Consider the following 56,682-nt stretch of genomic DNA (forward strand, 5'->3'; position numbering starts at 1 on the left):
CGACGGGTGAATCGCGCAGCCCCCGGGGAATTTCCCGGGCGCTGTCGGTTTTTTTTACACAGGCTTTGCTTTTTTTAGCAAAGTTGTTGAATTGATTGAAAAGTTTTTCTGGCATCAGAATTGCATATGTGTCGGAAAATCTCATCGGAGTCAGTCATGTCTTCAAAGCTCGTTTCTTCCATCGCCCTGGCGGCGTGCCTGCTGGCCAGCGGCGGTGCCTTTGCCGAAGTGCTCTACCAGCAGGCGCCCACTGCAGATGCGACCGGCGAAAGCGCCAACAATCCCGTCGTCACCGGCGAGCCGCTGCTGTTCCAGAGCATTCCGTCGCTGGGCAACGTCACCCTTGAGAAGATCGTCTGGTGGGGCTACCGTAACCCGGCCTATGACCCCAACCCCTACCCGGGCACTGTAGAGAGCTTCGAGGTTTACCTCGACGGCTCCGTGGTGGCCGGCAATCTGACCCTCGACTTCGGCAGCAATCTTCCCAACACCAGCCGGCCGCTCGTCAGATACACCCTTGACGTTGCCGACGCCCCTCTGACCGCCACCGAGATCGCGCTTGCCAACATGAATGATGATGTCAGCTGGTTCTGGCAGGGGGCGGGCCTTGATGCGGCCGGCGCGCCGCTGCTGGCCTTCAGCCTCGAAGGCACCCGCAACGGCGGCGTGGTGCCCGAGCCCGGCACGCTGGCCCTGCTTGGCCTCGCAGGCCTGGCCGCGCGAGCCGCCTCGCGCAAACGCGGCTGAGCCTCAGACAGCCCACCAAAAGAGCCGGCCGCGTCCGGCTCTTGTTTTTTTGATCGAGGAATCATCGTGTCATTTCTCGGACTCGAACGGCCCCGCATCGACACGCCGATGGGGCAGGCGCTCGAATGTGCCCTGGGGCTCTTGAAGCGGGTCGGCTTTTTCAGCCTGTTCATCAACCTGCTGACGCTGACGTCGTCCATCTACATGATGCAGGTGTACGACCGGGTGCTGGCCTCGCGCAGCGGGCCGACGCTGCTCTACCTCACGCTCTTTGCCGCGGCCTGTCTGGCCACGCTGGCGGCCCTCGAGGTTGTGCGCTCGCGGCTGCTGGTGCGCCTCGGGGCGCGCTTCGACGCGCAGCTCTCGGGCCTCGTGTTCATCCGCACCCTCAGCGGCGGGCGCAGTGCCCAGGCCCTGCGCGACCTCGACCAGCTGCGCGGCTTTCTCACCGGCGCGCAGATCCTCAGCCTGCTCGACGCGCCGTGGATGCCGATCTACATCGGCCTCGTCTATCTGCTCCACCCGTGGCTCGGCCACGTGGCGCTGGTGGGTGGCGTGCTGCTCTTCCTGCTGGCGCTGTGGAACGAGCGCTCGACCCGCGAACCCCTGGGAGAGGCGGGCAAGCAGATGGCCGCCGGCACCCAGTTTGCCGAGGTGTCGGCGCGCAACGCCGAGGCGATCCGCGCGATGGGCATGCTGCCCGGCCTCACCGCCCTGTGGCGCAAGCGGCACGACCTGGGTATCGGCCTGCAGGGTGTGGCCAGCGACCGGGCGGCCAACGTGGCGGCGGTGGCCAAGGCGCTGCGCTTCTTCCTGCAGATCGCGATCCTCGGCGTCGGCGCCTGGCTGGTGATCCTGCAGGAGTGCACCGGCGGCGTGATGATCGCCTCGTCCATCATCATGGGCCGCGGGCTGGCGCCGGTCGAGGCGGCGATCGGCGGCTGGCGGGCGTTCTTGATGGCCCGCGAATCCTACGGGCGGCTGCTCAAGGGCTTCGGCAACGACGCAGCCGACGCGCCGACGATGGCGCTGCCCAAGCCCGAGGGCAAGCTGGTGTTCGACGGCGTTTCCGGCGGGCCGCCCGATCTGCGCAAGTTTACGGTGAGCAACCTCAGCTTCACGCTGGAGGCGGGGCAGGTGCTCGGCATCACCGGGCCCAGCGCGGCCGGCAAGTCCACGCTGGCGCGGCTTGCGGTGGGGGTGTGGAGGCCGGGCAGCGGGGTGGTGCGCCTCGACGGCGCCAGCATCTCCGACTGGAGCCGCGAGGACGTCGGCCCCCACATCGGCTATCTGCCCCAGGACATCGAGCTGTTCCCCGGCACGGTGGCCGAGAACATCGCCCGCTTCGGCGAGGTGGACGCCGAAAAGGTAGTCGACGCGGCCCGGCTGGCCGGCGCCCATCAGGTGATCCTCGAGCTGCCCCAGGGCTACGACACGCCGATCGGGCCGGCGGGGGTCAATCTGTCGGGCGGCCAGCGCCAGCGCATCGGCCTGGCGCGGGCCTTCTACGGCCGGCCGCCGCTGATCGTGCTTGACGAGCCCACCTCCAACCTCGACGCCGAGGGCGAGGCGGCGGTGCGCCAGGCCATGGAGGCCCTGCGCGGCCAGGCCACGGTGATCGTGATCGCCCACCGCCCGGCGGTGCTCGGCGGCACCGATCAGCTGATGGTGGTGCTGAAGGGGCAGATCGTCAATTTCGGGCCGACCTCCGAGGTGATGCCGCAGATCACGCGCCGCGTGGTGGCGCGGCCGGAGGGGCTGCCCCAGGAAGCCGGAGGTGCTGCCCATGTCTGAACTTGCCCGTGAATTCGAGGCCGCCCTGGTGGTGGGCGAAGAGAAGGCCGTCGCCGAGGCGAAGCGCTGGAACCGCATCGGCTACGCAGTGCTGGCCGGCACCTTCGGGGTGGCGCTGCTGTGGTCGTCGCTGGCGCCGCTGTCGTCGGCGGTGGTGGCCCAGGGGGCGGTCAAGGTGGACAGCAGCCGTAAAAAAATCCAGCACCCCGAGGGCGGGGTGGTGAAGGAGATCCTGGTCAGGGACGGCAGCCTGGTCAAGGCCGGCGACGTGCTGGTGCGGCTCGATGAGACCAAGGCCGGCGCCGCCTACGGCGTGGTGCGCGGCGGCCGCGAGGTGGCCCTGGCGACCCAGGCGCGGCTGGAGGCCGAGCGCGACGAGAAGCCCGGCATCGTGTTCCCCAAGGCGCTCGCGGCGCGGGCCGGTGAGCCGCAGATCGCCGAGATCCTGCGCTCCCAGGAGTCGCTCTTCAACGCCCGGCGCTCGTCGCGGGTGGGCGAGGTGGGCATTCTCGAGCGGCAGATCGGCGCGCTGCGCAGCGAGATCTCGGGCCTGTTGTCGCAGCAGCGCTCGAAGGAAGAGCAGGCCGCCAGCATCAAGAGCGAACTCGACGGGCTGCAGGCGCTGGCCAGTCAGGGCATGGTCGAGAAAACCAAGCTCCGCGCCACCGAGCGCGACCTGACCCGCCTGAAGGGCGAGCGCGATGAGCTGGCGTCCAAGGTGGCCTCGGCCAACACGGCGATCAGCGAGAAGGAACTCAAGAAGTTCCAGGTGAAAAAAGCCTTCCACGAGGAAGTTGTGGCCGAGCTCAAGAAGGTGCAGGCCGAGAACCTCGAGCTGATCGAGAAGGAGAGCGCGACCCGCTACACCCTCGAGCAGACCGAGCTGCGGGCGCCCGTCGATGGCACGGTGACCGACCTCAAGGTGCATACCGCCGGCGGCGTGATCGGGCCGGGCGAGGTGGTGATGGAGGTGGTGCCGAGCTCCGACCGGCTGATCGTCGAGGGCAAGGTGCTGCCGCCGGACATCGACCGGGTGGCGCTGGGGCAGGAGGTGGGCATCAAGCTGCACGCCTTCAATTCGCGCACGACGCCCGAGCTGAAGGGCGCGTTGCAGTACGTGTCGGCCGACGCGGTGGTCGACCCGCGCACCGAGATGAGCTACTTCATCGTCAAGGCCTCGGTGCCGCCGGACGAGCTGAAGCGCCTCGGTGAGCAGAAGGTGCAGCCGGGCATGCAGACCGACATGTTCATCATCACCGGCGAGCGGACCTTCCTCGGCTACCTGTTCCAGCCGCTGGCCGACAGTTTCAACCGCGCCTGGCGGGAGCGCTGAGCCGCGGCCGGCAGGTCAGCGCTGCGGCTGGGCGAGCACTTCCTCGCACACCCGCAGCCAGGCTCGGGCGGCGTGGGACATGTAGTGGCCGGGCTTCCAGATCAGGGCCACGTGCCAGTCCAGGGCCGGCTCGGCGAGCGGGCGCACCGCCAGTTCCGGCCCGATGTTGAGCCGCGTCAGCAGCGGCGCCGGCATCAGCGTGCTGCCCAGGCCGGCGGCGGCCATCGCCACCAGAAAATCCCACTGCCCGCTGCGGGCGGCGACGCGCGGCTCGAAGTGGGCGTCGCCGAAGGCCTCGCGGATCCGCCGGGTCAGCGAGAAGTCATCCTCCAGCAGGATCAGCGCCTCGTCGCGCAGCGCGGCCAGGCTCACCGGGCCGCTTGCCCGCGCCCAGGCGGCGTGGCGCGGGCCGACGACCTGCAGCGGGTAGCGGCCGAAGCTGCGCGTGGCGAGCCCGAGCGCCGGGGCCACCGGGAGCAGGGTGGCGCCCACCTCCAGCTCGCCGGCCGCCACCCGCTGTTCGATGCGCTGCCCGCCGGCCTCCTCGAGGGTCAGGCGGATCGCCGGGTGGCGCTCGCAGAAGCGCTTCACCACCGGCGGAAAGAGCAGGTTGACCATCGGCGGCATGCCCACCGTGAGCTCGCCGCGGCTGAGCTCGGTGAGATCGGCCACCTCCCGCGTCAGCCGGCGCATGCCCTCGACGGCGTCCTGGCCGCGCGCGAACACCACCTTGCCCACGTCGGTGAGGCGCAGCTGGCGCCCGTCGCGGATCAGTAGCGGCTGGCCGATTTCGTCCTCGAGCTGGCGGACCATCTTGCTGACCGTCGACTGGGTGACGTGGAGCGCCTCGGCAGCCAGCGTGAAGCTGTTGTGGCGGACGGTCTCGATGAAATAGCGGAGGGCGCGCAGGTCCATTCCGGGCTCCGTAATCCATGAAAAAAACGACTGAATGGCAGGATTTTAAGTCATAAAGTGCATTGCCTGCCGCGCGTATAGTCGCGCCGATGCGCCCGCCGAAGCGCGCGACACAACATACAGGAACGGAGAAAAAGCCATGCCCATCGATCGAATTCGCCTGCCCCGCCTGCGGGACCGCATCATGTCGCCGGAGGCCGCCGCCGCGCTGTTCGCCGACGGCATGACCGTCGGGATGAGCGGCTTCACGCGGGCCGGCGACTGCAAGGCGGTGCCCTTCGCGCTGGCCGAGCGAGCGGCCCGGGAGCCGCTGTCGATCACCCTGATGACCGGCGCGTCGCTGGGCAACGACATCGACAAGGTGCTGACCGACGCCAACGTGATCAGCCGCCGCATCCCGTTCCAGTCCGACCCGACCCTGCGCCGCAAGATCAACGCCGGCGAGGTGATGTTCATCGATCAGCATTTGTCCGAGACCGTCGAGCAGTTGCGCGCCGGCCAGATCGCGCCGGTGGACATCGCGGTGGTCGAGGCTACCGCGATCACCGAGAACGGCGGCATCGTGCCGACCACCTCGGTGGGCAACTCGGCGAGCTTCGCGGTGCTGGCCAAGAAGATCATCGTCGAGATCAACCTCACCATGCCGCTGGGCCTCGAAGGGCTCCACGACATCTACATCCCCACCTACCGCCCGCACCGCCTGCCGATCCCGCTGATCTCGCCGGCGCAGCGCATCGGCCTGCCTTACATTCCGGTGGACCCGGAAAAGATCGTCGCCATCGTCGTCACCCAGAAGGCCGACAGCCCGTCCAACGTGCTGCCGCCCGACGCCGAGACGCGGGCCATCGCCGGCCACCTGAACGACTTCCTGGCCCACGAGGTCAAGGCCGGCCGCCTGTCGCCGGCGCTGCAGCCGCTGCAGGCCGGCATCGGCACCATCGCCAACGCGGTGCTCCACGGCATGCTCGACTCGCCCTTCCGCGACCTCAAGATGTACTCGGAGGTGCTGCAGGACAGCACCATCGAGCTCCTCGACGCCGGCCGCCTGAGCTTCGCCTCGGCCTCGTCGATCACCCTCTCGAAGGACACCTACGAGCGCGTGCTGGGCGACATCGAGCGCTACAAGAGCCGTCTGGTGCTGCGCCCGCAGGAGATCAGCAACCACCCGGAGGTGATCCGCCGCCTCGGCCTGATCACCATCAACACCGCGCTGGAGTGCGACATCTACGGCAACGTGAACTCCACCCACGTGGGCGGCACGCACATGATGAACGGCATCGGCGGCTCGGGCGACTTCGCCCGCAACGCGCACCTGTCGGTGTTCGTCACCAAGGCCGTGGCCAAGCACGGGGCGATCTCGAGCATCGTGCCGATGGTCTCGCATGTGGACCACACCGAGCACGACACCGACATCATCGTCACCGAGCACGGCCTCGCCGAGCTGCGCGGCCTGGCCCCGCGGGAGCGGGCGCGGCAGATCATCTACAACTGCGCCGACCCGCTCTACCGCGACCTGCTGTGGGATTACTTTGCCCGCGCCAGCCGCCGCGGCGGCCACACGCCGCACCTGCTGCAGGAGGCCTTTGCCTGGCACCTGCGCTTCGAGGGCACGGGCTCGATGCTTGAGCAGCAGCGCCAGCCCGAGGCCGTGCCGGCCTGATCCTGCCGTTCTGATTTACCTCTAACCGGAGCGCGCGCAGGCCGCGCTCCCGGCCGCTCCGGCCTTGAAAGTGCCCTTCGAGCCGGAGCCCGCTTCAATGCCTGCACCTTGCCGGCCAAGCCGCCGCGTTCCGTGCTTCTCCCCCGCGGAACGCGGCGCCGGGCCCACGCTCAGGCGCTCACATGCACCTTCGGCAGGCCGGCTTCCATGCGGCCGATCACCGTGGCGTCCGTGAAGCCGCCCTGGCGGAACACTTCCAGCACCTCGTCCGCCGAGGCCGGGTCGCAGGCCACCATCAGGCCGCCGCTGGTCTGGGCGTCGGCCATCACGCTGCGCTGCCACTCCTCGACACCTTCTTCGAAGTTCACCGACAGCCCGTAGCTGGCCAGGTTGCGCCCGATGGCGCCGGGGCCTATGCCCTGTTTCGCAAAGCCCACCGCCGCCGGCATCACCGGCAGCCGCGCGGCCGACACCTTGGCCGCCAGCCCGGCGCCGCGGCAGATCTCGAGCAGATGGCCGAGCAGGCCGAAGCCGGTGACGTCGGTGAGGGCATGCACGCCCGGCAGCACCGCCAGCGCCGGCCCGACCTTGTTGAGGCGGGTCGTGGCGGCGAGCATCTGGGCGTAGCCGTCGGCATCCAGCACGCCCTTCTTCATCGCCGAGCCGAGGATGCCGACGCCGAGCGGCTTGCCGAGGATCAGCACGTCGCCATCCTTGGCGTCGCGGTTGCGCTTGATCACGTCGGGGTGGGCGAGGCCCAGCGCCACCAGGCCGTAGATCGGCTCGGGCGAGTCGATGCTGTGGCCGCCGGCCACCGGAATGCCGGCCTCGGCGCACACGCTGGCGCCGCCCTCGAGGATGCGCCCGATGGCCGACAGCGGCAGCTTGCCCACCGGCATCCCGACGATGGCCAGCGCCATGATCGGCGTGCCGCCCATCGCGTAGACGTCGGAGAGGGCGTTGGTGGCGGCGATGCGCCCGAAGTCGAAGGGGTCGTCGACGATGGGCATGAAGAAGTCGGTGGTGGCGATCAGGGCCTGCTGGTCGTTGAGCTTCCAGACGGCGGCGTCGTCGGCGGTTTCGGTGCCCACCAGCAGGTTGGCGAAGGGCTGGGCCGCGGGCATGTGGGCGAGCATCTCGGCCAGCGCGGCGGGGGCGATTTTGCAGCCGCATCCGCCGCCGTGAGACAATTCGGTGAGTCGCAGAGGTGCTTCGGTCATCTCAAGTTTTCCAGTTCAATCAATCGGTTCAAACGTGTCCGCCCATCCCGCTCCCTTTTCCGTCGGCTTCGACCGGCTCGACGAGTTCGATACCATCATCGACGTCCGCTCGCCGGCAGAGTTTGCCGAAGACCATATCCCCGGGGCGATCAACTGCCCGGTGCTCGACGACGAGGAGCGCATCCGGGTGGGCACCCTCTACAAGCAGGTGTCGCCCTTCGAGGCAAAGAAGGTGGGGGCGGCGCTGGTGTCGCGCAACATCGCGCGGCACATCGAGACGCATTTTCTCAGTAAGCCGAGGGGCTGGAAACCACTGATTTACTGCTGGCGCGGCGGCCAGCGCAGCGGCGCGATGACCGTGGTGCTGGGCCAGATCGGCTGGCCGGCGCGGCGCCTCGACGGGGGCTACAAGGCTTTCCGCCAGCGGGTGCTCGAAGAGCTCGACACGCTGCCGCCGGCCCTGCGTTTCAACATCCTGTGCGGGCCCACCGGCAGCGCCAAGACGGCGCTGCTCGACGCGCTGGCGGCCGCGGGCGCCCAGGTGCTCGACCTCGAGGGGCTGGCCTGCCATCGGGGCTCGGTGCTGGGGGGCGCGCCCAATACCAGCCAGCCCGGCCAGAAGGCCTTCGAGACGCAGCTGTGGTCGGCCCTGCGCGGCTTCGACCCGGCCCGCCCGGTGTGGGCCGAGTCCGAGAGCCGGCGCGTCGGGCGCCTGCATGTGCCCGGCGTGCTCTTCGAGTGCCTGCGGGACGGCGAGTGCACCCTGGTGCAGGCGCCGCTGGAGGCGCGGGTGGATCACCTGCTGGAGCGCTACGCCGACCTCATCGCCGATCCGGCCGCCTTTAACGAAAAACTGGCGCGGCTGGTGCCCCAGCACGGCCACGAGCGGGTCGGCGGCTGGCAGGCGCTGGTCGAGGCCGGCACCTGGCGCCAGCTGGCGGAAGAGCTGGTGAGCATGCACTACGACCCGGCCTACAAGCGCGGCGGCGAGGGGCTTTACCGCCGGCTGGAGGCGGCGCACCTGCTGCCGCTGGCGTCCCTCGACGCGCCGGCCCTGGCTGCCGCGGCGCAGGGGCTCGCGGCGGCGGGCTGACGGTTCGGGTTTCGCTCAGCTTCCAATCTCGCCCAGGCAGCGGCGCAGCAGCTCGGCGAGGTGGGTGGCGTGGTGGCCGGTGTCGGCCGCGCCATCGCGCGCGGCGGCTTCGGTGACGGCGGCCTGCTGCCTGAGCTCAGGCGCCGAGATGTTGCCCGCCGAGCCTTTGAGGGCGTGGGCCAGTTCGGCGAGGCTTGCCCAGTCAGCGGCGGCAGCGGCCTCGTCGATGCGCCGGGCGGTGTCGGCGTTGCTGGCGGCGAACACGCCGAGCAGGCGCGCGACGAAGTCGGGCCGGCCGGGGTAATGGGCGGCCAGGCTGCTGCGATCGATCAGCGGCGTTTCGGTGGGCACGGCGGCGGCCGGCCGGACGTGCTCGAGGATGGTGCCGACGAGGATGTCGAGGTCGATGGGCTTGGCCACGTGGGCGTTCATGCCGGCCTCCAGGCAGCGGGCCTTCTCTTCGGCCATCGCGTGGGCGGTCTGGCCGATGATGGGCAGGCCCGGGGCGATCGCGCGGATGCGCCGGGCGGCCTCGTAGCCGTCCATCTGCGGCATCTGGATATCCATCAGCACCACGTCGAAGGCGGCCGGGCCGGCGGCTTTTATGCGCTCGACGGCGCTTTCGCCGTTGTCGACCATCTCGAGCCGGGCGCCTTCGCCCTCCAGGATTTCCTGGAGCACCAGCTGGTTCACCTCGTTGTCCTCGGCGGCCAGGATGTGCAGCCCCTCGAGGCGCGCGCCCGGTTCGGCGCTGGCGTGCCCGGCGCAGGGTTGAGGCGCGGGGGTGGTTTCGGGGTGGTAGGGGATCCGGACTTCGAAGCGGCTGCCCTGGCCGGGCGTGCTCTCGGCAACGATGCTGCCGCCGAAGAGCCCCACCAGACTGCGGGTGATCGCGAGCCCCAGCCCGGTGCCGCCGAAGCGGCGGGTGGTGGAGCTGTCGGCCTGCTCGAAGGCCTGGAAGATCTGGCCGAGCTGGGCCTCGCTCATCCCGATGCCGGTGTCCGCGACGGCCAGCAGCAGCTCGGCGCCATCACGCCGGGCGCTGAGGGTTACCCGGCCGTGTTCGGTGAACTTGATCGCGTTGGAGAGCAGGTTGCCGAGGATCTGGCCGAGGCGTAGCGGGTCGCTGCGGCATACGGCGGGCAGCTCGGGGGCGATGTCGACGGTGATCTGGAGCTGCCTGGCCTCGGCCCGCTCGCGCTGGGCCTCGACGGCGTTGCGCAGGAGGAGGTGGAGGTCGACCGGGACTTCTTCGAGCTGCATCTTACCGGCCTCTATTTTGGAGTAGTCGAGGATGTCGTTCACCACGCCCAGCAGCAGCTTGCCAGATTCGAGGATGTTGGCGAACACCCGGCCAGCCGGATCATGTGGGTGGTCGCGCAGGCCGATGCGGGCGAAGCCGAGCACGCCGTTGAGCGGGGTGCGGATCTCGTGGCTCATGTTGGCCAGGAACTCGCTCTTCACGCGGGCCAGCCGCTCGGCGGCCTGGCGGGCTTCCTCGCGGGCTTCTTCGAGGGCGCGGCGCTCGGTGACGTCCATGAAGCTGACCACCGCGCCGACGATGGCCCCGTCGCGGATCATCGGGTGGGTGGAGTAGATCACCGGGATCGGGCGGCCGTCGGCGTGCCAATACACTTCATCGGTGATGGTGACGACGTTGCCGTGGCGCAGGGTCTGGTTGGTGGGGCAGTCGTGGGAGGAGTAGGGCTGGCCGTCGGCGTGGTGGTGGTGGACCAGCTTGTGGATGGACTGGCCGATCACCTGCTCCGGGCTGAGGCCGAGCATGCGGCAGGCGGCCGGGTTGATGAAGGTGGTGCGCCCCTGGGTGTCGACGCCATACAGGCCGTCGGCGGTGGATTCGAGGATCAGGCGGATGTGGGCTTCCGAGCTCGACAGCTGGGCGGTGCGCTCGGCCACCAGGTGTTCGAGGTGGTGCTGGTGCTGCAGCAGCTGGTCTTCGAGGGCCTTGAGGGCGCTCACGTCGCGGCATACGCCGAAGATGCGGTCGAGCTGGCCGCTGGCGTCGAAGCTGGCGCGGCCCCATTCGGCGAGCCAGATGAAGCGGCCGGTGGCGTTGCACAGGCGGTACTGGGCGGTGTAGTCCGGCGCCTCGGCGCGCAGGCGGGCGCGGGCGTCGAGCAGGGCGGGGCGGTCGTCGGGGTGGATGTGGGCGATGTAGGCGGCGCCGGTGCACTCGCCTGGCAGCTTCCAGGGCCGGGTGATGTCGCCGTCGTGCTGCAGGTGGTCGGTGGCGGGCTGGTATTCAAAGGCGTCCATGCCGGCGGCGGCGAGGGCCAGGCGCAGGCGCTCCTCGCCGGCCTGGCGCGCGGCGGTGCTGCGGGCGCTGCCGATGCCGATGGCGGCGCTGCGGCTGGCCATGTCGAGCAGGCCCCGGAGCACCGCCGGCGGCAGCCGCGATGGGGCGCCGAGCAGCAGGAAGACGCCCAGCAGGGCGCCGCCGGCGTCGACGACGGGGGCCGACCAGATGCGCTTGATCCGGGCTCCCCGGCTCGCCGCCTGCAACGGGGCCCAGTGGGGCGTGGCCTGGATGTCCTCGTCGAAGAGGGCGCCGTGAAGGAAGGCGCCCGGCGCCGCAGAGCCGGCGTCGCTGCCGATCGCGAGGCCGTCGAGGGCCTGGATCATGGGCGCGGGCAGGGTGCCGGCGGCGTGGCGCAGCGTGTTCGTCTTGGGGTCGAGAAGCAGGATGGCGCAGTGCAGGCCGGCGGCCTGGGAGGCGATGCCGAGGGTGAGGTGGTCGAGGATCTGCGGCAGCGGCGCGTCGGTGGCGATCATCTCGAGGATGCCGTTCTGGGTGGCCTGGAGGCTCTCGGCGCGTTTCTGCTCGTCGATGTCCTGGGCGACGCACAGGTAGCCGGCCCGTCGGGTGCTGCCGATCGGGGTGACGATCTGCGAGACCTGCACGCAGCGGCCGTCGGCACGGCGGTAGGTGCAGTGGCGCCGCTCGGCACCCTGGCGGTCGGCGATGGCGGTGAGGGCCTCGAAGCCCGTCAGTGGCCGCCCCAGCTGGCGGGTGAGCTCCAGGCTGCGCAGGCGCAGTTGCTCCGGGAGGTGGAGGTCTGCCAGGCCCATGCGCCCGACTGCGTCGGCGGCCGGATGGCCGAGCAGGTTTTCGGCGCCGCGGTTGAACAGGGTTACACGGCCATTGCGGTCGGTGGCGATGATGGCCACCTCGGAGGCGGCCTCGAGCACGCTCTCGAGCAGGCGCTTGCTGCGCGCCATGTGCCGGTAGAACAGCACCACCGACAGCAGCGCCGCGGCGACGAGGGCCGCCGAGGCCAGCGAGCGGCGCCACCAGTCGCCGAGGGCGGTGTCCCGGGCGATGCCGACGACGGTGTAGAGCGGAAAGTGCTCGAGCCGCTGGAAGCTGATGATGCGCTCGATGCCGTCGAGCTCGCTGAGGTGGCGGCTGCTGCCGGTGGCCTGGCCGGCGAGGATCAGCCGGTGGGCGGGGTGGTCGGTGGATGCGCGGTCGGCGTCGGCGGGCACGGCGGGCTGGCGGACGATCAGGGTGCCGGTGTCGACGCGTCGGATGGCGGCGGCGCTGCCTGGGCCGAGCCGGGCGTCGGTCAGCAGGGGCTCGAAGTAGCTGAGGTCGAGGGGGGCGCTGAGGGCGCCCAGAAAGCGCCCGTCGGCGGCACGGACGGCGCGCAGCAGCACCACGGCGTCGCGGTCGGTGCTGCGCGAGCGGACCACCTCGGAAATGACGAGTTCGTCCCGCACGGTGTCGTGGGCCCGCTGGAAGTGGGCGCGGTCGGCCACGTTGATCTGGCGTGGCGTCTCTTCGGTGGAGAACAGCAACTCGCCCCGGGCATCGAAGAGACGCACGCTGTTCATCTGCGGGATGTAGCGGATGTGGCCGTGCAGCCGGCGGGCTTCCTGGCGCCAGGCCTGCTGCAGGGCCACGGGGTCGTCGCTGTGGTGGGCCAGCATCTCGGCGGCCTGGGTGAGCAGCATGTCGGCTGTCTTGAGGGCGGTGTCGAGCGCCAGGGCATTGACCCGGGCGAGGCCGACCGAGCTGAGCTCGGCGCGGCGGATGGCGTCGTGGTAGCTGGTCCAGCTGAGGTGCGCGAGCACCAGCGCGGTGATCAGCAGGGCGAGGAGGTAGCCCCCGTAGGCCCGCGTGAAGGGGCGCTGGTCGATGTGGGTTGCTGCTGCCACCGGCGTGGTCTCCTGCAGCCGGTCTTGCCCGGCCCGTGTGTCTTGGGTGTTGTGGTGATCGCCTCGGAAGCAATGCTGGCTGGCGCTACCGAGGATTGACGGCAGTGGGGCGGGAATCTTGACCCGGAGGGCCTGCCCTTGCCGATCCGGTGGCGGGCTACCGGAGGCAAGGGCATTGATGGGTGACGCTCAAAGCACCTCGGCGGCGTGGTCGGCGAGGCGCGAACGCTCGCCCCGCTGGAGCGTGATGTGGCCCGAGTGCGGCCAGCCCTTGAAGCGGTCCACCACGTAGGTGAGGCCCGACGAGCCCTCGGTGAGGTAGGGCGTGTCGATCTGCGCGATGTTGCCCAGGCACACCACCTTGGTGCCGGGGCCGGCACGGGTGATGAGGGTCTTCATCTGCTTGGGGGTGAGGTTCTGGGCCTCGTCGATGATGAGGAACTTGTTGATGAAGGTGCGCCCGCGCATGAAGTTGAGCGACTTCACCTTGATGCGGCTCCGGATCAGGTCGCGGGTGGCGGCGCGGCCCCACTCGCCGCCCTCGCCGGTGGTGCCGTTGAGCACGTCGAGGTTGTCCTCGAGGGCGCCCATCCAGGGGGCCATCTTTTCTTCTTCGGTGCCGGGCAGAAAGCCGATGTCCTCGCCCACCGGCACGGTGACGCGGGTCATGATGATCTCGGAGTAGCGCTTGGTCTCGAGCACCTGGGTGAGGCTGGAAGCCAGCGTGAGCAGGGTCTTGCCGGTGCCGGCCTGGCCGAGAAGGGTGACGAAGTCGATCTCCGGGTTCATCAGCAGGTTGAGGGCGAAGTTCTGCTCCCGGTTACGGGCGGTGATGCCCCACACGTTGTTCTTCTGGTGGGAGTAGTCGGTGAGGGTCTCGAGGGTGACGCTGCGGCCGGCCTTCTCCTTCACCCAGGCCTGCAGGGGCGGTTCGCTATCCTGGTAAACGAACTCGTTGATCAGCATGTCGGCCGTTGCGGGGCCCTTCAGCTTGTAGTAGGTGCGGCTCTCCTGCTTCCAGGATTCCATATCCTTGCCGTTGGCTTCCCAGAAGGCGCTGTCGATCTCCTGGGTGCCGGTGTACAGCAGGTCGGTGTCCTCGAGCACCTTGTCGTTGAAGTAGTCCTGCGCGGCGAGGCCCAGCGCGCGGGCCTTGATGCGCATGTTGATGTCCTTCGAGACGAGGATCACCTGGCGCTTGCGCTCGAACTTTTCAAACAGGTACATCACCACCGCGAGGATCTGGTTGTCGCCCTTGACGGTGGGAAGCGCGGCGGGGAGCTTGATGTCGATCAGCTCGGTCTGCAAAAACAAGCGTCCGCTGGCCAGCTCGGACGAGGGGCCGGCGAGGTTGATGCCGGCGTCGATGTCTTCCGGGCAGGTGTTGACGATCTCGTCGAGCGTGCGGCTGGCCTGGCGGGCGTTGCGGGCGACTTCCGACATGCCCTTTTTGTTCGAGTCGAGCTCTTCGAGGGTCATCATCGGCACGTAGATGTCGTGCTCCTCGAAGCGGAACAGGCTGGTGGGGTCGTGCATCAGCACGTTGGTGTCGAGGACGAACAGCTTGGTGGCGGGGGTCTTGGACTTCGCGGTGCGTCGGGTGGCCATGGTGGTCTCGCGGCTGTCGTGGGGGAGGCGTGCGGGGCGGGTCAGAGGGCTTTCACGTAGTCGAGCACTTCCTGGGCGTGGCCGGGCACCTTAACGCCACGCCATTCGCGGCGCAGCACGCCGGCGGCGTCGATGACGAAGGTGCTGCGCTCGATGCCCCGCACCTGCTTGCCGTACATGTTTTTGAGCTTCATGACGCCGTAAAGGTTGCAGGCGGTCTCGTCGGGGTCGGACACCAGGCTGAAGGGCAGGGCCTGCTTGGCACAGAAGTTTTCGTGGGACTTGATGCTGTCGCGGGAGATGCCCAGCACCACCGCGCCGGCGGCCACGAAGGCGTCGTGGAGGTCGCGGAAGTTCTGGCTCTCGGTGGTGCAGCCGGGCGTGCTGTCCTTGGGGTAGAAGTACAGCACGACCTTCTGGCCCTGCAGGGAGGAGAGGGTGAAGCTGGGGTTGCCGGTGGCGGGCAGGGTGAAGTCGGGCGCGGCCTTGTCGAGCATGATGTCTCCGTGGGGTTGGGAAGCTGCCCTCGGAGCCTAACCTCACGCTGCCCGACTGGCAATCGGGTGCGCGCCCGACACGGCGCCGAAAGCCCGCGCTCAGGCCGGGTCGAAGACGAGGGCGGCGGCTACGTTGCGGTGCTCGGCGACCAGGATGTTATAGGTGCGGCAGGCGGAGCCGAGGTCCATCACCTCGAGGCCGATGCGGGCCTCGATCAGGGCCCGCATGAGCTTGGGCTGGGGGAAGCGCTGGCGCATCCCGGTGCCGAGGATCAGGATCTCGCAGCCCAGGCCTGCCAGGTGGGTGAAGGCGGCCTCGTCCAGGGTGTCGAAGCCGCCCGTGTGCCAGCCGGTGTCGATGCGCTCGGGCATCACGATCAGCGGGTGCTCGTGGCGGGTGTTGCCGACCTGCACGTGGTGGGCGTCGTAGCGGGTGATGGTGTTGTACTGCTCGCTCTTGTCGAGGTGGAGTTTCATCGTGACGACTCTCTGAGGCTGGCGGGGGCGGGGGCCCGGCCCGGCTGATTTGCCGGGCTCGGGTGGCTTCGGTACCATTATAGCTTTGCGTCGTCGTGGGTTCGCTCCGGGCCCGCCCCGCGCGCGCCCAAAGCCATGAGCCGCCACGCCAGACCGCGTGCCCCTTCGAAGCCCGTGCCGCCAACGCCGGCGCCCACCAGCCAGGAAACGGAAAGTACCGTGGAACCAATCCGCAAGTCCGACAAACTCGCCAACGTCTGTTACGACATCCGCGGCCCCGTGCTGCAGAAGGCGAAGCAGATGGAGGACGAGGGTCACAAGATCATCAAGCTGAACATCGGCAACCTTGCCCCGTTCGGCTTCGACGCGCCGGAAGAAATCCAGCTCGACATGATCCGCAACCTGCCCAACGCCGCCGGCTATTCGGATTCCAAGGGTATCTTCTCTGCCCGCAAGGCCATCATGCATTACACCCAGCAGAAGCACATCAAGGGTGTGACGCTGGAAGACATCTACGTGGGCAACGGCGTCTCCGAGCTCATCGTGATGGCCATGAACGCGCTGCTCAACACCGGCGACGAGGTGCTGGTGCCGGCGCCCGACTACCCGCTGTGGACGGCCGCGGTGAGCCTCTCGGGCGGCACCCCGCGCCACTACATCTGCGACGAAGCCAACGACTGGCAGCCCGATCTCGACGACATCCGCGCCAAGATCACCCCGCGCACCCGGGCCATCGTCATCATCAACCCGAACAACCCCACCGGCGCGGTGTACCCCGACGAGACCCTGAAGGCCATCGTCGCCATCGCCCGCGAGCACGGCCTCATCATCTACGCCGACGAGGTCTACGACAAGGTGCTCTACGACGGCGTCAAGCACACCTCCATCGCCTCGCTGTCCGAGGACGTGCTCACGCTCACCTTCAACGGCCTCTCCAAAAATTACCGCTCCTGCGGCTACCGGGCCGGCTGGGTGGTGGTGTCGGGTGACAAGCGGCCGGCGGCCGACTACATCGAAGGCCTCAACATGCTGGCCTCGATGCGTCTGTGCGCCAACGTGCCCGGCCAGTTCGCCATCCAGACGGCGCTGGGCGGCTACCAGAGCATCGACGATCTCGTCGCCCCCGGCGGCCGCATGCGCCGCCAGCGCGACCTGGCCCACGAGTTGATCACCGCGATCCCCGGCGTCACCTGCGTGAAGCCCAAGGCCACGCTCTACATGTTCCCGCGGCTCGACCCGCAGATGTACCCCATCGAGGACGACCAGCAGTTCATCGCCGAGCTCCTCGAGGCCGAGCGCGTGCTGCTGGTGCAGGGCACCGGCTTCAACTGGCCCCACCCCGACCACTTCCGGCTGGTCTTCCTGCCCCACGAGGACGACCTGCGTGATGCCATCGCCCGCATCGCCCGCTTCCTGGCCGGCTACCGCAAGCGTCATGGGCAGTGAGGCGGCAGGAGTGAGGTGTGAGGAGTACGCTCCCGCCCGCTCCGCCCCCTTGCGCTTACTCCTAACCCCTAACTCCTTACTCCTGACCGCACAATGAAACCCATCAATGTTGGCCTCCTGGGCATCGGTACCGTCGGCGGTGGCACCTTTACCGTCCTCAAGCGCAACGAAGAAGAGATCACCCGCCGCGCAGGCCGGCCGATCCGCATCACCACGGTGGCCGACAAGAACCTCGAGCTCGCCAGGAGCGTGGCCGGTGAAGGCGTCAAGCTCACCGACGACGCCTTCTCGGTGGTCACCGACCCCGAGATCGACATCGTTGTCGAGCTGATCGGTGGCTACGGCGTGGCCCGAGAGCTGGTGATGAAGGCCATCGAGAACGGCAAGCACGTGGTCACCGCCAACAAGGCGCTGCTCGCCGTGCATGGCAACGAGATCTTCGCCGCCGCCCAGAAGAAGGGCGTGATGGTGGCCTTCGAGGCCGCCGTCGCCGGTGGCATCCCCATCATCAAGGCGCTGCGCGAAGGCCTGTCGGCCAACCGCATCCAGTGGCTGGCCGGCATCATCAACGGCACCACCAACTTCATCCTGTCCGAGATGCGCGACAAGGGCCTGCCCTTTGCCGAGGTGCTGAAAGAGGCCCAGGCCCTCGGCTACGCCGAAGCCGACCCGACCTTCGACATCGAAGGCGTCGATGCCGCCCACAAGGCCACCCTGATGGCCTCGATCGCCTTCGGCGTGCCGGTGCAGTTCGACAAGACCTACGTCGAAGGCATCACCAAGCTCGAAGCCGCCGACATCAAGTATGCCGAGCAGCTGGGCTACCGTATCAAGCTGCTGGGCATCGCCCGCCGCCGCGAGCAGGGCATCGAGCTGCGTGTGCACCCCACCCTGATCCCGGCCAAGCGCCTGATCGCCAACGTCGAAGGCGCAATGAACGCCGTGCTGGTGCAGGGCGACGCCGTCGGCGCCACCCTTTACTACGGCAAGGGCGCCGGCGCCGAGCCGACCGCCAGCGCGGTGATCGCCGACCTGGTCGACGTCACCCGCCTGCACACCGCCGACCCCGAGCACCGCGTGCCCCACCTGGCCTTCCAGCCCGACCAGATCTCCGAGCTGCCGGTGCTGCCCATCGACGAAGTCGAGACCAGCTACTACCTGCGTCTGCACGTGGAAGACAAGCCCGGCGTGCTCGCCGACGTCACCCGCATCCTGGCCGACCAGTCGATCTCCATCGACGCCATGCTGCAGCGCGAGCCGGAAGAGGGCGAGGCCCAGACCGACATCATCATCCTCACCCACCTCACCATCGAGAAGAACATGAACGCGGCCATCGCCAAGATCGAGAGCCTCGACGCGGTGACCGGCAAGGTGGTGCGCCTGCGCCTCGAGAACCTGTAAGGTTCAGCTCCTGCCCCAGAAAAAAAGCCGCGCGTGTCGCGGCTTTTTTCATTGATGGGGCTGGTGGACGGGCGTTCGTGGGTTTGTGTCAGCGCGACATTCACGGGGCGGAGATCGGCTGGTGTGTGCAATAATCAAATAAAAAAGGCAGTCCACCAAAACAAACGCACGACATACCGTGACTCAACAACGCTTCTGCCGTGGCTGCTTCAAGCTGCAAATATTCTCGGCCGTGGCCTTGCTGATCGTCATCTACGAAGGGCTGGTCGAGCGGGTGCTCGACGAACTGCCCGCCCACTGGGCCTTTCACACGATCGCGATCACCCTGAGCGCAGCTGCTGCGGCCTTTGCGGCCCAGCACCTCCGCGACGGGGCCATGCGGCGTGCGCGACGCGCGGCCGAGGCCGTGGAGATGCGCGCTTCCTCTTTCCAGAAGACGCTCCTCGACGCGATGCCGGTGGCCGTGTTCTACAAGGACAGGGAGGGCCGCTATCTGGGCTGCAACGAGCTGTTCGCCGAGGTCATGGGTGTCAGCAGTGAACAGATCAAGGGCCGGACGGTGGCGGAGCTGTGGCCCAGCGAACACGCCGACATCTACCACCAGAAAGACCTGGCCTTGATGGCCAATCCGGTTACCCAGCAGTACGAGTTCCAGATCAAGGACAAGCACGGCCAGATCCGCGATGTGATCTACGGCAAGGGCGCCTTCTTCGACGAACACGGCCAGGTGGCGGGGATCATCGGCGCGTTCTTCGACATCACCGACAAGAAACGCCTGGAGCAGGAACTGCTGTGCCACCGCACCCAGCTCGAGGCAATGGTCGAGCAGAAGACCGCCGAGCTGCGACAGCGCAACCTCGAGCTTGGCAACGCGCGGGATGCGGCCGACGCCGCCACGCGGGCCAAGGACGCTTTCCTGCAGACCATGAGCCATGAGCTGCGCACGCCGCTGAACGGCGTCCTGGGCGCGGCCCACATACTCAGGCTGCGTCTGGACGACCCGGGGCAGCTCCGCTTTGTGGACATGGTCATCGCCAGCGGCCGCAGTCTGTTGCAGGTCATCGAGCGCATCCTCGTGTTCTCGAAACTGAGCGCCGAGACCGGGGGCGGGCTGGCGGCGATCGAGCTCGCCACCTTCCTGCCGGGGCTGATCGAGCCGCTGTGCCCGGTGGCCGAGGCTCGAGGGGGCGCGCTGGCGGTCTCGGTCGACGAGGCGCTGCCGGCTTGCATCTACGAAGATCACGCCCGACTGGGGGTGATCCTTCGGCATTTCCTCGATAACGGCCTCAAGTTTTCCGGGCGCGGTACCGTCCGCCTGTCTGCCCGCCCGGACACGCTCCCGGGGGGTGAAGCCGTGATCCGCTTCGAGGTGGCGGATCAGGGGATCGGAATCGAGGCCGACAAGCTGGGCATGATCTTCGAAGCCTTCAGCCAGGCCGACGGCTCACTCACGCGGCAGCATGGTGGCATCGGTCTGGGGCTCGCCGAGTGCCGGCAGCTCGCCAGGTTGATGGGGGGGGAGGTGGGTGTGAGCAGCACGCCGGGCGAGGGCAGCGCGTTTTTCCTGACCCTGCCCCTGCGCGGCGTGCCTGCCTGAGCGCCGGAGGGCTCGGCCCGAACCCGATCCAGATCAAGGAAAGCGGCCCCCGCAGGCGGCACACTGACGATACCCGACCAATTCAGTCGGCTTTACCGATCCTCAGGAGCCCCTCAGCATGCAAACCATCCACGTCTGCAACCACACCACGCCCGAAGCCATCTACCCCTTCGACGCCCGCGGCATCGCCAAGCGTTTTCGCCACGCGGCGATCTTCGGCGCGCTGGATGCGCTGATGCCCGGCGAGACGATGCGTTTCTGCAACGACCACGATCCGCTGCCGCTCCTCGGCCAGCTCCAGCAGCGCTACGGCGAGAAGGTGACGATCACCTATCAGCAGCGCGAGCCGGGCGCCATCGTCATCGACTTCGCCCGGGTGGGTTGAGCGCAGACGCGCGGGGGAGGGCGCCAGGCCCTTCCCCTCACGCCGTTACATCGCCTCGTATGTGCCCCAGGGCTTCGTGGTGGAACAGCACCGCATTGAGCCCCGCCGCGCCAAGCATGCCCACCAGGCGCCCGCTCTCATCCACCACCGGCAGCGCGGCCTGGCCGCCCTGGCCCAGCACCTCGGCGGCGACGGCGATGCTGTCGTCGCTGCGGGCAAGCTGCAGCCCGTGCTGCGGCGTCAGCATGATCTGGCCGACCACCTCCGGCTTGTCCGCATGGCTGCCCGGCGTCGGGCGCAGCAGATGGCGGACCCGCTCGCCGACCCGCGAGCCCTTGTCTGCCTCCACATGACGCAGAAAATCCTCCAGCCCCAGCAGCCCGATTACCCGCCCGCCGCGGTCCACCACCGGCAGCGCCTGGCGGGCGTGGCGGCGCATCAGATCCCAGGCTTCGTTGAGGCTGGTGGCGAACTCCAGGCTCGGCAGCGCCGGCTCCATCACCTCGCCGCAGGTCAGCAGCACGTGGCGCCGGAAGGCGTGGTGGGCGGCCCGCCGGAAGAGGTGCGACAGGTCGTCGGCGCTGATGTCGAGGTATGCGTCTATCTCGGCGAGGGCGGCGGCCAGGTCGGGCTCCTGCACGCCCACCGGGCTTTGCCGCGCCCGTTGCGGCGTGGCGGGCGAGGGCGGCGAACACAGCGGGTAGCGCCGCCCGGGGATGAGGTTATTCACCGCCATCGCGGCGACCAGGATCGCGACGGTGTTCCAGCCCACCGCCGCCAGGCTGATGCCCGGCGCGACGCCCTGGCCGGCGGCGACGGCCATCACCAGCGCCATCGCTCCGCCGGGCGGGTGGATGCAGCGCAGCCAGCCCATGACCCAGATCGACACCGCCACCGCGACAGCCGGCGCGAGCCAGCCCGCAGGCAGCCAGCTGCCGCAAGCAAGGCCCACCAGCGCCGGCAGCAGCAGCCCGCCGATTACCGACCAAGGCTGGGCGAGGGGGCTGTGGGGCAGCGTGAACACGATCACCGAGGTGGCACCCAGCGGGGCCAGCAGGCGGTGGGCTTCCGGCGACACCGGCACGACAAAGAGCACGCCCTCGAAGATCAGCAACCCCAGCAGCGCGGCGGCCGCGCTGCGCCAGCGCTCGGCGGAGGAGAGGGGGGCTGCGTCGGCAAGAAGGTAGCGCCGCGCAAAACGGGTCAAAATAGTCATCATGCGAGCTTAACGAGGCAGCAGCCCCCAGCTCCTTGACCCGGGCAAAGCCCACCCCAAAATCCCACTCCCCACTCCCCACTCCCCACTCCCCACCCGATGATTCTGATCTACCTGGGTTGTACCGCAATCGCCGCCTTCGCCCTGGCTCTCGTGCTGGGCCTGACCGGCGCCGCGCCGGCGGCCGTCGCCCATGCGGCTTTTGCCATCGGCGCGCTGCCCCTGATCTTTGCGGCGATGAGCCACTTCGTGCCGGTGCTCACCCGCAGCGGCGGGGCCGAGCCGGGCGTCCATCGGCTGCCCCTCGTGCTGCAGGCGGCGGGGGTGGTGGCGGTGGCGGTGTTAGCCGGGTGGGGGCCGGGGTGGCTGCTGCACGGGGCCTTGGTGGCCGGGCTGGGGGCGACCGGGGCCTTTCTGGCCTGGGCGATCCGGCGCGGGCGGGCCAGTCTCGGCAAACCCCACCCGGGCCTCGCCTGGTATCTGGCCGCGCTGGGCTGCCTGGGCCTGGCGCTGGTGGCGATCTTTGCCGGCCTGCTGTGGCCGGCCGGCTATGGGGCGTTGCGTCTCGTCCATCTGCACCTCAATACCCTGGGCTTCATCGGCCTCACCGCCATCGGCACCCTGCATGTGCTGATGCCCACCGTGCTCGGCAAGCCCGACCCCCAGGCGGCGCCACGCCTGCGCCGCCAGCTGCCCTGGGCGCTGGGCGGGGTGGCCAGCGCCGCGCTGGCGGGCGTGCTGCCGTGGCTGAGCGTGCCGGCGGTGCTCATCATCGGCGGGGTGCTCGTCCATACGCTGTGGTGCTGGTGGCGCAGCTGGGGGGCGGCGACGCTCTTCGGCGACGGGGCCTCGGCATCCCTGTTCGGCGCGGGGCTGGGCCTGCTGGCGGTGGTGCTGGCGGGCGGCGCCCATGGACTGGGCTGGCTGCCGGGGCGGCCGGCGGTGGGCGGCTTCTTCATGCTCTTCCTGCTGCCGCTGGTCAGCGGGGCGCTGGCGCAGCTGCTGCCGGTGTGGCGTTTCCCGGGGCCGATGAGCCCGGCGCGGGCGGCGATGCGGGCGCGGCTGGTGCGTTTCGGGGCGCTGCGGGCGGTGCTGTTCCTCGCCGGGGGCGGGCTGACGATGGCGGGCTTCGAGGCCGCACTGGCGCTGCCGGCGGCGGGGGTGCTGATGTTCGGCGTGGCGCTGGTGGTGGCCCTCGCCGGCGGGGGTGCCGGGCGGGCCTGAAGGGCGCCGGGCTGTGCTATCTTCCAGGGTTTTCGTTTTCAACTCGGCGAGAACCATGCGCTACATCTCCACCCGCGGCCAGTCTGCCCCCCAATCCTTCTGTGACATCCTGCTCGGTGGCCTGGCGCCCGATGGCGGCCTTTACCTGCCGGAGAGCTATCCGCAGGTCAGCCGCGCCGACCTCGATGCCTGGCGCAAGCTCTCGTATGCCGAGCTGGCCTTCGCGATTTTGTCGCGCTTCATCGACGACATCCCCGCCGCCGACCTCAAGGCGATCTGCGACAAGACCTACACCGCCGACGTTTACGGCTACGTGCGCGACGGCGCCAAGGCTTCCGACATCACCCCGGTGCATTGGCTGGAGCCGGGCAAGCTCGGCCTGCTGGAGCTGTCCAACGGCCCGACCCTGGCCTTCAAGGACATGGCGATGCAGCTGCTGGGCAACCTGTTCGAGTACGTGCTCGACAAGCGCGGCGAAGAGATCAACATTCTCGGCGCCACCTCGGGCGACACCGGCTCGGCGGCCGAATACGCGATGCGCGGCAAGCACGGCGTGCGCGTCTTCATGCTGTCGCCCCACGGTCGCATGAGCGCCTTCCAGCGCGCCCAGATGTATTCGCTGCAGGACGCCAACATCTACAACATCGCCGTGCGCGGCATGTTCGACGACGCCCAGGACGTGGTGAAGGCGGTCTCCAACGACCACGCCTACAAGGCCAAGTACAAGATCGGCGCGGTCAACTCGATCAACTGGGGCCGCGTGGCTGCCCAGGTCGTGTATTACTTCAAGGGCTATTTTGCCGCCACCGAGAGCAACGACCAGCAGGTTTCCTTCGTGGTGCCGTCGGGCAACTTCGGCAACATCTGCGCTGGCCACATCGCGCGCATGATGGGGCTGCCGGTGGCCAAGCTCATCCTCGCCACCAACGAGAACGACGTGCTCGACGAGTTCTTCCGCAGCGGCGTCTATCGCCCGCGTAACACCGCCGAGACCCACGCCACCTCCAGCCCGTCGATGGACATCTCGAAGGCCTCCAACTTCGAGCGCTTCGTGTTCGACCTGGTCGGCCGCAATGGCAACGCCGTGCGCGAACTGTGGAGCAAGGTGGATGCCGGCGGCGCCTTCGATCTGTCGGCCACGCCGGAATTCGCCGCCATCGGCCAGTACGGCTTTGCCTCCGGCAGCAGCAACCACGCCGCCCGCCTGGCAACCATCCGCCTGGCCGACGAAAAATACGCCACCGTGATCGACACCCACACCGCCGACGGCCTCAAGGTGGCCCTCGAGCTGCGCGACCCGGCGGTGCCGACCCTGGTGCTCGAAACCGCCCAGCCGGCAAAGTTCGAGGAGACCATCGTCGAAGCCCTCGGCCGCAAGCCCACCCGCCCGGCCGGCCTCGACAACATCGAGGCGCTGCCCCAGCGCGTCGAGGTGATGGACGTGGACGCCGAAGCCATCAAGGCCCTCATCGCCCGCACGGTTGAGGCCGGCTGAGCGCCCATCCCGGTCGCTGCGCCAAAGCAAAAGCCCCGCGATCGCGGGGCTTTTGTCGTTTCAGCGGGCTGCTTTTCAGCGGAAACCGGCGCGGTCGAAGATCTTCTGCGCCTCGACCACCGTGTCGGCGAGCTTGCCCACCGGCAGCTTGTCGGCCTTGAAGTTGCCCAGGGTGTCGAGGCCGCGGTTGGAGATCTTCACCCCGGCCACCACCGGCCACTCGTTGTTGCCGTTGGCGAAGTAGTTCTGCGCCTCGGGCGAGGCAAGGTATTCGAGGAACTTCACCGCGGCTTCCTTGTGGGGTGCGTATCTCAGCATGCCGCCGCCCGACACGTTGATGTGGGCGCCGTAGCTCGCCTGGTTGGGCCACACCACGCCGATGCGCTCGACGGCCTTGCGGTCGTCGGGCTTGTCGGACTTGAACATGCGCGCCAGGTAATAGGTGTTCACCAGCGCCACGCCGCACTCGCCGGCGCCGACGGCCTTGATCTGGTCGGTGTCGCCGCCCTTGGGCGCGCGGGCGAAGTTGGCCACCAGGCCGCGGGCCCATTCCTCGGTCTTGGCGGCGCCGATGTGCTGGATCAGCGCGGCGCCCAGGGACAGGTTGTAGGGGTGGCTGCCGGAGCGGGTGCACACCTTGCCCTTCAGCGCCGGGTTGGCCAGGTCTTCGTAGTTGCGCACCTGGTCGGGCGTTACGCTGAGCTTGTTGTAAACGATGACCCGGGCGCGGGTCGAGAACGAGAACCAGCGTTCGGTGTGCAGATGGTCGGGGATCGCTGCCTTGAGGGTTTCGGACTTCACCGGCGCGAACACGCCGGCGGCGTCGGCCACTGCCAGGCGGGCCGCGTCGACGGTGATGAACACGTCGGCGGGGCTGTTGGCGCCCTCGTTGCGGATGCGCTCGAGGAGCTCGTCTTCCTTGCCCTCGATGCGGTTGATCTTGATGCCCGTTTTGGCGGTGAAATTGCTGTAGAGGGCCTCGTCGGTCTGGTAGTGGCGGGCCGAGTACAGGTTGAGTTCGGTGTCGGCCGCGCCGGCGTGGAAGGCGGCGGCGCCGAGGAGCAGGGCGGCGAGGGGTTTTAGCAGGGTCATCGTCGGAGTCCGGAAAACGGAAGGCGATGTAATGCTAACGATAGTGATTCGTAAATGCAAATAGTTTGCATTTGAGTTGTGGCCCGGGTGCCTCCGCAACCGCGCAGCGCAGCGGGCCGGCGACGCCGCCAGATAAGCAATCCACTTTTTGTTAGTTCGTTTTTGCGGTGCTGTTTGCAAGACTCGCACGCTCCTCGAGTCCCATGAAAAAGCCGCCGATGAACGCCGAAACCGACCGCATCGCCCACTGGTTCGTCAGCGGGCTCGAGCTGGACGCCACCGTTTTCCATGTCGGGCAATACTGCGGCCCCTGGCGCGCCTCGACCGCCGGGCGGGAGCGGGCCAGCTTCCACCACGTGCTACGCGGCCATTGGTGGCTGCACCTCGATGGCCAGGCGCCGATCCGCCTCGGCGAGCGCGAGGGCGTCTTCCTGCTGCGCGACATTCCGCACCGGCTCAGCCCCGAGGCCGACGACACCGATTGCCGCCCCTGTTCCAGTTTGTGCGGATGATCTCGCGCTGTCGTGGATGCCGATCGCGGTGATGGTGCTGGGGGACGCGCCGGCGTACTTCCTGCTCGCGTTTGCGGCGGTGTGGCCGATCCTGCTCAACACCGCGGCCGGGGTGTCCCAGCTCGACGCCAACTGGCTGCTGCTCGCCCGCAGCCGCTCCGCCACCTGCATCCAGACGCTGCTGCGGGTGCTGCTGCCGGGCATCTGGCGTACATCCTCACCGGCGTTCGGCTCGCCATCGGGATCATCTGGATCGTGCGGGTGCCCGCCGAGATGCTCGGGGTTTCGGAGGGGCTGGGCTATTTCAGCCTCGATGCCCGCGACCGGCTGGCTGACTCCGACCTGATGGCGGCGATCCTGGTGATCGGCTTCCTCGGCTACCTGCTCGACCACGCCGCCCGCAGCCTGCACCGGCGCTGGCTACATACCTGACGGGCGTGGCCAGCGGGCGAGCGAGCCACTGCGATGTGCATGGCCTCAGCCCGGTGGTGCGGCACGGGGCTGCGATGTCGCCCGACCTTGGGCGGCATCGCTGCTTATCTGTGAAGTAGATAATTGTTAGAGAAATTATTTAATTTTTAGAAGAGCAGGGGATGTTTAACATCACCGTTTTTCAACGTATCAGGCACTCATCATGGCCGCCTTCAACAAAGAAACCGTGCTCTCCGTCCATCACTGGAACGACAGCTTGTTCACCTTCCGCACGACCCGCGATGCGGGCTTGCGCTTCATCAATGGCCAGTTCGTGATGATCGGGCTGGAGGTCAACGGCCGCCCCCTGATGCGTGCCTACAGCATCGCCAGCGCCAACTACGAGGAGCACCTGGAGTTCTTCAGCATCAAGGTCCAGGACGGCCCGCTGACATCGCGCCTGCAACACCTCAAGCCCGGCGACGAGCTGCTGGTCAGCAGGAAGCCCACCGGCACCCTCGTGCTGCGGGATCTGAAGCCCGGCAAGCGCCTGTTCATGTTTGCCACCGGCACCGGCCTCGCGCCCTTCATGAGCCTGATCCACGATCCGGAAACCTACGAGCGCTTCGACAAGATCATCCTTATCCACGGCGTGCGCTGGACCAATGAGCTCGCCTACCACGACTACATCGAGGAAGACCTGAAGGAGCACGAATACCTGGGCGAGATGATCCGCGAGAAGCTCGTCTATTACCCCACCGTCACCCGCGAGCCCTTCCGCAACGAGGGCCGGCAGACCGATCTGATCCTGTCCGGGAAGCTCTTCGCCGACCTGGGCGAGCCGCCCCTCGACCCGGCCACCGACCGCGGCATGATCTGCGGCAGCCCGGCGATGCTCAAGGAAATCTCCGCCATGCTCGACGACTTCGGCTTCAAGATTTCGCCCCACATCGGCGAGGCGGGCGACTACGTGATCGAGCGGGCCTTCGTCGAACAGTAGACGCTGGCGCAGGAGGGCGTCGCCGGGCCCTCGCGCCTGCGCGCCATCCCCAGGCTCCGCCTGGGGGGATGGCGGTGTCCTCAGAGCCCTTGGGCGAGGGGCGCCCGGGCAGGAAACCCGCAAGTGGTTTCAGGAAGCGGTTCGCTCTACGCGCCCGGCGAGAAGCCGGCGCGGATTCTTGCGGTGGCTCGAACGCCCACCCCGGGGCGGGCTCAGGAAATGGCGCTCAGCGGCGGCAGGCCGTGGTGGGCGCGGGCCTTCAGGCACTGGCTGTCGCCGGCCTGCACTTCCCGGCAGGGCTCGGGCCGTTGCAGGTAAACCCGGCAGCCGACGTCGATGCCCAGCGTGCCGTCCAGCGCCACGCAGCGGGGGGCGCGGCGGTTGGTGCCGGCCATGCAGCTGAACCACGGGTTGAGCTGTTCGGTCAGTTCGGCCGGGAGCCCGCGGGCCTCCCCGTCGGCCCAGTAGAAGGACACGCGAAAGCTCGCGCAGCAGGCTCCACAGGCCTGGCAGGGGTTGGTGGCGGGGGCGCTGCTGGGCATCCGGGTGACAAGACCTTGTTCGGCGGGGCGCCGATTTTGGCACGGGTCTGCCCGTTTGCGGCAGGGGGTGGGCCTATTACGCTGGCTGGCGGTTCTGCGCCGGCGGAGGCGCTGTACGCACCCCTCGACGCGTGTCCGGGGGGCGGCCTCGGGCGGGCTTTCTCAGGGGTGGTCGTGGTCGCCGTCGGCGCCGTCGTCCATGTCGAGCGGCCACAGTTGGTGGGCGTCGAGCAGCAGACGGTAGCGCGATTCGCTGGCGTCGAGCCGGGCCAGGCGGGCCGCCAGGCGAGCCTCGTGGGCCAGGCGGCGGGCGTTGAGGGTTTCGGCGAGGCTGCCTTCGCCCAGCTGCCAGGCGCGCTCGCTGAGTTCGGCGCTGCGGGTGAGGGCGTCGGCGGCGCTCTGCTGGCTTTGCCAGCCGGCGTGGGCGGCGCGGGCGCGGCGGTGCAGGGCGGCGGCTTCGGCCTCGACCCGGCGCTGCACGCCGGCCTCCCGGTGGGCGCTCACCTGCACCGCGGCGAGGGCGGCGTCGGCGTCGGCGCGGCGGCCGGCACCGGGGAGCGGGATGCTCAGGCTCACGCCGAGGACGCGCTCCTCGCCGTCTCGCTCGCGCATCATGTTCACGCCAAGGCTGGGGTCGGGCCGGCGCTCGGCGTCGGCGCGGCTGGCACCAACGCGGGCGCGGGCGCTTTCGGCGCGGGCGACGCCGAGTTCGTGGTTGTGTTCGAGGATCGCCTGGATCCAGCGGGCGGCGTCGGCATCGACAAGGTCGGGGGCGGTCTCGGGCACGCCGGACGGCAGGGCGAGGGCCGGGTAGAGGCGGCGCAGGCTCTCGGCGGCCACCTGGCTGCGGCCGAGGGCCTGGGCCAGCTGGGCTTCGGCCTGGGCGAGGGCGGCGTCGGCCTGCAGGGCTTCGAGGCGGGGCGCGTCACCCAGCTCGACCCGGCGTTTCACGACGCTGGCCTGGCGGGCGAGGATGTCGCGCTGACGGCGCCACTGGTCGGCGGCGGCCTCCTCGCGCAGCCAGTCGAACCAGCCGGCCAGCAGGCCGCGGCTGGCCTCGTGGAGGGCGTCGCCGCGGCTGATTTTTGCGCTGGCGATGCCGGCCGCGCCGAGCTGGCGGTCGAGCTCGGCCTTACCGGGCAGGCGCAGGGCGCGTTCAAGGCCCATGCCCCACTCGTTGTAGCGCTCGCCGGGGGCCGGGCGCACGCGGCGCTGCTGGTCCGAGAGGCGCACCGTCCATTCGTGGGGGCCGGCCTCGAGGCGCCGGCTGCGGGCTTCTTCGACCTCGATCTGGGCACCGGCGGCGCGCACCATCGGGCTGCTCGACAGGGCTTCGATCACCTGGGCCTGGGGCGGCAGATCCGGCGCGTCGGCCGGGCCGGCGGAGTGGCCGGACAGGGGCAGGGTGGCGAGCAGGAGGGCGGCCAGCACAGTGGCCGGGCGGGGGCAGTTCTTCAGGCGTGGGGTGGTCATGCGAGCCTCCCGCTGGCGATGGCCGGCACCATCCAGAAGAACATCCGGCTGGTGGCGAAGCGCTCGCGCAGGAGGGCGAGCAGGGTGTCGGCATCGGCGCGGGGGACCACCAGCTGCACCCGACAGTAGGCCGCGCGCCCGCGCACGTGCTCGGCTGTGCCGATGAAGCTGACCCGCTGGCCGTGGCCTTCGACCGGCTGGGAGGTGAAGCCGGGGGCGAGGTCGGGGTGCTCGAGCAGGGTTTCGACGAGGGCGTCTTCCACGTCCACGGGCATTACCAGGGTCAGGACGACGGATGCGGATTCGAGACTCATCGGGGTGTTTCCGGGTTGGCGACGGTGGCCGGGGTGAGGCCGAAGCGCCGGTAAAGAAGGGGCAGCAGGAGCAGCGTGAGGGCGGTGGCGCTGACCAGCCCGCCGATCACCACGATGGCCAGCGGGCGCTGGACCTCCGAGCCCGGGCCGCTGGCGAACAGCAGCGGCACGAGGCCCAGGGCGGCGATGCTGGCGGTCATCATCACCGGGCGCAGACGGCGCCGGGCGCCTTCCACCACCACCTCGCCGATGGGCATGCCGCGGGCCTGGAGCTGGTTGAAGTAGCTCACCATCACGACCCCGTTGAGCACCGCGATGCCCAGCAGCGCGATGAAGCCCACCGAGGCCGGCACCGACAGATATTCGCCCGACGCGGCCAGCGCGAACACGCCGCCGACCATCGCGAAGGGCACCATCGCCAGCACCAGCAGGGCCTGGCGCACCGAGCCGAAGGTGGAGAACAGCAGCACGAAGATCAGCCCCAGGGCGATCGGCACCACCACGCCGAGGCGCGCAGCGGCGCGCTGCTGGTTCTCGAACTGGCCGCCCCAGGCGATGCGGTAGCCGGCTGGCAGCGGCACCTTGGCAGCGACCGCGGCGCGGGCTTCCTCGACGAAGCCGACGAGGTCGCGGTCGCGCACGTTGGACTGGATCACCGAATAGCGCTGGGCGTTCTCGCGGTCGACCTTGACCGGGCCGTCCACCCGCTCGATCTTGGCGACGCTGGAGAGCGGCAGGCTGCTGCCGTCCGGCGTGGTGATGCGCAGCGCGGCGAAGGCGGCCGGGTCGCGCTGGAGGTCGGCCGGGCCGCGGATGAGCAGCGGCACGCGGCGGGTCGATTCGATCACGGTGCCCGCCACCTGGCCTTCGAGCAGGCTCTTGAGGGCGTGCTGCACGTCCTCCACGTTGAGCCCGAAGCGCCCGGCGGCCAGGCGGTCCACCTGGATGCGCAGGTATTGCACGCCCTCGTTACGGATTGTGATGGTGTCCTCGGCGCCGGGCACGGCCTTCACCACCGCCTCGATCTCGCCGGCCAGCCGGTTGAGGGTGGGCAGGTCGGGGCCGTAGAGCTTGATCGCCAGGTCGCCGCGCACGCCGGTGAGCATCTCGGAGACGCGCATGTCGATGGGCTGGGTGAAGGTGAGCGCGACGCCGGGGAAGTTGTCCATCACGGCGCGCAGCTGGTCGGCGAGCCAGTCTTTATTGGGCTGGCGCCACTCGTCGCGGGGCTTGAGGACGAGGAAGGTGTCGGTCTGGTTGAGGCCCATCGGGTCGAGGCCGAGCTCGTCGGAGCCGGAGCGGGCGACGATGGTCTTCACCTCGGGCACGGCCCTCAACACCGCCTGTTGCACGGCGAGGTCGGTGGCGATGGTCTGGGCGAGGCTGATCGAGGGCAGCTTCTCGAGCTGCATGATGATGTCGCCTTCGTCCATCGTCGGCATGAAGGCCTTGCCCAGCATCAGGTAGGCGCCGGCGGCGGCCACCAGCGAGGCGCCGGCGATGGCCACCATCAGCCGCCCGCGGGCGAGGGCGAAGGTGAGCAGCGGCATGTAGCCGGCCTGCAGCTTGCGCACCAGCCAGGGCTCGTGGGCGCGGCCGCGCTTCAGCAGGAACGAGGCCAGCACCGGCACCACGGTGAGCGACAGCAGCAGCGAGGCCGACAGGGCGAACACGATGGTCAGCGCCACCGGGCCGAACATCTTGCCCTCCAGGCCTTCGAGGGTCAGCAGCGGCAGGAACACGATGACGATGATCAGGATGCCCGAGGCCACCGGCGCGGCCACCTCGCGGGTGGCGCGGAACACCAGGTGCAGCAGCGGCTGGCGGGCCGCGGCGCCGCCTTCGGCGAGCTGGGTCTCGACGTTCTCGACCACCACCACCGCGGCATCCACCAGCATGCCGATGGCGATGGCGAGGCCGCCCAGGCTCATCAGGTTGGCCGACAGGCCCACCGCGCCCATCGCGATGAAGGTGGCCAGCGCCGCCAGCGGCAGCATCAGCGCCACCACCAGCGCTGCGCGCAGGTTGCCCAGGAAGGCCAGCAGCAGCACCAGCACCAGCACGATGGCCTCGAGGAGAGCCTTGGAGACGGTATGCACGGCCCGCCCGACCAGCTCGCTGCGGTCGTAGAAGGGCTCCACCGACACGCCCGGCGGGAGCATCGGCGCCAGCTCGGCGAGGCGCTCTTTGACGCCCTCGACCACCTTGCCGGCATTGGCGCCGCGCAGGCCCAGCACCAGGCCCTCGACGGCCTCGGCCTCGCCGTTGCGGGTGACCGCGCCGTAGCGGGTGAGGGCGCCGATGCGCACCTCGGCTACGTCGCCGACCCGCACGATGCTGCCGGGGCTGGCCTTGAGCACGATGGCGCGCACGTCGTCGAGGGTCTGGATGGCGCCCTCGGCGCGCACCAGCAGGGTCTCCTCGCCTTCGCTCAGGCGGCCGGCGCCGTCGTTGCGGTTGTTGGCCTCGAGGGCGGCCTGCAGGGTGGTGAGGGTGAGGCCGCGGGCCGCCAGGGCGGCCGGGTCGGGGCTGATCTCGAAGCTGCGTACCTCGCCGCCCAGGCTGTTCACGTCGGCCACGCCGGGCACGGTGCGCAGCTGGGGGCGGATCGTCCAGTCGAGCAGGGTGCGCTTCTCCTGCAGCGAAACCGGCCCTTCGATGGTGAACATGAACATCTCGCCCAGCGGCGTGGTGATCGGGGCGAGGCCGCCGGTGGCGCCGGTGGGCAGGTTGCCCATCACGCCGGCGAGGCGCTCGCCGACCTGCTGGCGGGCCCAGTAGATGTCGGTGCCGTCCTCGAAGTCGAGCGTGACGTCGGCCAGCGCGTATTTTGAGGTGGAGCGCAGGATGCGCTGGTGCGGGATGCCCAGCATCTCCTGCTCGATGGGCACCGTGATGCGCGACTCGACCTCTTCCGGGGTCATGCCGGGAGCCTTGATGATCAGCTTGACCTGGGTGGTCGACACATCGGGGAAGGCGTCGATGGGCAGGTTGTTCCAGGCCCGCAGCCCGGCGCCCACCAGCAGCAGGGTGACCACCAGCACCAGCAGGCGCTGGGTGAGGGAGAACTCGACGAGGCGCGACAGCATGTCAGCGCCCCATGCCGAGCAGATTGGCCTTGAGCGCGGCGATGCCGGCGGTGGCGATGGTGGCCTCGGCCGGGAGCCCGCTCACCAGAATGTTGTCACCGACGCGACCGGCAGGCTGGACCGGCGTTGCGCGATAGCCGCTGGCCTTGCCCTCGGTGGCGGCCACGAAGACCCACTGCTTGCCCTCGTGGTGGAGCACCGCGCCTGCCGGCACCTGCACCGCCGCGTCGCCGGCCGCCTTACCGACGTCGAGGTCGACGGTGGTGGCCTGGCCCGGGCGCAGGCTGTCGGCTCCGCGGGTGACGAGGCCGCGCACCAGCACGCTCTGGCTGGCCGGGTCGACGGCGCGGCCGACGGCGATCACCTCGCCGCTGGCGCCGGTGGCGGGGATGCGCAGCCCGGCGCCCACCCGCAGCTGGCTTGCCACCGCCAGCGGGGCCTGGATGTCCACCGACAGCGGGTCGAGGCGGGCGATGCGGTAGAGCGGCGCGGATTGCTCGACCCGCTGCCCCACGCTGACCTGTTGTTCGAGCACGCTGCCGGCGATCGGCGCGACGAGGGACAAGGTCTGCCCGCGGCTGTGCTGGGCGAGGCGGAGCTCCTGGGCCCGCTCGGCGGCCTGGGCGGCGCTCTGGGCGGCGTTGGCGCGGCTGGCCTGCAGGCGCGATTCGGCGATCAGGCCTTCGCGGAAGAGCTGCTCGTCCCGCTTGAGGCTCTGCCGCGCGAGGCCGGCCTGGGCGTCGGCCTGGATGCGGTCGCGCTGCAGTTCGAGGGCCTGCGGGCTGGACAGGCGCACCAGCACCTGGCCCTTGGTGACGCTGAGGCCGGGCGCGGTCTCGAGGCTTTCGACGACGCCCGCCAGCGGCGCGGCGATCACCCGCACCTGGCTGTTGGGGATGCTGACGGTGGCGGGCAGGCCGGCGGCCGCTGCCTTGCTGCCGGCACCGACGCGCTGGGTCTGGATGCCGAGGGCTTGCGCCTGGGCCGCCGTCACCGGCACAAAGCGTGCATCAGCGGCCTGCACGGAGCCGGCAACGAGCAGCGCGCCGAGCAGAACAGGCGTGAGGAAACGGAGGGGAGCTTGCGGCGACATGGCGGCTCGAACAAAAGGCGAAGCGACCATTATGAGGTATTGAGTATTAAAGAAAGCTTAAGCTGCCGCCGCGCGCCGAGGCGTGCGCCTGTGGGCCGGACCCCGCGGGCTCGACCCATTATGGGGATATCGAGGCGTGCGGCCTGAGCTCCTTGACTATCATCACTTACCTGGTCGAAACCCAGTTTGACAGTGAATTTGCGTGGCGCGGGTGGGTTTTGAAGCGCGTTCAGGCAAGCTGCACGGGGCTTTGATCCGGTTTTCACGCTTGCCGCCCTGGGCTCTGCAGAGGGTGGCAGCATTGTCGCCCGCGCAACATCCTTCCCTGGAGATCTTCCGTCATGAATTTTCGCGTTGCCACCCAAGTTGCCATCCCCCTCTGCCTGGCCCTGGTTTCCGGTGTCGCCGGTGCCGCGTGCACGCCGGTCGCCGGTACCGTCAGGCTGGCGCCCGACGCGCTCTGCAAGGTCGCGGGCGAGAGCCCGGTGAAGGTCGGTTTCACCGGTCAGTGCTATAGCGTGCAGCTGCGGCTGGCGGGCTTTCCGGCGGCGACGGGGCATGCCGGCCTCACCAGCGAGCCGGTCGTCAGCATGATCCCGGACGGGGGCGCCGCCGCGACGCCGGCCTTCGTGCCCCAGGCCGGTACCCAGGCCGTACCGCGCCAGGTGATCCAGACCGCGCGCACGGTGGTGACCCTCGGCCAGCGCGGGCGCGCCACGACGCTGTACACCGACGACGTGATCGTGATGCAGATGGTGCCGACCGCCGCCGGCCTGGTGCCGGGCGCCGTGACCGAGCAGATCGTGATCCGCGACACCGACAAGAAGGGCGCCTACGCCAACGTCACCGGCCACCTGACGGTGCTGGGCAACAGCATCGACCAGAACGCCCCGGTCGTGGGCCAGATCTGCAGCCGCTGAGCGGCCTGGCGGGCAGCTGCTGCCCGCGCGTCCGTTGTGGTGCCACCAACGCCCTGCAAGGGGCGTTTTGCTTTGTCGCCCTGCCGGGGTCCGTAAGGTGCGGCGCCTTTGCGGGCGGGTCGCGGAGCCAGGTCGTCGCAGACAATGCCTGGCGGCGAGGCTCAGTCCGGCGCCTCGGGCAGCTTGCTGCACTGTTTGATGTAAGGGATGTCCGGCGAGACCCATCGGCGCCACTGGCTGGTGCTCATGTTGCGGGTGAGCTTGGCGCACAGCATGTCGGGCCAGCGGGGTGGGGCGGCCCACAGGTGTAGCGCGCCGTTGCGGTCCACCGACTGGAGGTGCTGGCCGCCCGGGCGGAAGTTGAGTTTCTGGATCTGGCTGGCGTGGCCCTCCAGGGCCGGGCCGATCGGGACGCCGCTGTCGGCCTGCCACAAGCGCAGCTTGTGGTCCCAGCTGCCGGAGGCGATGTGGCGGCCGTCCGCGCTGAAGGCCACGGAGCTCACCCACAGGCGGTGGCCGTACATGGCCTCGCCGATCGGGTTGCCGCTGGCCGGGTCCCAGCGGCGCAGGTTGCCGTCGGCGCTGCCCGACACGATCTGCCGGCCGTCGGGGCTCCAGGCGGCGGCGAGCACCCAGTTGCGATGGCCGGCGAGGGCCGGGCCAGCCGGCTGGCCGGTGGCGACGATCCACTGGCGCAGGTCGCGGTCGGCGCTGGCCGACACGATGCGGCGGCCGTCGGGGCTCCAGGCCAGCGCTGCGATCCAGGCGCTGTGGCCTTCGAGGGGCGGGCCGAGGGGGGCGCCGGTGGCGGCGTCCCAGAGGCGCACGGTGCTGTCCCAGCCGCCGGTGGCGAGGCGGCCGCCGTCGGGGCTCCAGGCGAGGGCCGAGACGGGGCCGGGATGGGCGGCGATGGCCTCGCCGATCGGCGTGCCGCTGCGCCCGTCCCAGCGCCGCAGGCTGCCGTCCATGCTGCCGGCGGCGAGACGGCCGCCGTCGGGGCTGAATTCGAGAGCGAGGACGGGCTGGGGCGCGGTGGGCAGCGGAGTTTCGTCGGGGCCGTCGGCGTCGCGGCCGGAGGCGACCCGCCACAGGCGCAGCTGCAGGGTTTCGTCGGCGGCGGCGAGGCGTTTGCCGTCGGGGCTCACCGCGAGGCTGACGAAGCGGCGGGCCTTGCCCGTGCCGAGCGCTTCGCCGACGGGCGAGGTGCTGCGTGGGTTCCACAGGCGCAGGCTGCCGTCGAAGCCGGCCGAGACGATGCGCGAGCCGTCGGTCTGGGTGAAGGCGGCCGCAGCGACCGAGTCGCCATGGCCGAGCAGCGCGTCGCCGACGGCAGCGCCGCTGGCCGCGTCCCAAAGCCGCACGCTGCCGTCGTCGCCTGCCGAGACGATGTGCCGGCCATCGCTGCTGAAGGCCACGCTGCGCACCAGCCCGTCGTGGCCGAGGAGGGGCTGGCCAATGCGCCGGCCGCGGGCCACGTCCCACTGGATCAGGTGCCCGTCCCAGGCGCCGGAGACGAGGCGCGTGCCGTCGGGGCTGAAGGCGACGCTGCGCACGGAGTCTTCGTGGCCCAGCAGCGGCGCGCCGAGGGGTTTGCCGTCGCGCACCCGCCACAGGCGCAGGCTGCTGTCGTTGCTGGCGGTGGCGAGCAGGCGCCCGTCGGGGCTGAAGGCGAGGCCGGTGACCGCTTCCGCGTGGCCGACCAGGGCCTGGCCGAGGGGCTGGCTGGTGGCCACGTCCCAGATCTGGGCGGTGTTGTCGTCGCTGCCCGAGGCGGCCAGCCGTCCGTCGGGGCTGAAGGCGACGGCCCGCACGGCGTCGGCGTGGCCGGTGAGGGGGAAGGCCAGGTCGGGCTGGATGCCGCCGTCGGTGACGGCCCACAGGCGCAGGGTGGTGTCGTCGCTGCCGGTGACGAGGCGCCGCCCGTCGGGGCTGATGGCGAGGCTGCGGATGTCCTCGGGGTGGGCTTCGAGGGGCTCGCCGAGGCGGGCGCCGGTGCGGGCGTTCCACAGCTGGAGCCGGCGCGCGTCGTCGGCGGTGACGAGGCGCTCGCCGCCGGGGCTGACCACCAGGCCGACCAGCGCGGTCGGGGTGGCAATGAGGCGGACCAGATTCTTCTCGCGGCGCAGGGCCTCCAGCAGCCCGCCTTCGGCTTCGGCGTCGGCCTGGCGCGCAGCGCCCGCCAGGCGCAGGGCCGCGAGGAGCTGCTGCATGGCGCGCTCGTCCGGCTCGGGCCGCAGGCCGGCGAACATGGCCGCCGCCTCGGCGCGCAGGCGCAGCCCGACGGAGTTGCGCAGCTCGGCGCGGGCATGTTCCTCGGCGGCCCGGGCGCGCTGGGCTTCGGCTTCGGCCCGGCTGGCGTTCTGGTGGGCGAGGTAGGCGCTCCAGCCGGTGGAGGCGGCCAGCCCGAGCAGGCTGAGGGTGACGCCGGCCACCGTCACGCGCCACCACTGGGCGGTGCGCAGCTGGCGGGGAGAGAGGCTCAGGCGGTCCACCACCGCGGCGGTGGCGACGCCACGGGCGATGGCCTCCTCGGTGTCGTCGAGCCAGATCTGGTCGTGCACGTCGAGCCACGGGCGCACCGCCTCGGTGAGAGCCGCGTCCTGCATCGCGCCGCCGATGTTGATCGGGATGATCGGCCGGCCCGGGTGGTGCTTGCGGAAGGTCTCGACTTCGGTGCGCACCCAGCGCGGGGCTTCCAGCGTGCCCCGGTTGGCGATCACGACCAGGATGCTCGAACGCAGCAGCGCACGCAGCAGGGTGTCGTCGAGATCCTCGCCCGGGGCGGCTTCGTCTTCGCTGTAAAAAACCGAGAAGTCCCGCTCCCGCAGCTGCCGGGCGAGGTCGGAGGCGTAGGACTGGGTGCCGCGCCCGGAGAAACCGAGGGCGAAGGAGATGAAGATGTCGTAGCCGAAGAGCGTCGAGGCGAAGGCGCGACGCCGGCGGGGCGGCCGTTGCCGGTGGCTGGGCGGAGGCGCTGCCGTCTGCGCGGCGGCTGTGGGCTGCTCGGACATGGGGGCCTCGGGGGTGGAGCCGGAGGAAGCGGAACGGTCTGGGTGAGGGGGAACCCTCTGAAAGTGTAGTCCGCCCTTGCCGGGCCTGCCGGCCGATGAACGGTGCGGGTGCACCGACAGGCGGGCGACCTGCGGCATCGCGCGAGCGTCATCTGCGCAGGATGTCACATGGAATTCACGCGAGGCGTTTGGCTTTTAGAAACAAGCTGCTACACTGCAAAGCACATAGGCAAACTGCAGGCAACTGCAGGACGCAAAGCCACGGGTCCTCCGCGTTGAGGATAGCCGGGTTGCCCGACACGCTCCTCGTGCCGGTTCTCCAAGCGCTTTGCGTTGGCCTTTGTAATTAGCCCCACGACTAATACAAGGGATCGACGATGAAGCGCTTATCTACCGTTCGCATGGCTGCTCCACGCGCAACGGCTCTGGTTTCCCGCTGCTCCGCCCAGGCTCACGCCCAGCCCCGTTCCCGGGACGCTTCGGTGTGCCTCGCCCACATCGCCACCTCGCGCCCATTCAGCCACGTGCGTTGCGTCCGGCGCGTTTCTGCCCGGCCTGCAGGCCGGATAGGCATCCAGCGTCAATCCCCCGTCAAGGTCGTTTCAAATTTGTCGTTACTGCTTACTGCATGCAGCGGCAATGGTTTTCATCAGGCGGTCCGGCAGTGCCCCCAATACCTCGGGCAACGTTGAATCGTCGGGATGGCCGGGTGCGTGCAGACACTGGTTTGCGGCCCCGCAGAGCAAGGCAGGATCGGAGGCGCACTATGCACAAAAAGACACTTCAGGGATTCACCCTCGTGGAGCTCATCGTTACGCTGGCCGTAGCGGCGATCCTCATGGGCACGGCGGTTCCCTCATTCACGTCGCTCGTGAATTCCAACCGGCTCGCCACCCAGGCCAACGACCTGCTGGGGGCGATGATGATTGCGCGCAGCGAGGCCATCCGCCTGAACCGCCGCGTGATCCTGTGCAGCAGCAGCGACGGGGCCACCTGCTCCAGCGACGCGGGGCGCTGGAACGGCTGGATTGTGTTTGCGGACAACAACCGCAATGACTCCCCCGACAGCGGCGAGGTGCTGCGCGTCGGCACGATCTCGCCGACCGATGTAGTGGTGCAGGGCAGCCAGCGGATCGTCGATCAGGGCAACCGCATCCGGATGGGGGCCGACGGCCTGGTTCGCGCCGCGACGGGCTCTTCGGCAGTGCTGCTGCAGGCCAAGCTGTCGGTGTGCATCGCCACCACTTCGGTGCCCCAGAACACCCGCGAGATCCGGATCGGGGCGGGTGGGCAGGGGCTGATCGTCCCCGTCAATAACGATGGCACCTGCCCCGTGCCGTCGAACGCCTGATCCATCCACCGGAACATCGGCAGATCATGAAAAAAATCTCCTCCCTCAAGACGCAGAAGGGCGTCGGGCTCATCGAAGTGCTGGTTTCCATGCTGATCCTGTCGATCTGCCTGCTCGGGATGGCGGCGCTCCAGACCGTGGCCCTGCGCAATGGCCAGAGCGCCCAGTCCCGCTCGATGGCGGGCATCATGAGCAACTCGATCACCGACGCGATGCGCGCAAACGTCACTGAGGCGCGTAATGGCGCCTACAACGGCAGCACCTGCGATGTGAGTGGCGAGCCGGGTGGCTCCCTCGCCGACTCGGACATCACCGCCTGGGTGAGCTCCCTCAAGCGTGCCATCGGCCAGAGCGCCTGCGGCACGGTGCTGTGCCAGGCCGGCCAGTGCGACATCACGGTTCAGTGGGATGACTCGCGGGCGAGTGCCGGCTCGAGCACCCACCTCGTCACGACTCGGGTCCAGCTATGACGCATCGCAGCAGCCCCCTCATGATGCCCTCGCCCCATCAGCGGGGGCATACGCTCATCGAGCTGATGATCGCGCTCGTCCTCGGGCTGGTGCTGGTGGGCAGTGTCTTCGTGGTGTTCATGGGCAGCCGGATGTCGTTCAACACCTCCGACAACCTGTCCCGGATGCAGGATTCGGCGCGCATCGTGTTTGCCCTGATGAGCCGTGAGATCCGCGAGGCGAGCGGCACGGGCTGCGGCAATGGCGGACGGGCCGACAACGACATCGCCCGGCGGAACCGCAGCGTGCTGAACGCGGCCCAGTCGGCCACGCCTTCCTGGTGGAGCCTGATGGGAACCGGCATCCAGGGTTTCGACGCCAGCCAGGTCACGCCGGCCGTCGCCATCGGCACGGCCGTGGGGCAGCGGCGGAGCAACACCGACGCGCTGCATCTGGCCGGAGCCTACGGGGCCGGCTTCAGCGTCGAACTGCATAGCGGCACGACGAACCAGTTCAAGCTCAACACCACCCAGTCCGGGCTCGCCGCCAATGACGTGCTGATCGTCTGCGACTACCGGCAATCGACGGTCTTCAACGCGTCGAGCGTCTCGGGCGACCGGGTGGCTTACGCGGTGGGTGCGGGCGGGCGCAAGAACTGCGGCACCGCCCTGGCCTACGATACGGGGGTGGCCTGCCCGACAGGCAGCTATTTCTACGACCCGCTGATCTCCCGCCTGAGCCGCTTCGGTGCGTCGGCGTGGTACATCGGCAACGGCTCCAGCGGCCGGCCGTCCCTTTTCCGGGTGTTCCTGGACGGGGGGCCGGAGGAGATCGCGGCCGGCGTCACCGACATGCAGATCACCTATCTCGCCGACGGCAGCACCGCCTACGTGGACGCCAGCGCGGTGACGGACTGGGCCAGCGTCTCCTCGGTGCGCCTCACGCTGAGCTTCGAGAGCGCGGACGCCGCCGTGTCCACCGCGACCACCGGAGACCGTCGCCTGACGACCGCGACGACCAGCACCATCGCCCTCAGAAACCGAATGCCATGAAACGCCCTGCAACCCACCAGCGCGGTGTCGCGCTGATCGCGTCGATGCTCATCCTGATCATCATCACGCTGCTCGGGCTGTCGACGATGCGCAGCGCCGGGCTGCAGGAGCGCATGAGCGGCAACCAGTACGACCGCAACGTGGTGCTCGAGGCCGCAGAGGCGGCGCTCCGCCAGGGCGAGGCGATCGCCGCGGCGCCCCTCACCATCCCCGCCACATGCACCAACGGCGTGTGCCCCAAGCCCGTTGCGGGCATGGCCGATCGCTGGACGGATTCGGGCTTCACGGGCTGGCAGGCGGCCACCAGCACGCGCCCGGCGCTCGTCACCAGCCAGTTCATCATCGAGGACATGGGCCCCCAGCCTGCCGACGGCACCTGCCATCTGCAGATCCCGGTCGAGCCCACCTGCCTCGTCCCGCTATACCGCGTCACGGCCCAGGCCCGGGCGACCAATAGTCGCGGCACCATCGTGACGCTGCAATCCAACATCCGCCAATAATCGGAGTCCGTCATGAGAACTCTGTCTTGTCGCTCGGCTGGCCAGCGATCGAAGCTGGCCACGCTTCCGGTGGCCGTGGCCCTCGCACTGGCGAGCTCGCCTGGCCACGGCGTCGTCGACCTCCCCACGGCGCCGCTGCAGTCAGCGGCGGCGATCCCCTCGAACATCCTGTTCCTGCTCGACGACTCGGGCAGCATGCAGTTCGAGATGATGCCCGAGGACCTGATCATCTTTTCTGATGCAAAGTACTTTTATCCTGTGGGTCGGCCCGTTATCGTTTATCTTTTTCCACCCCCCAATAACCAGTACAACGGCCTCAATTACTCGGCAGCCATCCCGGCCTTCGACGACCAGAGCTACCACAATTTTTTCCGGCGCTCATCGGCTAACAACAATATCTTCTATGATCCGACGATCACCTATACCCCATGGGTCAGGCACGACGGGTCGTCCTACGGAAACGCCTCGGCGACGGCCGCCTACTACAACCCCGCCAATACGGGGGCGGGCACCCTCAACCTGACTACCGAGAAGACCAACGTCAACAGCACCCTGTGGATCAAGGGGACCACCCCGGGCGATTATTCCCTGTGCTCCACCTACGCCTGCCAGTCCTACTGGCCGATCACCTTCTACATGTACAAGGGCACGGGCGATCGGGCCCTCGCCAGCAGCTACGTCAAGTACCAGATCCAGGGTGCGACCGGCTACAGGACGGACCTCAACGGCGGCACGCCGAGCGCCGTGAGCAGCTTCAACTGGGGTTCGGTGACGCGCACCGTGGCGGAGGAAACCCAGAACTTCGCCAACTGGTTCAGCTACTACCGCTCCCGCGCCCACGCCGCCAAGGCCGGTGCCAGCATCGCCTTTGCCAAGCTCGGCACCAATTATCGGGTGGGTTTCAGTACCATCAACACCGCGAGCCTCGGCAACGTCATCCCGACCTCCGGCACCTTCGACGGCACCAACCGCCAGAACTGGTTCAATGCGCTGCTCGGTGCGCCCATCCCGCCCCAGGGGACGCCCCTCAAGGAGTCCCTCAGCCGGGCCGGCGATTACTTCAGCCGCACCGACGACAGCGGGCCTTACGGCCCGGCGCCGCAGTTGTCGTGCCGCCGCAACTTCACCATCCTGACCACCGACGGCTACTACAACGAGCCGGCGGTACCCCTCAGCTTCGGCAATGAAGACAACACCGCCGGCTCCACGATCACCGGGCCGGGCTCCCAGAGTTATCAATACGTGCCGTCCCGGCCCTACCAGGACAGCTACACCGGCAGCCTGGCCGACATCGCGATGTATTACTGGAGGCGGGATCTGCGCACCGATCTCACCAACAACATCCGCACCACCAGCACCAACCCATCGTTCTGGCAGAACATGAGCACCTTCACCCTGTCCCTGGGGCCCCAGGGCACGCTCACCCCGCCGCCCAAAACACCCAACGATCTGGCCGCCCTGACCAGCGGGAGCAAGGTCTGGCCCGACCCCGCCACCGGCGAAGCCAAGAAGATCGACGACCTCTGGCACGCCTCGGTGAACGGCCGCGGCACTTTCGTTGCCGCCAAGAATCCCACCGAGTTCGCCGAGGGCCTGGTGTCGGCTCTCAACACCATCGGCGAGTCGGGTGGCGCGTGGAACGTCGCCCTCACGTCCAGCACGGTCGAGACCGACGGCCGGGTGTTCGTTGCCCGCTACGACGGCAGCTGGGGCGGTGACCTGTGGGCCGTGGCCTACAACGCCACGGGCAACATGAACACCACCGCCGACGGCACGCCGATCCCGGTCTGGAAGGCATCCACGCAACTGCCGGCCGCGGCTGATCGCAAGATCTTCACCTGGAAGGACAACGGTGGTGGTGGCATCGCGTTCACTTACAACAACCTCAGCAATGCCAAGCAGACCGCGATCGGCAGCAGCGACGTGGTCGATTTCGTGCGCGGCGTCACCAGCAAGTCGGTGGCCAGCGGCGGCACCCTGCGCAACCGCAGCTCCCTGCTGGGCGACATCGCCAACCCCGCGCCGGTGTATGTGAAGGCCTCGAATACCGTTTTTGCGCCGGCCAACGACGGCATGCTCCACGCGTTCAATGCCGCCACCGGCGCCGAAGTGTTTGCCTACATCCCGGGTGGGGTCAATTTTGCCGACCTGAAAGCCTTCTCCAGCCCGACCTATTCGCACAAGTTCATCAACGACGGCGAGATCGCGGTGTCCGACCTGGCTGCCACCGGCAAGAACATCCTCGTCGGCTCCCTCGGCCGCGGCGGCAAGACGGTGTATGCCCTCGATGTCACCAACCCGGCGAGCTTCGGCACCAACAACGTGATGTGGGAGTTCACCGACACCGATCTGGGCCAGGCCCTCGGCAAGCCGGTCATCGTCAAGCTGAACACCGGCGACTGGGCGGTGCTGATCGGTAACGGCTACAACAGCAGTACCGAGAAGGCCTTCCTGTTCGTCATCAACCTCAACACTGGCGCGCTCATCAAGAAGATCGCCACCGGGGTGGGGTCTTCGACCAGCAGCAACGGGCTGGCGACGCCGGTGGGTTTCGACCAGAACGGCGACGGCAAGCTCGACCTGGCCTATGCGGGCGACCTCCTGGGTAACTTCTGGAAGTTCGACCTGACCGGTGCCAGCTCCGCCTGGACCGCCACCTCGATGTTCGTCGCCAAGGATGCCAGCAACAACGTCCAGCCGATCACCGGCGGCCTCTCCATCGCCATCGACCCCAAGACCAACAAGCGCTGGATCTTTGGCGGAACCGGTCGCTACCTGTCGAACTCCGACGTCTCCAGCACCGCGGTCCAGAGCTGGTACGGCCTGATCGACGATGGCACCGTGATCAGCTCCCGCGCCTCGCTCACCCAGCGTACCCTCAGCGCCGCCTCGGCCCAGGGCAGCTACCTCACGCGGACCTTCTCGGTCGCCAGCGCCAACGACATGGTCGGCAAGAAGGGCTGGTACGCAGACCTCACCCCCGCCAGCGTGGCGAGCGGCGAGCGGATCGTCTCGCGCAGCCAGTACTCGGCGGGCGTGCTGTACGTGAGCAGCATCGTCCCGAGCTCAGACGTGTGCGCCTCGGGGGGCAGCGGCTTCGTGAATGCGGTGGACGCCTTCAGCGGCGCCAGCCTCACCAAGCCCTTCTTCGACATCAACAACGACAAGCTCTTCACCGACGCCGACAAGAAGCTCGAAGGCGGCCGGCTGCTCCCGGCCGGCTCGATCCGCACCACCGGGATGATCGGTGAGATCAACGTCAAGAAGATCAGCGGTGACCAATCCACCGCCCAGAGCTGCGACACCACCGGCGCCTGCAAGGCGCTGCCCAACCTCAACCTGCGTGCGCTCAGCGGGCGCATCTCGTGGCGCGAGATCGTCACCGAGTAAGCACGCTCGAGCCCGAGCGAAGGAGACCACCGTGCGCAACACACCACCGTCCCCACAGCGGCCGCTCCGGCGGCAAGGGGGCATGACGCTCATCGAGCTGATGATCGCGGTCGTCATCGTCGGCATCCTCACGATGATCGCCTATCCCAACTACACCAGCCATGTCGTCAAGAGCCGGCGCGGCCAGGCCACCGCCTGCCTTCAGGAGGCCAGCCAGTTCATGGAGCGCTTCTACACCACCAACCTGCGCTACGACCAGACCACCGGCGGCGCAGCGGTCAGCCTGCCCACCACGTCGTGCATCCAGGACATGAGCGGCCGCTACGTGATCTCGATCGGCAGCGTGAACGCCAACAGCTTCGTCCTCCGGGCAACGCCCCAGGGCGCCCAGGCCAGCTCCGACACCCAGTGCGGCACCTTGAGCCTCAGCCAGAACGGGACGAAGGCGGTGTCGGGCACGGCGGCGGTGGCTAGCTGCTGGTGAGCGCTGCAGGCCACGAACGGGATTGCCCACTTTTTGGGAGGAGTTGCCCCCGATATGTTGGTTGATATCGCTCGAGTGGTTTACCGGCTTGATGGAATGTCGGTGGGAGCCGGGGCGGGTTCAAAGCGGTACCACCACAAGCGGCTCTCCCGGTAAGGAAGAAGGAAGGCGAACAGGCCATATTCCTTGGCCTCGTATCGAATGATGAGTGACCCGTCCGAGGCTTTGCCGATCTCATTGTGGGCGAAGCGGGTGGCCACCCGGATGTGGCTCGACCCGCTGGAGCTCAAATCCATCCGTAGATACTTGGGCGTGCAACTGAAGGACTCGCCCTTCTTCAGAACTGTTCGATAGATCAGCTTGCCCTTTTCAAGCAGGCTGACTTCGAGGTCCGAGCGCCTGGTCATCTGAAGCACGACTTGGTCGGCCCACTTGGGGTCGATGCCTTCGCTCATCAGTTTGCCGAATGAAAGCAGCTCCATGCCCAGATGGCTGGAGGACATGCTCTTCGAGTCGTTTTCACCCAGCATGAGATCGCCGGTGTTCTTGTAGGCCCCATCCAGGTCGGGGCAGGCCGCACCGGGTTTGCCATCCGATACCGGCGGCCAGAAAGAGGGGTAATCGACGGCCTGGCATGCAGCCGCCGCCAGAAGCAGCGGCGCCATCAAGTATCGGATGACCTCTGGCATGTCGGCTGTCGTTTTCTCAAAGCCCGTTCGCCATCGTATCCCGGCGCGAGATCCGGATGGAGGATCTGCACGGACCACGGTTTCGCAATGAGGTCCGTCGATCGGCCCGCGCCCACTTACTCAGTAGATCTCCCGCGTCTCCAGGAACCTGATGCCCGGGAAGCGCTCCTGGGCCATCTGCAGGTTGACCCGGTTGGGCGCCAGGTACACGTAGTCGCCGTTGCCGTCGAAGGCCATGTTGGCGGGGGATTTGTCGGCGAGGGCCTTGAGGTCGGCGTCGCTGCCGCGCAGCCAGCGGGCGGTGACGTAGCTGCAGGATTCGAACATCACGTCCACGCCGTATTCAAACTCCAGCCGGTGGGCCACCACGTCGAACTGCAGGGTGCCGACGGCGCCGAGGATGAGCTCGTTGGTGGTGGTGGGGCGGAAGAGCTGGGTTGCGCCCTCCTGGGCGAGCTGCTCAAGGCCCTTCTGCAGCTGCTTCATCTTGAGCGGGTTCTTGATCTGGGCGCGGCGGAAGTGCTCCGGCGCGAAGCTCGGGATGCCGGTGTATTGCAGGTCTTCGCCTTCGGTGAAGGTGTCGCCCAGGTGGATCGTGCCGTGGTTGGGGATGCCGATGATGTCGCCGGCCCAGGCTTCGTCGGTGGTGTTGCGGTCCTGCGCCATGAAGGTGATGGCGTTGTTGATGGCGAGGCTCTTGCCGGTGCTAACTTGCTTGAGCTTGCCACCGCGCTCGAAGCGGCCGGCGCACACACGGATGAAGGCGATGCGGTCGCGGTGCTTCGGGTCCATGTTGGCCTGGATCTTGAACACGAAGCCGGAGAACTTGGGCTCGATGGGTTCGACCGTGCGGCTCTTGGCCGGGCGGGGCAAGGGGGCGGGGGAGAGCTCGACCACCGCATCGAGCAGGCTCTGCACGCCGAAGTTGTTCACCGCCGACCCGAAGAACACCGGGCACTGCTTGCCCTCAAGGTAGGCTTCGCGGTTGAAGGTGTGGGAGGCGCCGCGGACGAGCTCGATGTCCATCCGCAGCTCATCGGCCTGTTCGCCGATGGCTTCGTCCAGGCGCGGGTTGTCGAGGCCCTGGATGATCTCCGAGGTGCCTTTTTCGGCCTGGGGGTCGAAGAACTGGATGGTGTCGGTGTAGAGGTGATACACGCCGCGGAAGCGCTTGCCCATGCCGATCGGCCAGGTCATCGGGGCGCACTGGATGCCCAGCACCGACTCGATCTCGTCGAGCAGCTCGATGGGCTCGCGGCCCTCGCGGTCGAGCTTGTTGATGAAGGTGACGATGGGTGTGGCGCGCAGGCGGCAGACGTTGAGCAGCTTGATGGTCTGGGCTTCGACGCCGTTCACCGAGTCGATCACCATCACCGCCGAGTCGACGGCGGTGAGGGTGCGGTAGGTGTCCTCGGAGAAGTCTTCGTGGCCCGGGGTGTCGAGCAGGTTGATGACGCAGTCGCGGTACGGGAACTGCATCACCGACGAGGTCACCGAGATGCCGCGCTGCTTCTCGAGCTCCATCCAGTCGGAGGTGGCGTGGCGGGCGGCCTTGCGGGCGCGGATCTCGCCGGCCACCTGAATCGCGCCGCCGAACCACAGCAGCTTTTCGGTCAGCGTGGTCTTGCCCGCGTCGGGGTGGGAGATGATCGCAAAGGTGCGACGGCGGGCGATTTGCTGGACGGCGGCGGTCATGGGCGGAGCGGAAAGCGGGAAAGGCCGCGATTATACAAGGCCTTGCAGCCTCGCCGCAGCCCGCCGACAGCCCGGCCAGGCGTGGTGGGGGCCCGCTCTCGAGTCGGGGCTGAGCCAAGGCGGCCGTCGAGGCTTGCCCCGCTGCGCGGCGTTGCCCTCTCAAGCGTCGCGCGAGCTCACGGGGCGGCGGCCAGCCCGGGGCGCTGCAGCAGCCCCAGGGCCTGCAGGCGGTCCAGGCTCCAGCCCGGGCCGAGCAGGAGCAGGCGGGTGTTCAGGTCGTCGCGCAGGGCGGCGGCCGGCTCTGCGCCCAGATAGTGCATGCGCCGCTTGCGCAGCGCGACGTAGCCGAGCCGGAAACGGCGCCCCAGGGCGAGCCACAGGGCGTGGGCGCCGGCGGACTGGCGCGCACCGCTGACCAGGCAGAAGCCTTGCTGCAGGCCCCATTCGTACACCGCCGTGGCGATGCCGCGCCGCTGGTAGGCTGGCGCGTACCTGGAATGCGGGGCCCGCACATGGGGGTCGGTGCGGCGGTCGACTTCGATCAGGCGGTTGAACACGGTGTAGCCGGCGAGGCAGCAGCGGACGGTGTCCTCGACATAGACGTAGTGCTCGCCGTCGGCCTCCCGGTGGCGCCACACCAGCCCGGGGGATTGGCTGGGCAGCGTGGTGCAGGCGCCCAGCGGGTCGGCTGCGGTGTGGAGGCGTCGGTGGAGGGTGTCGAGCTCGCTTTCGATGGTCTCATCGGGGCGCTGCACGTCAATGCGCAATTCCATCCGCGGGCACAGGCCCTTGAAGAGGCCGGACAGGCCGTGCGGTAGGGGCGGAAGGGGTAGGGTGGCCATGGCTCAAACCACACCGGGGCCGGCCCACCAGCCGCTCATCAGGCCTTCGGGCTTTTCCGGTGCGCTGACGCGGGCACTGCTTTCCCAGGCTTCAACCTGTACGTCGAGCCCGGCGAACACGCCATAGCCCTGTCCGGCGCGGATGCCTTCGCCGGCCCACAGGCTCTCGCCCGCCCGGATGGCCCCGTCCGCATGGATGACCCCGCCCGCCTTGATCCCCCACCCGGCCTCCAGGTGCATGGCGCCGTGGATCGAACCGCCGGCGGCGATGCCCTGGGCCACCCGCAACTGGGCCTGGGCCGTGAGGTCGCCGCCCACGTGCAGCCCCTTGGCACAGCGTAGGTCGCCCTCGCTGCAGAGGTCGATGCCGACGAAGGCGCTGCCCTCCAGGCGCAGTCGGCCGGCGCAGTGGAGGTTCCAGCCGGCGCGCAGCTCTCCGCCGCAGCGCAGGTCGCCGGCCGACTCCACGCCCCAGCCGGCCCGCAGGTCACCATCGACCGCCACGCGGCCGCCAGCCCGCACCTGGCCTTCGACCCGCAGGTTTCCCCCGACGATCAGGTCGCCGCTGGTGCGCAGGCCGCCCTCTACCCGCAGATCGCCGCCGACGTGCAGCTTGCCTTCGACGTCCACGTTGCCTCGCACCTGCAGCGTGCCTGTGAACACGAGCGCGTCCGCCTCGATTTCATCGACGACCCGTACTTCGCCGGTCGGCCCGAACTGTTCGAGCAGCCAGCATGCGTCGCCGACCCGGCCGGCTGCGACCATCGTGTCGAGCAGCTCCTGGTAATTGCCGCCTTCGTCGAACTGGCGGACGAACCAGCGGAATCCATCGGTGCACGGGCGCTTGGCCCGGACGAAACTTCTTGTGAGAACCATTACATCACCCCTCGGCAAACGGGCTGCCGCGCATGGCGCGGCACTCAGCAGCCCGGGCGGGGGCGTTGCACAGGAAGGGTTTTTCGCGGCCCGGAAAGGCCCGGGGCATGGCCGCTGTCACGGCCGTGGGTGCGAAAAGGAGGGCGCCTGGCTTCCCGCTCTGGCTGCACGTTGAACAAGGCACAGAAAGCTGTGCCCTGGGCAAGGTGCCGTGCGGGGTGGCCTGGGATCAGTCCCGGTTCCGGCCCCGCACGGCCTGGGAAAGCACGGCCGGGGACCCTGTAACCTTGAAGGCCAGCGCCAGCCCGATACCGAGGTGGCCTGACGGAGTCTGCAGTCTGCCGGGCACCCGACGGCCCGCGTCGTGAAACGCGCAGGCGTAAGCGTCGAAGTGCATGGAAGGCATCACGGGCAGACCCGATGGAGAGGGAACCCGATTATAGGCCAGGCGCAGGCCCCCGGGTGAGCGCCGGGGCCGTGAACGACAAAGGGCGGCCCTCAGCCGCCCCTCGTGATGCGCGGGCTTTATCAGCCGCGGCGCATGGCGTCGAAGAACTCTCCGTTGCTCTTCGTTGCCTTGATCTTGTCGAGCAGAAACTCCATCGCATCGATGTCGTCCATGCCGTAGAGCAGCTTGCGCAGCACCCACACCTTTTGCAGCACGTCCGACTTGAGCAGCAGCTCCTCGCGGCGGGTGCCCGAGCGGTTGACGTTGATGGCGGGGTAAACGCGCTTCTCGGCCATCCGGCGATCCAGGTGGATCTCCATGTTGCCGGTGCCCTTGAACTCCTCGTAGATCACGTCGTCCATGCGGCTGCCGGTGTCGATGAGGGCGGTGGCGATGATGGTGAGCGAGCCGCCTTCCTCAATGTTGCGCGCCGCGCCGAAGAAGCGCTTGGGCTTCTGCAGGGCGTTGGCGTCGACACCGCCGGTGAGCACCTTGCCGGAGGCCGGGATCACGGTGTTGTAGGCGCGGGCCAGGCGGGTCAGCGAGTCGAGCAGGATCACCACGTCCTTCTTGTGCTCGACCAGGCGCTTGGCCTTCTCGATGACCATCTCGGCCACCTGAACGTGGCGGATGGCGGGCTCGTCGAAGGTGGAGGCGACGACCTCGCCCTTCACCGAGCGCTGCATTTCGGTGACTTCTTCGGGGCGCTCGTCGATCAGCAGCACGATCACCACCACGTCGGGGTGGTTGGAGGTGATCGAGTGGGCGATGTGCTGCAGCATCACGGTCTTGCCGCTCTTCGGCGGCGCCACCAGCAGGCCGCGCTGGCCCTTGCCGATCGGCGAGATCATGTCGATCACGCGGGAGGTGATGTTCTCCTCGCCGCGGATGTCACGCTCGAGCTTGAGGCACTGGTTGGGGTGCAGCGGCGTGAGGTTCTCGAAGAGGATCTTGTGCTTGGCGGCCTCGGGCGGTTCGAGGTTGACCTTGTCCACCTTCACCAGCGCAAAGTAGCGCTCACCCTCTTTGGGGGTGCGGATCTCGCCCTCGACCGTGTCGCCGGTGTGCAGGTTGAAGCGGCGGATCTGGCTCGGCGACACATAGATGTCGTCGGTGCCTGCCAGGTAGGAGGTGTCGGGTGCGCGCAGGAAGCCGAAGCCGTCGGGCAACACCTCCATGACGCCATCGCCGAAGATCGGCTCACCTTTCTTGGCGCGGTTCTTGAGTAGCGCAAAGACCAGTTCCTGCTTGCGCAGGCGGTTGGCGCCTTCGATTTCGTTGGCAATGGCCATTTCGAGCAATTGGCCGACGTGGAGAGACTTGAGCTCCGAAAGTTGCATGGCAGGCAGGCGTGGGGGAAGAAGGGAAGAGTGCGGTGGGGAAGGGTGTCTGGGGCTGGCGCGGATTCGCTACAGCGGATACAGCAGCAAAAGTGCTCGGACTGTATGGGTTTTACCCTGACTCGCCGCCCGGCGTGGGGCCGGGCTGGCGCTGCGGCAGGGAGGTATGGGTTGCGGGGCTTGCGGGCGGCCGGCCGTGAAGCCGGCCCGCCGGGTGTTACAGGTGGCTGTCGATGAAGGCCGCCAGTTGCGACTTGGACAGGGCGCCGACCTTGGTGGCTTCGATGTTGCCGCCCTTGAACAGCATCAGGGTCGGGATGCCACGGATGCCGTACTTGGCCGGGGTCTCCTGGTTTTCATCGATGTTGAGCTTGGCCACCTTGAGCTTGCCGTTGTAGTCCTTGGCCACTTCGTCGAGGATCGGCGCGATCATCTTGCAGGGACCGCACCACTCGGCCCAGTAATCGACCAGCACGGGGCTCGAGGACTGCAGAACCTCTGCTTCGAAGTTCGCATCGGTGACGTAATGGATATGTTCGCTCATGATTCCTCGCGGTCAGGGAGTATTTGGATTTGTTGTCGGGGAGAGGGGCTTCCGGAGGGGCCGGAAAGAAGGCAGCCCGTGCAACGAGATACGGATGTCTGGATGCTATCGAATATTCTCCGGCAAGAAAAGCGCTTTTCTTGCCGCAAGCTCGCCACGCATCACGATCTGTGGTAGCCCGGGCACAGTCGCCGGGCGCTGCCAAGCGGGCACTGTGGCGGCGTCGACGCCGGGCGGATGCGGTATATTCGGCGCCACATCTGCTACATACGGTAGTGTGTTTCATCCCGGATTCCACCCCGCGGCCGGCTTCCCGCCCGGCCGCCCCCACAGACAGGAGCGCCCCATGACCTATGTCGTCACCGAAAACTGCATTCGCTGCAAATACACCGACTGCGTCGATGTGTGCCCGGTGGATTGCTTCCGCGAGGGGCCGAACTTCCTGGTGATCGACCCGGAAGAGTGCATCGACTGCACTCTCTGCGTGGCCGAATGCCCGGCCGAGGCGATCTTCGCCGAAGATGACGTGCCCGCCGGCCAGGAGGCCTTCATCGCCCTCAACGCCGAGCTGTCCGCCAACTGGAAGCCCATCGTCGAGCGCAAGGACCCGCCGGCCGACGCCGACGACTGGCGTGGTGTGAAGGACAAGCTGAAGTTCCTCGAGCGCTGAGCCCGCAGCGGGCCACGGCCCGTCGCCACGGCCAACCGAGCCGCCGACCTTGATCGCCCCCCGCCCGGGGGCGATTTTTTTGCGCCGGCCATCTGTGCGCGGCAGCACCCGCCCCTGCGGCCCGTCGTCGGCCGGCTTGGTCGTGCCCGGGCGTCTGCCGGCCGACGGCCACCCGCATTGCGAGCGCCACCGGGAGGCGGTCGAGACCCGGTGGTCGGGGCGGCCGGTGTGTCGTGCCTTGCCGCCTGTCAGTGGAGAACCGTGCAGACTGGGGTAAATCCCTATCTCCGGCCGCTTCTCGCCACGCTGGCAATCGAATAACATGGTTGCTGATATTGTTTCGGGCGCTCGACGCCACCCAAAGGACTCCAAAATGCTGGTTAGTGAAATTCTGGCGATCAAGGGCAAGGTGCTGTTCACGGTCTCGTCCAACCGGACCCTCTCCGAGGCCGTGGCGGTCATGACGGAGCAGGACGTCGGTTCCCTGGTGGTTTTCGACAAGGGTCGCATGGTCGGCCTCCTGACCTTCCGCGAAGTGCTCGTCGCCACCCAGAAGGCCGGCGCCGACTGGCAGGCACTGCCGGTGGCAGAGGCCATGCTCAAGGATCCCGTGGCGGCCGGCGTCAACATGCAGATGGACGAGCTCCGCCGCCTGATGGTCGAGAACCACCAGCGCTACCTGCCGGTGATGGACGACACGACCCTGATGGGCGTGGTGTCCTTCCACGACGTGGCCCGGGCAGTGCTCGAAGAGCAGAGCTTCGAGAACCGCATGCTCAAGAATTACATCCGCAACTGGCCGGCCGAGGAAGACGCGGTCTGAGCGCCGCCGGGCTTCGGCCCGGATCGATTCAAAGGTAGCAAACAGGCCGCTCCGCGCAGGGGGCGGGCGGCCTGAGAACAAGGCGCAACAAGCGCCGGTCGAATACGTTGGAAGCTGGTGCCGCAGGGCGCCGGGCCGCCTGGGGAGGGCGGGTCCCCGATTCCGGCGGGTTGCTGCACTGCAGCGCCCGGCGGGTCGTCATGGACTCATCACCAACGATAAAGGAGACGCAATGAACAAGATCTGGCTGAAAAGCTATCCCCCTGGCGTGCCCGCCGAAATCGACGTGGGCGAGTTCTCCTCGCTCGCCGATCTCTTCGACAAGGGTGTTCGCAAGTATGCCGAGCACACGGCTTACATCAACATGGGCAAGACCATCAGCTACCGCGAGCTGGAGGTGCTGTCCGGGCAGTTTGCCGCTTATCTGCAGGGTGAGCTGAAGCTCGCCCCGGGTGCCCGCGTCGCGCTGATGATGCCCAACTGCCTGCAGTACCCGATCGCCATGTTCGGGGTGCTGCGTGCCGGCTACACGGTGGTCAATGTCAACCCGCTCTACACCGCCCGCGAGCTCGAGCACCAGCTGTGCGATGCTGGTTGCGAGGCGATCGTCATCGTCGAGAACTTTGCCCACACCCTCCAGGAAGTCGCCAGCCAGGTGACGTCCCTGCGCCATGTGGTGGTGACCGGGCTCGGCGACATGCTGGGCTTCCCGAAATCGCTGCTGGTGAACTTCGTCGTCCGCCACGTCAAGAAGATGGTGCCGCCCTGGAGCCTGCCCCAGGCGGTGACGTTTCGCGAGGCGCTGCGCCAGGGCGCGGCCCATCCGCTGAAGCCGGTCCCGATCACCCACGACGACCTCGCCTACCTGCAATATACGGGCGGCACCACCGGCGTCGCGAAGGGCGCCATGCTGACCCACGGCAACATCATCGCCAACCTGCAGCAGGCTCATGCGTGGATCAGCCCCTACGTGAAGGAGGGCGAGGAGCTGATCGTCACCGCCTTGCCGCTCTATCACATCTTTTCGCTGACCGCGAACTGCCTGACTTTCTTCAAGATCGGTGCCAGCAATCTGTTGATCACCAACCCCCGGGACATCCCCGGCTTCGTGGCCGAGATGGGCAAGTATCCGTTCACGGTGATCACCGGCGTGAACACGCTCTTCAACGCGCTGCTCCACAACCCGGATTTCGAGAAGCTGGATTTTTCGACGCTGAAAGTCTCCCTCGGGGGCGGGATGGCGGTGCAGCAGGCCGTGGCCGAGCGCTGGAAGAAGCTCACCGGCAAGACCCTGGCCGAGGCCTACGGGCTGACCGAAACCTCGCCGGCGGTGTGCATCAACCCGCTGGATCTGCCCGAGTTCAACCACTCGATCGGCCTGCCGATTTCGTCCACCGACATCAGCCTGCGCGACGACGACGGCTACGAGGTGCCGCTCGGCATGCCCGGCGAGCTATGTGTCAAAGGCCCCCAGGTGATGAAGGGCTATTACCAGCGCCCCGAGGACACCGTCCGCGCCTTCACCCATGACGGCTACCTGCGCACCGGCGATGTGGCCATCATCGACGAGGCCGGCTTCGTGCGTATCGTCGACCGCAAGAAGGACATGATCCTGGTGTCCGGCTTCAATGTTTATCCCAATGAAGTCGAGGACGTGGTGGCGTCGCACCCGGGCGTGCTCGAGGTGGCTGCGCTCGGGGTGCCCGACGAGCACTCGGGCGAGGCGGTCAAGATCTTCGTGGTCCGCAAAGACCCCAGCCTCACCGCCGAGGCGCTGATCGCCCATTGCCGGGGGGCGCTGACGGGCTACAAGGTGCCCAGGTTCGTCGAGTTCCGCGACGAGCTGCCCAAGAGCAACGTGGGCAAGATCCTGCGCCGCGTGCTGCGTGACGCCCCCCCGGCTGCCTGAAACGCCTCGTGCCGGCTCGCCCCGGCGCGGGCTGCTGCGATGCAAAAACTGCTTGTGTTTAAACGGTTTTGTGCTAATAATCCTGGAGCTGTCTTATACATGACCCAGCCGAACACATGAACCTTCACGCCGCAATCCTTCCGCTCGACGTCGTAGTTGTACGCGTAGTAAGCGTAGGTGCTCGCGCGTCGTAAGGGTTGCTGGCAGTAGATCAGAGATTTCAGACCCCCGCCGGCGCGCAACCGGCGGGGGTTTTGTCATTTTATTGCGCCCCCGGCCCGGACTGCAGTACGGCTCCCAAGCCCCAAGGAGAACCTCGATGATGCAAATGACTGGAGCAGACCTGATCGTCAAGCTGCTCGAACGGCAAGGAATCAGCACGATCGCCGGCGTGCCCGGCGGTGCAGCCCTGCCCATGTACGACGCGCTGTCCAAGAGCGAGACGATTCACCACGTGCTGTGCCGCCACGAGCAGGGCGCCGGTTTCATCGCCCAGGGCATGGCCCGGGTGTCCGGCCGCCCCGAGGTCTGCCTGGCCTCCAGCGGCCCCGGCGCGACCAACCTGGTCACCGCCATTGCCGACGCCAAGCTCGACTCGATCCCCATCATCGCGCTCACCGGCCAGGTGCCCCTGTCGATGATCGGTACCGACGCCTTCCAGGAAGTCGACACCTACGGGATGACCATCCCCATCACCAAGCACAACTTTCTGGTGCGTTCGGCGAAGGATCTGCTCGAGGTCATCCCGGCGGCTTTCCGCATCGCCATGTCGGATCGCCCCGGCCCGGTGCTGGTCGACGTGCCGAAGGACGTGCAGAACCAGATGGTGAGCTTCGACGCCTACCCCGACGTGGTGCTGCCTGACGCTGCGCCCACCTTCGACATCGCCGCCGTCGAAGAGGCCGCGAAGATGATCGAGGCTGCCGAGCGCCCGGTGCTCTACCTGGGCGGCGGCGTGATCCACTCCGGCGCCGCGGCGATGGCCGTGACCCTCGCCGAGCAGGCCTCGCTGCCCACCACCATGACCCTGATGGCCCTCGGCGCGATGCCCATGGACCACCCGCTCGCCATCGGCATGCTGGGCATGCACGGCGCCCGCTACACCAACTACGTGCTCGAAGAGGCCGACCTGCTGATCTGCGTCGGCGCCCGCTTCGACGACCGCGCCATCGGCAAGACCGCCGAATTCTGCCCGAACGCCAAGATCATCCACATCGACATCGACCGCTCCGAGCTGCACAAGGTCAAGGATGCCCACGTGGCCATCGCTGGCGATGTGGGCCAGGTGCTCGCCGAGCTGCTGCCGCGGGTCAAGCCGCAGCTGCGCAAGCGCTGGTTGTCCCACGTGGAGAGCCTCAAGGGCCGCTTCCCGCTGGCCATGCCGGGCATCGAAGACCCGCGCACGCCCTACGGCCTGATCCACGCGGTGGCCAACTGCCTCGACGACAGCGCCATCATCACCAGCGACGTCGGCCAGCACCAGATGTGGGTGGCCCAGGCCTACCCGTTCCGGCGCTCCCGCCAGTGGCTCAACTCCGGTGGCCTCGGCACCATGGGCTTCGGCTTCCCGGCGGCCATCGGCGCGGCCCTGGCGGCGCCCGAGCGCACCGTGGTGTGCTTCTCGGGTGACGGCAGCCTGAAGATGAACATCCAGGAGATGGCCACCGCCGCCCAGGAAGGTGTCAACGTCAAGATCATCCTGATGAACAACCAGTCCCTCGGCCTGGTGCATCAGCAGCAGAACCTGTTCTACGGCAAGCGCATCATGGCCTCCCGCTACGAGCGCCCGACCGACTTCCTGAAGATCGCCGAAGGCTTTGGCATGCGGGCGGTCGACCTCGACCCGTCGCCCAACCCCCGCGCCACCCTGGCCGAA

General features: G+C 68.4%; 45 protein-coding genes, 1 pseudogene and 1 riboswitch (1 of these 47 only partly in view). Of the genes and pseudogenes, 26 read left to right on the forward strand and 20 right to left on the reverse strand.

The window, feature by feature from the left end:
- Positions 1–156: 156 nt before the first annotated feature.
- The 3 genes from ZRA01_RS02715 (at position 157) to ZRA01_RS02725 (ending at position 3,874) form a co-directional block, all read left to right on the forward strand.
- The gene (locus tag ZRA01_RS02715; RefSeq protein ID WP_170182887.1) at positions 157–747 is read left to right on the forward strand and encodes a PEP-CTERM sorting domain-containing protein; all 591 of its coding nucleotides are present in this window, start codon (positions 157–159) and stop codon (positions 745–747) included.
- A 66-nt stretch (positions 748–813) separates the two neighbouring features.
- Positions 814–2,541 carry a type I secretion system permease/ATPase gene (locus ZRA01_RS02720; protein WP_141349226.1) on the forward strand — a complete coding sequence of 576 codons (1,728 nt, stop codon included), beginning with the start codon at positions 814–816 and terminating at the stop codon, positions 2,539–2,541.
- On the forward strand, positions 2,534–3,874 hold the full coding sequence (locus tag ZRA01_RS02725; protein ID WP_141349227.1) for an HlyD family type I secretion periplasmic adaptor subunit: 1,341 nt from the start codon (positions 2,534–2,536) through the stop codon (positions 3,872–3,874). Before ZRA01_RS02720 ends, ZRA01_RS02725 begins: the two co-directional genes overlap by 8 nt.
- Positions 3,875–3,889: 15 nt before the next feature.
- Here ZRA01_RS02725 and ZRA01_RS02730 read toward each other — a convergent pair whose 3' ends face one another.
- Positions 3,890–4,789: a LysR family transcriptional regulator gene (locus ZRA01_RS02730; protein WP_141349228.1), complete on the reverse strand. Its 900-nt coding sequence runs from the start codon at positions 4,787–4,789 to the stop codon at positions 3,890–3,892.
- A 139-nt stretch (positions 4,790–4,928) separates the two neighbouring features.
- Here ZRA01_RS02730 and scpC point away from each other — a divergent pair, with 139 nt between their 5' ends.
- The gene (scpC, locus tag ZRA01_RS02735; protein ID WP_141349229.1) at positions 4,929–6,449 is read left to right on the forward strand and encodes a succinyl-CoA:acetate CoA-transferase ScpC; all 1,521 of its coding nucleotides are present in this window, start codon (positions 4,929–4,931) and stop codon (positions 6,447–6,449) included.
- A 170-nt stretch (positions 6,450–6,619) separates the two neighbouring features.
- Here the strand turns inward: scpC and selD are convergent, their stop codons facing one another.
- Complete coding sequence (gene selD / locus ZRA01_RS02740; RefSeq protein ID WP_141349230.1) at positions 6,620–7,669, reverse strand: selenide, water dikinase SelD; 1,050 nt, start codon at positions 7,667–7,669, stop codon at positions 6,620–6,622.
- 34 nt (positions 7,670–7,703) lie between these two features.
- Here selD and mnmH point away from each other — a divergent pair, with 34 nt between their 5' ends.
- Positions 7,704–8,762, forward strand: a complete 1,059-nt coding sequence (gene mnmH / locus ZRA01_RS02745; protein ID WP_141349231.1) for a tRNA 2-selenouridine(34) synthase MnmH — start codon at positions 7,704–7,706, stop codon at positions 8,760–8,762.
- Between the two features lie 15 nt (positions 8,763–8,777).
- On the opposite strand, the gene ZRA01_RS02750 is transcribed toward mnmH, so the two are convergent.
- From ZRA01_RS02750 to ZRA01_RS02765, 4 genes are all read right to left on the reverse strand, one after another.
- The gene (locus ZRA01_RS02750) at positions 8,778–12,941 is read right to left on the reverse strand and encodes a PAS domain S-box protein (protein ID WP_141349232.1); all 4,164 of its coding nucleotides are present in this window, start codon (positions 12,939–12,941) and stop codon (positions 8,778–8,780) included.
- A gap of 189 nt (positions 12,942–13,130) precedes the next feature.
- Positions 13,131–14,549, reverse strand: coding sequence for a PhoH family protein (locus tag ZRA01_RS02755; protein WP_141349233.1), 1,419 nt, complete (start codon positions 14,547–14,549; stop codon positions 13,131–13,133).
- A 41-nt stretch (positions 14,550–14,590) separates the two neighbouring features.
- On the reverse strand, positions 14,591–15,046 hold the full coding sequence (locus ZRA01_RS02760) for a peroxiredoxin (RefSeq protein WP_141349234.1): 456 nt from the start codon (positions 15,044–15,046) through the stop codon (positions 14,591–14,593).
- Positions 15,047–15,145: 99 nt separating this feature from the next.
- Positions 15,146–15,523, reverse strand: coding sequence for an Mth938-like domain-containing protein (locus tag ZRA01_RS02765; protein ID WP_141349235.1), 378 nt, complete (start codon positions 15,521–15,523; stop codon positions 15,146–15,148).
- Positions 15,524–15,742: 219 nt separating this feature from the next.
- On the opposite strand from ZRA01_RS02765, the gene ZRA01_RS02770 reads away from it, so the two are divergent.
- From ZRA01_RS02770 to ZRA01_RS02785, 4 genes are all read left to right on the forward strand, one after another.
- Complete coding sequence (locus tag ZRA01_RS02770) at positions 15,743–16,969, forward strand: pyridoxal phosphate-dependent aminotransferase (RefSeq protein WP_174851582.1); 1,227 nt, start codon at positions 15,743–15,745, stop codon at positions 16,967–16,969.
- Positions 16,970–17,062: 93 nt separating this feature from the next.
- Positions 17,063–18,370 (forward strand): homoserine dehydrogenase, encoded by a 1,308-nt coding sequence (locus ZRA01_RS02775; protein ID WP_141349237.1) that lies wholly within the window; start codon positions 17,063–17,065, stop codon positions 18,368–18,370.
- A gap of 178 nt (positions 18,371–18,548) precedes the next feature.
- Positions 18,549–19,967, forward strand: coding sequence for a PAS domain-containing hybrid sensor histidine kinase/response regulator (locus ZRA01_RS02780; RefSeq protein WP_141349238.1), 1,419 nt, complete (start codon positions 18,549–18,551; stop codon positions 19,965–19,967).
- Between the two features lie 118 nt (positions 19,968–20,085).
- Positions 20,086–20,352 (forward strand): DUF2249 domain-containing protein, encoded by a 267-nt coding sequence (locus ZRA01_RS02785; RefSeq protein WP_141349239.1) that lies wholly within the window; start codon positions 20,086–20,088, stop codon positions 20,350–20,352.
- 37 nt (positions 20,353–20,389) lie between these two features.
- Here the strand turns inward: ZRA01_RS02785 and ZRA01_RS02790 are convergent, their stop codons facing one another.
- Entirely contained in the window at positions 20,390–21,568 is a 1,179-nt protein-coding gene (locus ZRA01_RS02790) for an HPP family protein (protein WP_170182888.1), read from the reverse strand.
- A 99-nt stretch (positions 21,569–21,667) separates the two neighbouring features.
- Here ZRA01_RS02790 and ZRA01_RS20785 point away from each other — a divergent pair, with 99 nt between their 5' ends.
- Positions 21,668–22,792 carry a hypothetical protein gene (locus tag ZRA01_RS20785; protein ID WP_176590047.1) on the forward strand — a complete coding sequence of 375 codons (1,125 nt, stop codon included), beginning with the start codon at positions 21,668–21,670 and terminating at the stop codon, positions 22,790–22,792.
- A gap of 55 nt (positions 22,793–22,847) precedes the next feature.
- Positions 22,848–24,287, forward strand: a complete 1,440-nt coding sequence (gene thrC / locus ZRA01_RS02800; protein WP_141349241.1) for a threonine synthase — start codon at positions 22,848–22,850, stop codon at positions 24,285–24,287.
- A 75-nt stretch (positions 24,288–24,362) separates the two neighbouring features.
- Here the strand turns inward: thrC and ZRA01_RS02805 are convergent, their stop codons facing one another.
- Positions 24,363–25,379 (reverse strand): extracellular solute-binding protein, encoded by a 1,017-nt coding sequence (locus ZRA01_RS02805; protein WP_141349242.1) that lies wholly within the window; start codon positions 25,377–25,379, stop codon positions 24,363–24,365.
- 203 nt (positions 25,380–25,582) lie between these two features.
- On the opposite strand from ZRA01_RS02805, the gene ZRA01_RS02810 reads away from it, so the two are divergent.
- The 4 genes and pseudogenes from ZRA01_RS02810 to ZRA01_RS02820 all read left to right on the forward strand — a co-directional run bounded on the left by ZRA01_RS02810 (position 25,583) and on the right by ZRA01_RS02820 (position 27,302).
- Positions 25,583–25,891 carry a cupin domain-containing protein gene (locus ZRA01_RS02810; protein ID WP_246093259.1) on the forward strand — a complete coding sequence of 103 codons (309 nt, stop codon included), beginning with the start codon at positions 25,583–25,585 and terminating at the stop codon, positions 25,889–25,891.
- A 31-nt stretch (positions 25,892–25,922) separates the two neighbouring features.
- Positions 25,923–26,060 (forward strand): annotated as a pseudogene (locus ZRA01_RS21345) (ABC transporter permease); the annotation flags it as partial.
- A gap of 92 nt (positions 26,061–26,152) precedes the next feature.
- Positions 26,153–26,323: an ABC transporter permease family protein gene (locus tag ZRA01_RS20920; RefSeq protein ID WP_246093260.1), complete on the forward strand. Its 171-nt coding sequence runs from the start codon at positions 26,153–26,155 to the stop codon at positions 26,321–26,323.
- A gap of 202 nt (positions 26,324–26,525) precedes the next feature.
- Positions 26,526–27,302, forward strand: coding sequence for a ferredoxin--NADP reductase (locus ZRA01_RS02820; RefSeq protein ID WP_141349243.1), 777 nt, complete (start codon positions 26,526–26,528; stop codon positions 27,300–27,302).
- Positions 27,303–27,514: 212 nt separating this feature from the next.
- Here the strand turns inward: ZRA01_RS02820 and ZRA01_RS02825 are convergent, their stop codons facing one another.
- The 5 genes from ZRA01_RS02825 to ZRA01_RS02845 all read right to left on the reverse strand — a co-directional run bounded on the left by ZRA01_RS02825 (position 27,515) and on the right by ZRA01_RS02845 (position 33,813).
- Entirely contained in the window at positions 27,515–27,844 is a 330-nt protein-coding gene (locus ZRA01_RS02825; RefSeq protein ID WP_141349244.1) for a YkgJ family cysteine cluster protein, read from the reverse strand.
- 162 nt (positions 27,845–28,006) lie between these two features.
- Positions 28,007–29,317: a TolC family protein gene (locus ZRA01_RS02830; RefSeq protein WP_141349245.1), complete on the reverse strand. Its 1,311-nt coding sequence runs from the start codon at positions 29,315–29,317 to the stop codon at positions 28,007–28,009.
- Positions 29,314–29,631, reverse strand: a complete 318-nt coding sequence (locus ZRA01_RS02835; RefSeq protein ID WP_141349246.1) for a DUF3240 family protein — start codon at positions 29,629–29,631, stop codon at positions 29,314–29,316. The genes ZRA01_RS02830 and ZRA01_RS02835 overlap by 4 nt, the downstream gene beginning before the upstream one ends.
- Complete coding sequence (locus tag ZRA01_RS02840) at positions 29,628–32,720, reverse strand: efflux RND transporter permease subunit (RefSeq protein WP_141349247.1); 3,093 nt, start codon at positions 32,718–32,720, stop codon at positions 29,628–29,630. Before ZRA01_RS02840 ends, ZRA01_RS02835 begins: the two co-directional genes overlap by 4 nt.
- A gap of 1 nt (position 32,721) precedes the next feature.
- Complete coding sequence (locus ZRA01_RS02845) at positions 32,722–33,813, reverse strand: efflux RND transporter periplasmic adaptor subunit (RefSeq protein WP_170182889.1); 1,092 nt, start codon at positions 33,811–33,813, stop codon at positions 32,722–32,724.
- A 341-nt stretch (positions 33,814–34,154) separates the two neighbouring features.
- Here ZRA01_RS02845 and ZRA01_RS02850 point away from each other — a divergent pair, with 341 nt between their 5' ends.
- Positions 34,155–34,733: a hypothetical protein gene (locus tag ZRA01_RS02850; RefSeq protein WP_141349249.1), complete on the forward strand. Its 579-nt coding sequence runs from the start codon at positions 34,155–34,157 to the stop codon at positions 34,731–34,733.
- Positions 34,734–34,894: 161 nt separating this feature from the next.
- On the opposite strand, the gene ZRA01_RS02855 is transcribed toward ZRA01_RS02850, so the two are convergent.
- On the reverse strand, positions 34,895–37,744 hold the full coding sequence (locus tag ZRA01_RS02855) for a toll/interleukin-1 receptor domain-containing protein (protein ID WP_170182890.1): 2,850 nt from the start codon (positions 37,742–37,744) through the stop codon (positions 34,895–34,897).
- Positions 37,745–37,962: 218 nt separating this feature from the next.
- A riboswitch (cyclic di-GMP riboswitch) is annotated at positions 37,963–38,042 on the forward strand.
- Between the two features lie 468 nt (positions 38,043–38,510).
- On the opposite strand from ZRA01_RS02855, the gene ZRA01_RS20805 reads away from it, so the two are divergent.
- The 6 genes from ZRA01_RS20805 to ZRA01_RS02885 are packed head-to-tail and all read left to right on the forward strand — an operon-like array spanning position 38,511 to position 44,970.
- The gene (locus ZRA01_RS20805) at positions 38,511–39,095 is read left to right on the forward strand and encodes a GspH/FimT family pseudopilin (RefSeq protein WP_281279830.1); all 585 of its coding nucleotides are present in this window, start codon (positions 38,511–38,513) and stop codon (positions 39,093–39,095) included.
- A gap of 26 nt (positions 39,096–39,121) precedes the next feature.
- Complete coding sequence (gene pilV / locus ZRA01_RS02865; RefSeq protein WP_141349252.1) at positions 39,122–39,565, forward strand: type IV pilus modification protein PilV; 444 nt, start codon at positions 39,122–39,124, stop codon at positions 39,563–39,565.
- A 20-nt stretch (positions 39,566–39,585) separates the two neighbouring features.
- The gene (locus ZRA01_RS02870; protein ID WP_170182892.1) at positions 39,586–40,596 is read left to right on the forward strand and encodes a PilW family protein; all 1,011 of its coding nucleotides are present in this window, start codon (positions 39,586–39,588) and stop codon (positions 40,594–40,596) included.
- Positions 40,593–41,096 carry a pilus assembly PilX family protein gene (locus ZRA01_RS02875; protein WP_141349253.1) on the forward strand — a complete coding sequence of 168 codons (504 nt, stop codon included), beginning with the start codon at positions 40,593–40,595 and terminating at the stop codon, positions 41,094–41,096. Before ZRA01_RS02870 ends, ZRA01_RS02875 begins: the two co-directional genes overlap by 4 nt.
- A 12-nt stretch (positions 41,097–41,108) precedes the next feature.
- Positions 41,109–44,486, forward strand: coding sequence for a pilus assembly protein (locus ZRA01_RS02880; protein WP_141349254.1), 3,378 nt, complete (start codon positions 41,109–41,111; stop codon positions 44,484–44,486).
- Between the two features lie 31 nt (positions 44,487–44,517).
- On the forward strand, positions 44,518–44,970 hold the full coding sequence (locus ZRA01_RS02885; protein WP_281279831.1) for a type IV pilin protein: 453 nt from the start codon (positions 44,518–44,520) through the stop codon (positions 44,968–44,970).
- A gap of 80 nt (positions 44,971–45,050) precedes the next feature.
- Here the strand turns inward: ZRA01_RS02885 and ZRA01_RS02890 are convergent, their stop codons facing one another.
- From ZRA01_RS02890 to trxA, 6 genes are all read right to left on the reverse strand, one after another.
- Positions 45,051–45,659: a hypothetical protein gene (locus ZRA01_RS02890; RefSeq protein WP_170182893.1), complete on the reverse strand. Its 609-nt coding sequence runs from the start codon at positions 45,657–45,659 to the stop codon at positions 45,051–45,053.
- Positions 45,660–45,779: 120 nt separating this feature from the next.
- A complete protein-coding gene (locus tag ZRA01_RS02895) occupies positions 45,780–47,354 on the reverse strand; it encodes a peptide chain release factor 3 (RefSeq protein WP_141349257.1) in 1,575 nt (524 codons plus the stop codon).
- 176 nt (positions 47,355–47,530) lie between these two features.
- Positions 47,531–48,196 carry a hypothetical protein gene (locus tag ZRA01_RS02900; RefSeq protein WP_246093261.1) on the reverse strand — a complete coding sequence of 222 codons (666 nt, stop codon included), beginning with the start codon at positions 48,194–48,196 and terminating at the stop codon, positions 47,531–47,533.
- 3 nt (positions 48,197–48,199) lie between these two features.
- The gene (locus ZRA01_RS02905; RefSeq protein ID WP_141349258.1) at positions 48,200–49,072 is read right to left on the reverse strand and encodes a bactofilin family protein; all 873 of its coding nucleotides are present in this window, start codon (positions 49,070–49,072) and stop codon (positions 48,200–48,202) included.
- 528 nt (positions 49,073–49,600) lie between these two features.
- Entirely contained in the window at positions 49,601–50,860 is a 1,260-nt protein-coding gene (rho, locus tag ZRA01_RS02910) for a transcription termination factor Rho (protein ID WP_141349259.1), read from the reverse strand.
- A gap of 217 nt (positions 50,861–51,077) precedes the next feature.
- On the reverse strand, positions 51,078–51,404 hold the full coding sequence (gene trxA, locus ZRA01_RS02915) for a thioredoxin TrxA (protein ID WP_141349260.1): 327 nt from the start codon (positions 51,402–51,404) through the stop codon (positions 51,078–51,080).
- A 346-nt stretch (positions 51,405–51,750) separates the two neighbouring features.
- On the opposite strand from trxA, the gene fdxA reads away from it, so the two are divergent.
- The 4 genes from fdxA to ilvB all read left to right on the forward strand — a co-directional run.
- The gene (gene fdxA / locus ZRA01_RS02920; protein WP_141349261.1) at positions 51,751–52,074 is read left to right on the forward strand and encodes a ferredoxin FdxA; all 324 of its coding nucleotides are present in this window, start codon (positions 51,751–51,753) and stop codon (positions 52,072–52,074) included.
- Between the two features lie 373 nt (positions 52,075–52,447).
- A complete protein-coding gene (locus tag ZRA01_RS02925; RefSeq protein WP_141349262.1) occupies positions 52,448–52,897 on the forward strand; it encodes a CBS domain-containing protein in 450 nt (149 codons plus the stop codon).
- A 232-nt stretch (positions 52,898–53,129) separates the two neighbouring features.
- The gene (gene fadD, locus ZRA01_RS02930; RefSeq protein ID WP_141349263.1) at positions 53,130–54,806 is read left to right on the forward strand and encodes a long-chain-fatty-acid--CoA ligase FadD; all 1,677 of its coding nucleotides are present in this window, start codon (positions 53,130–53,132) and stop codon (positions 54,804–54,806) included.
- A 319-nt stretch (positions 54,807–55,125) separates the two neighbouring features.
- Positions 55,126–56,682, forward strand: the 5' portion of a protein-coding gene (gene ilvB / locus ZRA01_RS02935; RefSeq protein WP_141349264.1) for an acetolactate synthase large subunit. The gene runs 108 nt beyond the window's last position; the window shows 1,557 of its 1,665 coding nt (coding positions 1–1,557); it begins with the start codon at positions 55,126–55,128; the stop codon falls past the right edge of the window.

It is taken from the genome of Zoogloea ramigera (genome assembly GCF_006539865.1).
GTDB classification, from domain to species: Bacteria; Pseudomonadota; Gammaproteobacteria; order Burkholderiales; family Rhodocyclaceae; genus Zoogloea; species Zoogloea ramigera.

What these genes read in the sequence shown, in the direction of transcription:
- ZRA01_RS02715 (WP_170182887.1), top strand. Translation starts at nt 157, where the DNA reads ATGTCTTCAAAGCTCGTTTCTTCCATCGCCCTGGCGGCGTGCCTGCTG.
- ZRA01_RS02725 (WP_141349227.1), top strand. Translation starts at nt 2,534, where the DNA reads ATGTCTGAACTTGCCCGTGAATTCGAGGCCGCCCTGGTGGTGGGCGAA.
- ZRA01_RS02730 (WP_141349228.1), bottom strand. Translation starts at nt 4,789, where the DNA reads ATGGACCTGCGCGCCCTCCGCTATTTCATCGAGACCGTCCGCCACAAC.
- scpC (WP_141349229.1), top strand. Translation starts at nt 4,929, where the DNA reads ATGCCCATCGATCGAATTCGCCTGCCCCGCCTGCGGGACCGCATCATG.
- selD (WP_141349230.1), bottom strand. Translation starts at nt 7,669, where the DNA reads ATGACCGAAGCACCTCTGCGACTCACCGAATTGTCTCACGGCGGCGGA.
- ZRA01_RS02755 (WP_141349233.1), bottom strand. Translation starts at nt 14,549, where the DNA reads ATGGCCACCCGACGCACCGCGAAGTCCAAGACCCCCGCCACCAAGCTG.
- ZRA01_RS02760 (WP_141349234.1), bottom strand. Translation starts at nt 15,046, where the DNA reads ATGCTCGACAAGGCCGCGCCCGACTTCACCCTGCCCGCCACCGGCAAC.
- ZRA01_RS02765 (WP_141349235.1), bottom strand. Translation starts at nt 15,523, where the DNA reads ATGAAACTCCACCTCGACAAGAGCGAGCAGTACAACACCATCACCCGC.
- ZRA01_RS02775 (WP_141349237.1), top strand. Translation starts at nt 17,063, where the DNA reads ATGAAACCCATCAATGTTGGCCTCCTGGGCATCGGTACCGTCGGCGGT.
- ZRA01_RS02785 (WP_141349239.1), top strand. Translation starts at nt 20,086, where the DNA reads ATGCAAACCATCCACGTCTGCAACCACACCACGCCCGAAGCCATCTAC.
- ZRA01_RS02790 (WP_170182888.1), bottom strand. Translation starts at nt 21,568, where the DNA reads ATGACTATTTTGACCCGTTTTGCGCGGCGCTACCTTCTTGCCGACGCA.
- ZRA01_RS20785 (WP_176590047.1), top strand. Translation starts at nt 21,668, where the DNA reads ATGATTCTGATCTACCTGGGTTGTACCGCAATCGCCGCCTTCGCCCTG.
- thrC (WP_141349241.1), top strand. Translation starts at nt 22,848, where the DNA reads ATGCGCTACATCTCCACCCGCGGCCAGTCTGCCCCCCAATCCTTCTGT.
- ZRA01_RS02805 (WP_141349242.1), bottom strand. Translation starts at nt 25,379, where the DNA reads ATGACCCTGCTAAAACCCCTCGCCGCCCTGCTCCTCGGCGCCGCCGCC.
- ZRA01_RS02810 (WP_246093259.1), top strand. Translation starts at nt 25,583, where the DNA reads ATGAAAAAGCCGCCGATGAACGCCGAAACCGACCGCATCGCCCACTGG.
- ZRA01_RS02820 (WP_141349243.1), top strand. Translation starts at nt 26,526, where the DNA reads ATGGCCGCCTTCAACAAAGAAACCGTGCTCTCCGTCCATCACTGGAAC.
- ZRA01_RS02825 (WP_141349244.1), bottom strand. Translation starts at nt 27,844, where the DNA reads ATGCCCAGCAGCGCCCCCGCCACCAACCCCTGCCAGGCCTGTGGAGCC.
- ZRA01_RS02830 (WP_141349245.1), bottom strand. Translation starts at nt 29,317, where the DNA reads ATGACCACCCCACGCCTGAAGAACTGCCCCCGCCCGGCCACTGTGCTG.
- ZRA01_RS02835 (WP_141349246.1), bottom strand. Translation starts at nt 29,631, where the DNA reads ATGAGTCTCGAATCCGCATCCGTCGTCCTGACCCTGGTAATGCCCGTG.
- ZRA01_RS02840 (WP_141349247.1), bottom strand. Translation starts at nt 32,720, where the DNA reads ATGCTGTCGCGCCTCGTCGAGTTCTCCCTCACCCAGCGCCTGCTGGTG.
- ZRA01_RS02845 (WP_170182889.1), bottom strand. Translation starts at nt 33,813, where the DNA reads ATGTCGCCGCAAGCTCCCCTCCGTTTCCTCACGCCTGTTCTGCTCGGC.
- ZRA01_RS02850 (WP_141349249.1), top strand. Translation starts at nt 34,155, where the DNA reads ATGAATTTTCGCGTTGCCACCCAAGTTGCCATCCCCCTCTGCCTGGCC.
- ZRA01_RS02855 (WP_170182890.1), bottom strand. Translation starts at nt 37,744, where the DNA reads ATGTCCGAGCAGCCCACAGCCGCCGCGCAGACGGCAGCGCCTCCGCCC.
- ZRA01_RS20805 (WP_281279830.1), top strand. Translation starts at nt 38,511, where the DNA reads ATGCACAAAAAGACACTTCAGGGATTCACCCTCGTGGAGCTCATCGTT.
- pilV (WP_141349252.1), top strand. Translation starts at nt 39,122, where the DNA reads ATGAAAAAAATCTCCTCCCTCAAGACGCAGAAGGGCGTCGGGCTCATC.
- ZRA01_RS02870 (WP_170182892.1), top strand. Translation starts at nt 39,586, where the DNA reads ATGATGCCCTCGCCCCATCAGCGGGGGCATACGCTCATCGAGCTGATG.
- ZRA01_RS02875 (WP_141349253.1), top strand. Translation starts at nt 40,593, where the DNA reads ATGAAACGCCCTGCAACCCACCAGCGCGGTGTCGCGCTGATCGCGTCG.
- ZRA01_RS02880 (WP_141349254.1), top strand. Translation starts at nt 41,109, where the DNA reads ATGAGAACTCTGTCTTGTCGCTCGGCTGGCCAGCGATCGAAGCTGGCC.
- ZRA01_RS02890 (WP_170182893.1), bottom strand. Translation starts at nt 45,659, where the DNA reads ATGCCAGAGGTCATCCGATACTTGATGGCGCCGCTGCTTCTGGCGGCG.
- ZRA01_RS02895 (WP_141349257.1), bottom strand. Translation starts at nt 47,354, where the DNA reads ATGACCGCCGCCGTCCAGCAAATCGCCCGCCGTCGCACCTTTGCGATC.
- ZRA01_RS02900 (WP_246093261.1), bottom strand. Translation starts at nt 48,196, where the DNA reads ATGGCCACCCTACCCCTTCCGCCCCTACCGCACGGCCTGTCCGGCCTC.
- ZRA01_RS02905 (WP_141349258.1), bottom strand. Translation starts at nt 49,072, where the DNA reads ATGGTTCTCACAAGAAGTTTCGTCCGGGCCAAGCGCCCGTGCACCGAT.
- rho (WP_141349259.1), bottom strand. Translation starts at nt 50,860, where the DNA reads ATGCAACTTTCGGAGCTCAAGTCTCTCCACGTCGGCCAATTGCTCGAA.
- trxA (WP_141349260.1), bottom strand. Translation starts at nt 51,404, where the DNA reads ATGAGCGAACATATCCATTACGTCACCGATGCGAACTTCGAAGCAGAG.
- fdxA (WP_141349261.1), top strand. Translation starts at nt 51,751, where the DNA reads ATGACCTATGTCGTCACCGAAAACTGCATTCGCTGCAAATACACCGAC.
- ZRA01_RS02925 (WP_141349262.1), top strand. Translation starts at nt 52,448, where the DNA reads ATGCTGGTTAGTGAAATTCTGGCGATCAAGGGCAAGGTGCTGTTCACG.
- fadD (WP_141349263.1), top strand. Translation starts at nt 53,130, where the DNA reads ATGAACAAGATCTGGCTGAAAAGCTATCCCCCTGGCGTGCCCGCCGAA.